The sequence below is a fragment of the Streptomyces sp. NRRL S-350 genome, from assembly GCF_000719705.1.
Taxonomy (GTDB): domain Bacteria; phylum Actinomycetota; class Actinomycetes; order Streptomycetales; family Streptomycetaceae; genus Kitasatospora.
The window spans coordinates 1-56,909 of sequence record NZ_JOHO01000036.1 but is presented as its reverse complement, the minus strand read 5'-3'; the positions used below and the strand labels follow the sequence as shown (position 1 = coordinate 56,909).

The following is a 56,909-nucleotide window of genomic DNA, read 5'->3' as shown; positions in this document are numbered from 1 at the left end:
GCAGCACGTTCGCGGTCAGCGCGACCGCGCACAGCAGCCCGTACTTGCGCCTCAGCAGCTTGCGGTAGGCGGGTGCCCGGTCGGGGTCGAGCACGGCGGTGGCCGCGACCTGCGCACCGAGCAGGTTGCCGCGGATGTCGCTCGGGCCGACCAGGACGTCCGTGCGGTTGCGCAGACGCTTCACCTTGCCGGTCTTCGTCACGGTGGTGAAGACCAGCGCGTCGCCGTCCCGGGCGACCCAGACCGGGGTGGCCACCGGAGTGCCGTTCCTCCGGAAGGTGGTGAACAGCAGGTACTTGGCGGCATCGAGCCGCTCCAGTTCGGCGGCGGCATCCAGAGTGTCCATGCCCGCGACCCTAGGCGGCGGCAACTGGGCATCGCTCAAGCCCCGGTGGGGCCCCGGTGCACCGGGCCGCGCCCGGGCCCGTCCGTGCCGCACCGGTGCCCCGCCCCCCGCCCCGTCCCGTGTCCCGCCGGTTGTCCCGCTCCTGGCCCGCCCGGCCGCCACGCCCGGCCGCCACGGGTGCGGCCGGGCACCGTCGTCCGCACCTGCCAGAATGCAGGGCGTACGGCGAAAGCTCTGAAGGAGAAGGTGACCGGCTTCGTGACCACGCCAGCCGAACAGGTGGCCCGCCAGGCCCAGCAGGCGATCGAACGCAAGATCGCCGAGGAACTGGGCGTCCGCGAGGGGCAGGTGAAGGCGGCAGTCGACCTGCTCGACGGCGGCGCGACCGTCCCCTTCGTGGCCCGCTACCGCAAGGAGGCCACCGGCTCCCTCGACGACGCCCAACTGCGCGGCCTGGAGGAACGGCTGCACTACCTGCGCGAACTGGAGGAACGCCGGGCGACCGTCCTGGAGTCGATCGAGGCGCAGGGCAAGCTCGACGACGCGCTGCGCGCCCAGGTGCTGGCCGCGGACTCCAAGGCGCGCCTGGAGGACATCTACCTGCCGTTCAAGCCGAAGCGGCGCACCAAGGCGCAGATCGCCCGCGAGGCCGGGCTGGAGCCGCTGGCCGACACCCTGCTCGCCGACCCCTCCCAGGACCCGGCGGCGCTCGCCGCCGCCCTCATCGGGAACGGCAGCTTCGACGCGTCGGTGACGGACGTCGCGGCGGCCCTGGAGGGCGCCCGGGCCATCCTGGTCGAGCGCTTCGGCGAGGACGCCGACCTGGTCGGCTCGCTGCGCGAGCGGATGTGGACCCGCGGCCGCCTGGTCGCCACCGTCCGTGCCGGCAAGGAGCAGGACGGCGCCAAGTTCGCCGACTACTTCGACTTCGCCGAGCCGTACACCAAGCTCCCCTCGCACCGCATCCTGGCGATGCTGCGCGGCGAGAAGGAGGAGGTGCTCGACCTCGAACTCTCGCCCTACGACGGGGATGCCGCGGGCGACCTGCCCGGCGGGAACGACTACGAGCAGCGGATCGCCGCCCGCTTCGGCATCGCCGACCGCGGCCGCCCGGCCGACAAGTGGCTCGGCGACACCGTCCGCTGGGCCTGGCGCACCCGGATCCTGGTGCGCCTGGGCATCGACCTGCGCGCCCGGCTGCGCGCCGACGCCGAGGACGAGGCGGTGCGGGTCTTCGCCGCCAACCTGCGCGACCTGCTGCTCGCCGCCCCGGCGGGCACCCGCGCCACCATGGGCCTGGACCCGGGCTTCCGCACCGGCGTGAAGGTCGCCGTGGTGGACGCCACCGGCAAGGTCGTCGCGTACGAGACGATCTACCCGCACCAGCCCGCCAACAAGTGGGACGCGGCGCTGAGCACCCTGGCCGCGCTCGCGAAGAAGCACGACGTCGACCTGGTCGCGATCGGCAACGGCACCGCCTCCCGGGAGACCGACAAGCTCGCCGAGGACCTGATCAAGCGCCACCCTGAGCTGAAACTCACCAAGGCGATGGTCAGCGAGGCCGGCGCGTCGGTCTACTCGGCGTCGGCGTTCGCCTCGCAGGAGCTGCCGGAGCTGGACGTGTCGATCCGGGGCGCGGTCTCGATCGCCCGCCGCCTGCAGGACCCGCTGGCCGAACTGGTCAAGATCGACCCCAAGTCGATCGGGGTCGGCCAGTACCAGCACGACCTGAGCGAGGTGAAGCTCTCCCGCTCGCTGGACGCCGTGGTCGAGGACTGCGTCAACGCCGTCGGCGTGGACGTGAACACCGCCTCGGCACCGCTGCTCACCCGGGTCTCCGGCATCACCGGCACGCTCGCCGACAACATCGTCGCCCACCGCGACGCCAACGGTCCGTTCCGCACCCGCAAGCAGCTCAAGGACGTGTCGCGGCTCGGTCCCAAGGCCTTCGAGCAGTGCGCCGGCTTCCTGCGCATCCCCGGCGGCGAGGACCCGCTGGACGCCTCCAGCGTGCACCCCGAGGCCTACCCGGTGGTGCGCCGGATCCTCGCCTCCACCGGCGGGGAACTGCGCGAGCTGATCGGCAACGGTGCCGCGCTGCGGGCCCTGAAGCCCGGTGACTTCGCGGACGACACCTTCGGCGTCCCGACCGTCACCGACATCCTCGGCGAGCTGGAGAAGCCCGGCCGCGACCCGCGCCCCGCCTTCCGCACCGCCACCTTCAAGGAGGGCGTCGACAAGATCGGCGACCTGGAGGTCGGCATGGTGCTGGAGGGCGTGGTCACCAACGTCGCCGCCTTCGGCGCCTTCGTGGACGTGGGCGTCCACCAGGACGGGCTGGTGCACGTGTCGGCGCTGTCGAAGACCTTCGTGAAGGACCCGCGCGAGGTGGTCAAGCCCGGCGACATCGTGAAGGTCCGGGTGGTCTCGGTGGACGTGCCGCGCAAGCGGATCGGGCTCACCCTGCGGCTGGACGACGAGGTCGGGCGCGAGCGCGGGGACCGCGGCGGCGACCGCGGGGACCGGCAGGCCCGGCCGCCCCGCCAGGAGCGGCGCGGCGCCGGCCAGGGCGGTCCGGGCGGTCAGGACCGGCGCGGTGGCCAGGGCGGGCGGGACCGGGGCGACCGGACCGGTGGAGCCCCGGCTCCCGCCCCGGCCAACAGCGCCATGGCGGACGCGCTGCGCCGGGCCGGCCTGGCCGGTGGCGGCGGCGACGGCGGTGCGGGCAGCCGGCGCTCCGGGCGGCGCTGACCGGAGCGCCGGGCCGGGAGGCCGGTCCGCAGCGGAACGGCCGGGGCCGGTGGGCGTGTGGCATGCCCACCGGCCCCGGCCCTGGCCCAAAGCCGGCCGTCGTGCCGTCGGCGCCGCCCTTGCGGCGGGCCGTGCCGCCGTCGGGTCGTCGGGTCGTCGGGTCGTCGGGTCGTCGGGTCGTCGCGCCGTCGCGCCGTCGCGCTCGTGCTGCCCTCGACCGCCCGGCCGTTGCGCCGTCGCGCCGTGCCGTCCTGGGGTGGGTCAGGTCAGGAGCTTGGCCTTGGCCTGCTGGTACTCCTCCTCGGAGATGGCTCCCCTCTCCTTGAGGTCGGCCAGTCTCGCCAGGTCGTCCACATGGCTGCTGCCGGTGGCTCCGCCCGCTGCGGCGGCGGTGGCGCCGGTGGTGGCTTCGCCCGTGGCCTCGGTCGTGGCGGCGTCCCGGATGTAGGCCCTGAACGCGGCCTCGGACCGCTCGGCCTGCGCGATGTCGCGTTGGCCCATCGACTGCCCTCGGGCGATCAGGTACGCGAGGACGCCGATCAGGGGCAGGACGATCACGAGGACCAGCCAGCCGGCCTTGCCCCAGCCGCTGAGGTCGTGGCTGCGGAAGATGTCCGTGATGATCTTGAACAGCAGGAAGAACCAGAGCACCCAGAGGAACAGCTCCAGCATCGTCCAGAAGATGTTGAGCAGCGGGTAGTCGGTCGCGGCCCACAGGTAGGTGTCCATGGCTGAGTCGTACCACCGCAAAACGGACCCGGCTGTCCGATGTTCGGCCGTTCCGGTGATCTTCCGCGGTCGGGGAATTCCTCGGCCGGGCGGTGACCTCAGCCCTGGTCGGCCCTGCGTCGGAGCTCCACGGCCAGCCCGACCAGCTCGCTCCACCAGGCGTCGTGGCCGGTCAGCAGCAGCCGCTGCGCCTCGGCGGCCGGGACGGCGCGGACCTCGACCACCTGCTCGCCGTCCGCCGGGTTGGTCGGCGAGGAGTCCAGCACGACCTCGGCCCAGCCCCACAGCCAGGCCTTCTCGGGGTGCGGCTGCCACGGCCGGTACGGCACCGGGTCGTCGGTGCGGCAGCGGTGCGCGCCCAGCCAGTCCGGCTCGCCGAGCAGCCGGGCGCCCGCCTCCTCCCGCAGCTCCCGCTCCAGGCAGGCGGCGACGCTCTCGCCCTGCTCCCGGGTGCCGCCGGGCAGGAACCAGTGGTCCCGGTCGTCCCGGCAGAGCACCACGTCGCCGTCCGCGAAGCCGACCAGGTGGATGTTGGTGACCAGTTCGTCCGGTGGCAGCTCGGTGGAGAACTGCGCGTCGTACCGTCCCCAGTTCCAGTACTGCGGCGCGTGCAGCGCCGGGAACAGGGCGGCGAGTTCGGCGGCTCTGGCGGAGGCGGCGGTGCGGTCCGTGGTGTCGGTCATTCGGTGATCGTAGTGCCGGCCGGGAAACGGTGGGGGGCGCTCGGATGGACGAGTGCGATGTCGGAGGTGGAGATGGTGCGGGGGCGGCGGGGGCGCGGCGGCTCCGCCGGTACGCCCACCCAACTGCCCAGCGACACCTCGGCGGTGATGCCCGGTCCGAAGCCGGCGATCAGTCCGCTGGTGCCCTCGGGGACGCCGCCGTCGGCGAACAGCCGGGCGAGTGCGTCGAAGACGACGGCGCTGGCGATGTTGCCGCGTTCGGTGAGCGTCGCCCGGCTGTAGCGGAAGGTGGCCGGCTCCAGGTCGAGGAGGCGGCACAGGTCGTCCAGGATGCGCGGGCCGCCGGCGTGCACGATGTAGAAGCCGAGCGCGGAGACGTCCCAGCCGTGCTCGCCGGCCAGGCCGCGCAGCGCGGGCGCGAGCATCTCCATCGTGCCGGGCACCCGTTTGTCCAACTGGAAGTGGAAGCCGGTGTCCCGCACCCCGTAGGAGATCCAGTTCTCGGTGTCGGGGACGAGGTGCGAGCCGTTGCGTTCGATCTGCACGCCGTGCCCGCCGTGCCCGCGCATCACCACGGCGGCCACCGCGTCCCCGAACAGGCCGTTGGAGAGCAGGGAGCCGACCCCGAGGTCGGTCGGCTGGTAGCAGAGCGAGCAGAACTCGCAGGCGACGATCAGCACGTTGGCGCCCGGGTAGGCGCGGCAGAAGTCGTGTGCGCGGTTCACGGCGGCTCCGCCGGCCGCGCAGCCGAGCTGGGCGATCGGCACCTGGCGGGTGTCGGAGCGGAAGCCCAGGGTGTTGATCAGCCAGGCGGTCATCGACGGCATCATGAAGCCGGTGCACGAGACGTAGACGATGAGGTCGATGTCCCGGGCGGCCAACTCGGCGTGGCCGAGAGCGCGTTCGACGACCTCGGGGACGCGGAGCTTGGCCTCCCGCTCGTACACCTCGTTGCGGGCGGTGAAGCCCGGGTGGGTGAGGGTCCGCTCGATCGGCTGGACCAGGTGCCGGGTCCGCACCCCGGTGTTCTCGATCAACCGCAGGGCCAGGCCGAGTTGGGGATGGTCGGCGTGCAGGGTGCGGGCCAGGTCGAGCGTTTCGTCGAGGGTGATGACGTGCTCGGGCACGGCGATGGCGGGGCGGCAGAGTGTTGCCATGTGGTCTTCCCTGGGGGCCGGTGGCGGGCCGGTGAGGCGCGGAACGGTGGGGGCGGGCCGGGGCGGCGGCGCGTCGGGCGGGGCGGGCGGCTACCAGGCCACCGGCAGGGTGCGCGGGAAGCGCCAGATCGAACCGGAGTCCCAGTCGAGTTCGGCGGGTTCGACGGCCAGGCGCAGCCCGGGGAAGCGCCGCAGCAGGGTGCCGATGGCGACCTGTAGTTCCATCCGGGCCAGGTGCGAACCGAGGCAGTGGTGCTGGCCGTACCCGAAGGCCATGTGGGTGGGCGCACCGCGGTCGAGGTCCAGCTCGTCGGGGCGCTCGTACACCGCGGGGTCGCGGTTGGCGGTCAGGTAGGAGACGTGCACGGCCTCGCCGGCCCGGATCAGCGTGCCGCCCAGCTCGACGTCCTCGGTGGCGACCCGGGCGATGCCGACGCCCTGGCGGAACGGGATGAAGCGCAGCAGCTCCTCCAGGGCGCGCGGCAGCATCTCCGGTCGGGCGCGCACCTGGGCGAGCTGCTCGGGGTGGGTGAGCAGGGTGTAGGTGATGTTGCCGAGCTGGTAGGTGCTGGTGTCGTGCCCGGTGACCAGCAGGACCATCGCCATGACGGTCAACTCGTCCGCGTCGAGCAGTTCGTCGCCGTCGCGGGCGGTGGCGAGGGCGCTGATCAGGTCCTCGCCGGGGTCGGCCCGGCGGGCGGCGGTCAGCTCGCCGAAGTACGCGCGCAGGGCGGCCTTGGCCGCCTCCTGGCCCGCCCGGCTGCCCGGGCCCATGCGCATCATCGCGACGGCGTGGCCGCGCAGTTCGACGCGGTCGGCCTCGGGGATGGCCAGGAGTTCGCAGATGGTGGTGAGCGGGAGCCGGCCGGCCAGGAAGTGCATCAGGTCGGCGGGGGCGCCGTGCTCGACCATCTCGTCGAAGTAGCCGTCGACGGTCCGCTGGGTGGTCGGCCGCAGCCGTTCGACCTGGCGGTTGGTGAAGCCCTGGGCGACCAGCCGGCGCAGCCGGTTGTGGGCGGGCGGGTCCATCAGGTTGATCGCCTCGGCCTGGGCGATCGGGGCGGGCGTCATCCGCGGCAGGTCCCGGCCGATGCCCGCGGCGCGGCTGAACCGGCGGTCGGTGGTGACCACTTTGACGTCCTCGTAGCGGGTGGCCAGCCACGCCTCGCCCTCGCCGTGCGGCAGCCGGATCCTGGCGATCGGGGCCTCGGCGAGCAGCCGTCCGAGGAGGGGGTCGAACTCCAGGCCTTCGGTGTGGTGGAAGGGGCAGTCCCACACGGGGGCGGTGGTGGTCACGGGCCTGTCCAATTGTCTTCGTCATGCCGGGGGGTGGCGCGCCCGCGGTGGTCCCGGGGCGGTTCTCCCGGTCGGGCGCGGACATGCAGATGTTCCCCCATGGACTGGCAAAATGGGGGATTCGCCCGGGAGTTAGCTCTAATGAGTGAGCCGGATGATTGTCGTGCCGATACGGTCAGCCGCCGCCCGGGGCGACCAGCCCGGTCTCGTACGCGAGGACCACCGCCTGCGCCCGGTCGCGCAGGTTCAACTTGGCGAAGATCCGGGCCACGTGCGTCTTCACCGTCGACTCGCTGAGGGTGAGCTCGCGCGCCAACTCGGTGTTGGACAGCCCGCGTCCGAGCAGGGCGAGCACCTCCGCCTCGCGCGGGGTGAGCGGGGCGAGGTCGCGGTGCAGCGCCGGGCCGTCGGCGCCGGGGGCCGGGCGCGGGGCGCCGGCCGCGAACCGCTCGACCAGGCGCCGGGTGATCGAGGGGGCGAGCAGGGCGTCCCCGGTGGCCACCAGGCGGACGGCGGCGGCGAGGTGCGCGGAGGTGACGTCCTTGAGCAGGAAGCCGCTGGCCCCCGCGGACAGGGCGGCGTAGACGTAGTGGTCGAGGTCGAAGGTGGTCAGCATGATCACCCGGCAGTCCGGCACCCGGGCGAGGATGAGGCGGGCGGCCTCCAGGCCGTCCGTGCCGGGCATCCGGATGTCGAGCAGGGCGACGTCCGGCCGGTGCCGGACCGCGGCGGCCACCGCTTCGGCGCCGTCGGCCGCCTCGGCGACCACGTCGATGCCGCGCGCGGTGAGGATCATCCGGAAGCCGGTGCGGACCAGTTCCTGGTCGTCGGCGATCACCACCCGCGGGCGGCGCTCCCGGCCGTCGTCCCCGGTGGCCCGCTCAGCGCCCTGCACCGCGTCTTCCATCGCGCACTCCCTCACGTCCTGCACCGCCTCCTGCACCGCGTCCTGCACCGCGTCCTGCACCGCGTCCTCCCTCGTGTCCCCCGTCACGGACGGTCCAGCGGGATGCGGGCGCGGACCCGGTAACCACCGCCGAGTCGGCGCCGGGCGTCCAGGTCCCCGCCGTACACCGCGACGCGCTCCCGCAGGCCGATCAGCCCGCGCCCGGCACCGTCGGCCGGCCGCTGCGCCGGGGCGGACGGCCCGGATGCGGAGCCGGACCCGCCGGCCGTGGCGGAGCCGGACCCGTCGGCCGTGGCGGAGCCGGAGCCGGCCGGGCCGCCGCCGGACAGCACGCTCGGCCCGCTGTTGAGCACCTCGACCCGCAGGTAGTGGTCCGCATAGCGCACCGTCACCTCCGCCGTCCCCCCGTCCCCGTGCTTGAGCGCGTTGGTCAGTGCCTCCTGGACGATCCGGTACGCCGTCACGTCGATGCCGCCGGGCAGCGGCCGCGGCTCGCCGGAGACCCGCACCTCGACGGGCAGCCCCGCGAAGGCGAACCGGTCGATCAGCGGGCTCAGCCGGCCCAGGCTCGGCTGCGGGGCGAAGCCGTCCCCGTCCGGCTCCTCGCTGCCGTCCGCGGCGGGGGCCAACAGGCCGAGCAGGTGCCGCAGTTCGGTCATGGCGTCCCGTCCGGCGGACTCGACGGCGGTCATCGCCGCCGCCGCCTCCTCCGGCATGGTGGCGAGCACCTCGCGCGCCGCCCCGGCCTGGACCACCATCAGGCTCACGTTGTGGCTGACGATGTCGTGCAACTCGGCGGCGATCCGAGCCCGTTCGGCGTCCACGGCGGTCCGGGCGGCACTCTCGCGCTCCCGTTCCAGCAGCCAGCCGCGCTCGCCGATGGCCGCCCGGTACAGCCGCCGCGCCCGGCCGAGCGCCACGGCCAGCCCGCCGGCGACCGCACACGCCGCCCCGGCCACCGCGACGGCGGCCCACTCCCACTCCGTTCCCCACACGCGACCAGCTTCCCAGGTCACGGCGCGGTCGACGTCATCCGGGGGTGCCGGGCCGGTACATCCCCGGTACTACGGCGGCCCGCGGTTACACCCGGGGTGGGACGTCCCGGCCGGGCGCTCGCCCCTACCGTCGTCCCCATGAGAAACGATCACGACGGGGCCTCCCGGCCGGACGACGCGCAGGTCGTCGTCGAGCTGTCCGGGGTCCACAAGGAGTTCGGCGACGCCAAGGCGCTCGACGGCGTCGACCTGCGGATCCGGGCGGGCGAGGCGGTCGCCGTGATGGGCCCCTCGGGCTGCGGCAAGTCCACCCTGCTGAACATGGTGGCCGGGCTGGACCGGCCCACCTCCGGCACCGTCCGCGTGCAGGGACAGGACCTCGGGCAGCTGAACGAGACCGGCCTGGCACTGTTCCGCCGCCGGCACATCGGGATGGTCTTCCAGTTCTTCAACCTGATCGACGACCTCCCGGCCCTCGACAACGTCGCCCTGGCCGCCCAGCTCACCGGGACCAGCGCCCGCCAGGCACGCCGCCGCGCCCTGGAACTGCTGGACGAACTCGGCGTCGCCCACCGCAAGGACGTCTACCCCGCCACGCTCAGCGGCGGCGAGCGCCAGCGCGTCGCGGTGGCCCGGGCCCTGATGAACCGCCCGGCCCTGCTGCTCGCGGACGAGCCGACCGGCGCGCTCGACAGCCGCTCCGGCGAGCAGGTGATGGACCTGCTGATCGACCTCAACCAGATCGGGCAGACCCTGCTGATCGTCACCCACGACCCCGAGCTGGCCACCCGCTGCGCCAGCCGACTGGTCGAGGTCGCCGACGGCAAGGTGGCGCGCGAGCGGATGCTGGAGTCGTCCTCGTGAACGGCGCCGTGTGGCGGGCCTCCCGGGCAGCCGTGAAACGCCGTCGGGTGCAGACAGTCGTGATCGGCCTGGTCGTCTTCTGCTCCACCGCGACCGTGCTGCTCGCCCTGGCGGTGATCAGCGCCGCCAGGGCCCCGTTCGACGACGCTTTCGACGGGCAGCGCGGCGCCCACGTCGTCGCCGCCTTCGACCCGGCCGCGGCCTCGGCGGAGCAACTGGCCGCCACCGCCCACCGGCCGGGCGTCGAGGCCGCCGCCGGGCCCTTCGACCAGGCCGTCGTGGAGGTCCCCGCCGACTGGCTCGGCCGCCCGCCCGGCCCCTTGACCCTGGTGGGCCGGTCCGACCCGGCCGGGCCGGTGGACCGGGTGGCACTGCTCTCGGGCCGGTGGGCCGACAAGCCCGGCGAGGTGGTCGTCAACGACCCCTTCGGGGGCGCGGCGACCAGGTTCCTGAACTCCTCGCTCGACACCCGCAGCGGGCAGTTCACCATCGTCGGCTTCGCCACCAGCATGAGCCAGTCCGCCGGAGGATGGGTCACCCCCGAGCAGGCGGCCGCCCTGCACCCCACCGCCCGGCAGATGCTCTACCGGTTCTCCGACGCCTCCGGCGAGCAGCAGCTCACCGCCGCCATGGGCACGGTCACCGAGGGCCTGCCCGAGCACGCACTCGCCAACGCCCAGTCCTACCTGGTCCTCAAGCAGGCCTTCTCGGCGGGCGCCGACGCCTACCTGCCGCTGATGACCGTCTTCGGCGTCCTCGGCCTGGTCGTCGCCGCGCTGATCGTCGGCAACGTGGTGAGCGGCGCGGTGGTCTCCGGCTACCGGCACATCGGCGTGCTGAAATCGATCGGCTTCACCCCGCGCCAGGTGGTCACGGTCTACCTGACCATGGTCTCGGTGCCCGCGGCCGTCGGGACAGTCCTGGGCACGGTGGCCGGCTGGGCGGCGTCGCAGCCGATCCTCCAGGGCGCCTTCGCCGGGATCACCACCGGCACCGCCGTGATCGAGCCGGCCGGCTGGCTGCCCCCCGCCACCCTGATCGGCGTCCCGCTGCTGGTCGTCCTCGCCGCCCTGGTCCCGGCCTCGCGCGCCCACCGGCTCTCCGCGGCCCAGGCCATCTCGGCCGGCAGCGCGCCGCGCAACGGGCGCGGGCTGAAGGTCCAGCGCCGGCTGAGCGGCACCCGGCTGCCGCGCGCCGTCAGCCTCGGCCTCGGCCAGCCCTTCGCCCGCCCCGCCCGCACCGCGCTCACCATGTCGGCGATCGTGCTCGGTGTGCTCACCGTGACCGTGACGACCGGGCTGAGCACCACCCTGACCAGGCTGGTGGACCACGGCGACGGCCACACCCACGTCACCGTGCAGACCAACCACTTCTCGGCCGACAAGATCGAGCCCAGGCTGACCCCGGACCAGACCACGGCGATGCTCCGCGCCACCCCCGGCGCCGAGCGGGTCGTCGCGCGCGGGCTGGTCCAGGTCGGGCTGGTCGGCACCACCCAGCCGGTCTTCGCCAACTTCTACGGCGGGGACACCGCCGGCTCCAAGCGGCTCCAGGTGGTCAAGGGCCGCGCGGCGACCGGCCCGAACGAGATCGAGGCCGGGCCGTCCTTCCTCAAGCAGCACGGACTCAAGCTCGGCGACCGGCTCACCCTGGACCTCGACGGCCGGCAACTGGCCGTCACCGTCGTCGGCGAGGAGAGCGAGGGCAACCCCCGGGCGTTCACCTCCAACGACGCCACCAGGGCGGCCCTCACCGACGACCCGCACGCCGTCGAGTACGACGTGACACTCGCCGAGGGCGCCGACGCCCAGGCGTACCAGCGGGCGGTGACGGCCGCCGACCCGAGCCTCTCGCCCTCGGTGTTCGCCCCCGACCCGCCCGGTCCGATCGTCGCGGTCGTCGGCTTCGCCACGGTCTTCACGGTGCTGCTGTCGGTGGCCGCCGCCCTGGGCGTCTTCAACACCCTGCTGCTCACCATCCGTGAGCGCCGCCGGGACCTCGGCATGCTCAAGTCGATCGGGATGACGCCCCGGCAGGTGGTGGCGATGACGGTCACCTCGGTCGCCTGGCAGGGCGTGGTCAGCGCGGCCCTCGGAGTCCCGGCCGGAATCCTGGCGCACCGGCTGCTCGTCGAGAACGTCGGGAGCATCGTCTTCACGGAGTGGATGATCGACGTCTGGAGCACCCCGATGCTGGCCGCCGTCGCCCTGGCGGGTGTCGCGATCGCCGTCCTCGGCGCCCTCCTCCCGGCCCGCTCGGCGGCCCGGCTGCCGATCGCGGAGGTGCTGCACAACGAGTGACCGCGGCGGAACGGGGCGGGGGCGGGGTCGGGTCAGGGCGGGGTCGGGTGGGGGTCAGGGCGGGGGCGGGGTCGGATGCGGCGGAACTGTGCGCCACAAGGCTGACATCCCGTCACCGGAAGCCGTTCGACGGCCTATCATCGCGCCATGTCCACCGCTGAGCTGATCCGCATCGTCTCCCGCTCCTCGCCCATGGCGCTCGCCCAGGTCGACCGGGTCCGCGCCGAACTCGCCGCCCTGCACCCGGACCTGCGCACCGAGGTGGTGCCCGTCACCACCTCCGGCGACCGCTGGACGGGAGACCTCGCGCACCTCGGCGGCAAGGGCGCGTTCACCAAGGAGGTCGACGCCGCACTGCTCGCCGGGGAAGCCGACGTCGCCGTGCACTGCCTCAAGGACGTACCCGCCGACCGCCCGCTGCCCGCCGGCACCGTCTTCGCCGCCTACCTGCGCCGCGACGACATCCGCGACGCGCTCGTCCACCCCGGCGGCCTGACCCTCGCCCAGCTCCCGCCCGGCACCCGGATCGGCACCTCCTCCGTCCGCCGCATCGCCCAACTCGCCTCCTCCCACCCGCACCTGGAGTGCGTCCCGATCCGCGGCAACGCCAACAGCCGGCTCGCCAAGCTGGCGGCCGGGGACGTGGACGCGCTCCTGCTGGCCGTCTCCGGCCTGGAACGGATCGGCGAACAGGCGCGGATCACCGAGGTCCTCGGCACCGAGGCGATGTGCCCGCCCATCGGCGCCGGGATCCTCGTCCTGCAGTGCCGCGAGGACGACACCGCGACCATCGGAGCCGTCACCGGGCTCGGCCACCACGACACCTGGCGCGAGGCGGCCGCCGAGCGCATGTTCCTGCACGCGCTGCAGGGCCACTGCAACAGCCCGATCGCCGGCTACGCCAAGGCCGAGCCGGACGGCCGCCTCTCCCTGCGCGGCCGGGTCTTCACCCCCGACGGCAAGCGGGTGCTGGACGCCCACGAGTGGGCGGGCGCGCTCGACCCGGAGGACCTGGGGACCTCGGTGGCCCTCGCGCTCAAGCGGCAGGGGGCGCAGGAGCTGATCTCCTCGATCCCGCACTGATCCGGTGACGGACCCGCACCCGTCAGGCGCCGAAGCCGCGCCGATCCCGAGCCGAAGCCGCTGATCCCGCCCTGATCCCGCCCTGATCCCGCGCTGATCCCGCCCTGATCCGGCCGGGGACGTGCCGCCGGGGATTCCCGGCCCGTGGGAGAACCGGGCGGGTGCCCCGGGCGTCCGTTGAGGCGTGATCACTGCGGTGCTCGGCGGGATGCCGATGTTCTGGCCCGGGCTCCTGCTCTCGCTGGTGCCCGCGGCCCTGCTGAACCGGCCGGTGGGACGGCTGCTGCGGGCCCACTGGGCGGTGGGCTTCGTCCTGCTGCTCGGGCTCGGCGGGGTCGTCGTGGCGACCCTGCTGCCGGAGGCGCTCCGGCTCTCGGAGGACGCCGTCCGGCACTGCACCGTCGACGGCGGGCGGCCCCGGTCGCCGTACGAACTGCTGCACGTGCGGCACATCGAGCTCAAGCTGGCGACCTACGCCCCGGTGGGCTTCGCGGCCGCGCTCGCCGGCACCCGGCGGCGGGCCGCGGTGGCGCTGCTCGCGGCGGCGGCCCTGCCGTTCACGGTGTCGGCCGTGCACTACGCGCTGCCGGTGATCGGCCGGCCCTGCGACGTGCAGGACGTCTGGGACGGCGTGCAGGGCGTCGTCCTGGGCGCGGCGGTGGGCCTGGTGGCCGGGCCGGCGGCGCGGGCGCTACGGGCCCGGGCACGGGTGGCCTGACAGGCGGGTGACCCGACGGGCGGGTGCCCGAACGGTCCGCACCGGCCGTGGGCGCCGCGGTCCGTGGTCCTCGGCCGTCACGGACCGGCGGTGGCGGTCACCGGTCGAGCAGGGGGAAGAGCCGGGTGACTGCCGCGACCGGGCGGGCACCGGCGGGCCGGGCGGCCGGATCGGCCTCGCGGCCGCGGTACCGGCCGAGCACCTGCCGGACGGCCTCGCCGACGGCGGCCAGTTCCTCGGGCGTCAGGTAGACGACCTCGCTGAACGCCTCGTCGCGCTGCCAGTCCGCCGGGGCCTCGCCGCGCCGGGCCAGCCAGCGCTGGTAGCTCTCGTACTCGAGCCCTCGGGCCAGTTCGCCGAACCCGTCCGCGGCAGTGGGGCGTTGCGGTTGCGGAAGTCGCCACGGCCGGGCCCGCCCGTCGGCGGCCGGCGCCTCCTCGATCAGTCCGTGTCGGCCCAGCTGCCGCAGGTGGAAGGAGCACAGGCCCGAGCTGAGTCCGAGCCGGGCGGCGGCCTCGGTGGACGTGACGGTGCCGAGTTCGGCGAGGAGGGCCAGCAGCGCGCTGCGGACGGCGTGCTCGGGCAGCGAGCCGGATCTGACGAGGTCTTCGGTCACTTTGCAAATTCTGCTACTTTGCAAAGCCGACAGCAAGCCCAGCCCCTCCGAGGAGCGCCCGTGTCCGAGCTGCGCGAACCCCCGACCGTCCTGCGGATCACCGAGGTGGGGGAGGAGATCCTGCGCCGCACCTGCCGCACGGCGACCGAGGAGGACTTCGGCAGCGAGCGCCTGGCCCGGCTCATCGACGACATGTTCGTCACCATGGCCGTCGCCGACGGCTGCGGCCTCGCCGCCAACCAGGTGGACGTGGACCTGCGCCTGTTCGTCTACGACTGCCCCGACGACGACGGCGTCCGGCACACCGGCCACGTGCTCAACCCGGTGGTCGAGGAACAGGATCCCGGCCGCCCGCTGATCGAGGACACCGAAGGCTGCCTCTCCGTCCCCGGCGCGCACACCCGGCTCGCCCGCCCGGCCCGTGCCGTGGTGCACGGCGTCGACCAGTACGGCGACCCCGTCACCATCGAAGGCACCGGCTACTTCGCCCGCTGCCTGCAGCACGAGACCGACCATCTGAACGGCGGGCTGTACCTCGACCGGCTCTCCGCCCGCGACCGCAAGCGGATGACGAAGCAGTCCGCCGACCGGCGGGAGAAGGTGTTCGCCGAGCGCGCCGCGAGGGCCGCCAAGACCGAGGCCGTCAAGGCTGGCCGGGCCGTCAAGGCCGCCGAGGCGACGCGGTGACCGAACCCGCGCACCTCGCCGCCGTCCGCGCGTCGTACGACGCCATCGCCGCCGACTACCTGCGCCTCGTCGTCCCGCCCGAGGGCATGGACCCGCTGTCCCGGGCGATGCTCGCCGCCTTCGCCGAGCTGGTACGGGAATCGGGCGGTGGCGACGTCGCCGACCTCGGGTGCGGGCCGGGGCGGGTGACGGCCTACCTGGACGGCCTGGGGCTGTCGGCCTTCGGCGTCGACGTGTCGGGCGAGATGATCGCGCTCGCCCGTCGCGCCTACCCCCGACTGCGCTTCCTGCAGGGCTCGATGGACGCCCTCGACCTCCCCGACGGCGCCCTCGGCGGTGTCCTCGCCTGGTACTCCGTCCACCACACGCCGCCCGCTCGACTGCCCGACCTGTTCACCGAGTTCCACCGGGTCCTCGCCCCCGGCGGCCACCTCCTCCTCGGCGGGCACACGGGTGACGCCTGGCTGAACCCCGCCCAGGCGTACGGCCACCCGGTGTCGTACACCGCCCACATGCTCCCGGCGGCCCGCCTGGCCGCACTGCTGGACGCAGCCGGCTTCACCGTCACGACGCGGCTGGAGCAGCCGAACCCGCGGCGCGAGGACCGCTCGTACGTCTGCCTGCTGGCCGAGGCCCGCAAGGGCTGAGCCCGTCAGGCTGCGGCGGGCGGGGCCGGGCAGATCCACAGGCGGGCCGGGGCCACGGGCGCGGAGGCGGGCGCGCGGGAGACGACCCGAGGGGCCGGCCTCAGTCGGTCGTGTTTCCCGTGACCAGGGTGTCGGCGAGCCGTTCGGCCGTCGCTGGGTCCAACGGGCCGTGGCCGAGCAGGAAGCGGTACCAGAAGACCCCGTAGACCTGGTCCACGATCAGGTCCAGGTCGGCGTCCTGGGCCAGTTCGCCGCGCTCGCGCCCCCGGGAGAGGAGTTCGCGCAGGGCGGTGCGGCGGCCGGCGGTGAAGGTCTGCACGAGTTCGGCGAGGTGGGGGTCGCGGGCGGCCTCGCGGACGACGGTGCGCAGGGCGGAGGCGGTGGTGCTGCGCTGGGCGGCGTCGAAGGTGGTGGCGACGAAGGCGCGCAGATCGGTGCGGAGGGCACCGGTGTCGGGGCCGTGGACGTCCTGGTCGGCGCGGTCGGTGAGGGCGTCGAGCAGCACGGCGCCCTTGGAGGGCCACCAGCGGTAGACGGTCTGCTTGCCGACGCCTGCCGTGCGGGCGATGGCGTCGATGGTGACGGGTGTGCCGTCCGCGTCGGCGAGCAGGTGCAGGGCGGCGTCGAGGATCGCCTGGTGGGCGGCCTCGTTGCGGCGGCGTCCGGTGTGCGGGCGGGGCGCGGGCGAGGGTTGCCGGGTCGTCGTCTCGGCGATGCGCCGCTGCTCCCTCTCCTCTGGTTGCTCCTCCTGCTCCTCCTGCTCCTCCTGCTCCTCCTGCCCCGACTGCTCCGACTGCCCCGGCTGTCCGGGCTGCTCGACGGGTTCCGGTGCTGCCGTGGGCCCGGTTCGGGGTCCGGTCTCGTTCATCGTGCTTCCTCTCCTCGTGCCCCCGGTTTTCCTGCCCCCACTTGACAAGACTAGCAGTCTCGACAAACATCGTTGCCAGAACCGATGGTCTCGACAATCCGAAGGGCCTCACCACCATGAGCACTGCGTCAAACCTCTTCACCGGCCAGCGCGTCGTCGTCATGGGCGGCAGCTCGGGCATCGGCGAGGCCGCCGCCACCGCCTTCGCCGCGGACGGCGCCGAGGTGGTGGTCACCGGTCGCGACCGCGAGCGGCTGGACGCCGCCGTCGCCCGGATCGGCGGCAAGACCACCGGCCGGCAGCTGGACGCGACCGACCCCGTCGCGCTCGCCGCCTTCTTCGCCGAGGAGGGCACCGTGGACCACCTGGTCGTCGCGGTCAGCGGCGCGGCCGGCAGCGGCCCGTTCGCACAGCTCGACCTGGCCGACCTCGCCACCGGATTCGACGCCAAGTTCTGGCCGCAGGTCCGCGTCCTGCAGGCGGCGCTGCCGCACCTGCGCGAGGACGGCTCGGTCACCCTGATCACCGCCGCCTCCGCCCGCGCGGCGATCCCCGGCACCGCCGGACTGGCCGCGATCAACGGCGCGTTGGAGGCGATGGTCCCGCCGCTGGCCGTCGAGCTCGCCCCGCTGCGGGTCAACGCCGTCTCGCCCGGCGTCATCGACACCCCGTGGTGGGACCGCGTCCCGGTCGAGCAGCGCACCGCGCTCTTCGAGGGCCTGGCCGCCACCACCCCGGTCGGCCGGGTCGGCCGCGCCGAGGACGTGGCCCGGGCGATCCACCTGCTCGCGGCCAACACCTTCGTCACGGGCGTGGTGTTCGACTGCACCGGCGGCGCCAACCTGCCCACCGGCCGCTGAACCCGCTGCGGGCCGCCCCGGCAGGATTCCCGGGGCGGGCCGCAGCTGTCGCGGGTCAGGGGCGGCTGCTACGACACCCGGGCCGGTCCGGGCCCCGTCACCACTCGGCCACCCGGTAGTCCTTGAGGAACACCCCCGACACCGGGTGCCCGGCCTCGCCCCGGACGATCGGGTCGTACACCCGGGCCGCGCCGTCGACGACGTCCAGCGGCGTGCGGAACCCGCGGGCGGCGATCCGCGCCTTCTTGGGCGCCGGGTTCTCGTCGGTGATCCAGCCGGTGTCGACGGCGCACATGTGCACGCCCTGGCCGGCGAGTTCGGCGGCGCCGGTGCGGGTGAGCATGTTGAGCGCGGCCTTCGCCATGTTGGTGTGAGGGTGCCGGGCGGCCTTGTTGCGGACGGCGAACCGGCCCTCCACCGCCGTGACGTTGACGATGTAGCGGGCGGGGTGCGGCGAGGCCAGCAGCAGGGGCAGCAGCCGGTCGCAGAGCAGTGCCGGGGCCAGGGCGTTGACCAGCTGGGTCTCCAGGACCTCCACCGGGTCGAGCGAACCGAGCGTGGCGGACCAGGAGTTGGCGGGGGCGAGGTCGGGCAGCAGCCCGGCCTCGTCCGTCAGGTCGAGCAGCGTCCCCAGGCCCGAGGCGAGTTGGGGCGGCCCGGAGCTCGGTCGGAAGCCGGGCGCATGGCTGATCGCCCGGCGGTCGCCAGCGGGCAGGGCGTCCTGCTCGCCGGCGGCCAGCAGGGCGTACGACTCGGGCGGGCGGCGGAGGGTCTGGGCGGCGTTGTTGACGAGGATGTCGAGCGGGCGCCCGTCCGCGCGCAACCGGTCGGCCAGCCCGAGGACTTGGCGTGGGTCACGGAGGTCGATGCCGACCACGGTGAGCCGGTCCCGCCAGTGCTCGCTGCCCTCGGCGGCGCGGAAGCGCCGGACGGTGTCCTGCGGGAAGCGGCTGGTGACGATCAGCTCTGCGCCGTCGCGCAGCATCATCAGGGCGAGCTGGAAGCCGATCTTCACCCGCCCGCCGGTGAGCAGCGCGCGGCGCCCGCGCAGGTCGGTGCCCAGCGCGCGGCGCGCGGTGTTGTCGGCCGAGCAGCCCGGGCAGAGCATGTGGTAGAAGCCGTCGACCTGGCGGTAGGCCTTGCAGACATAGCACTTGCGCGGCATCCGCAGCTCGCCGACGGGACCGCCCCGTTCCGCGAGCGGGGCGTCCTCGCGGCGGTCCCGGCCGCCGGTCGCGGTGGCGGCGAGGAGTTCGGCGTCGGCGTCCCGGACGGCCTGCCGCGCCTCCTGGCGGCGGCGCTTGCGGCTCTCCATCACGAAGGAGCTGAGCTGCCGCTCGGCGTGCAGCCTGGTGCGGTCGTGCGAGGGGAGCGCCCGCAGGCGGCCGAGGGTGCGGCTGAACGCGGCGAGTTCCTCGGGGGTGGGGCCTGCCGGGCGGGCGGCGTCGCCGGTCGGAAGGATGGTCGTGTCGAGTTGGTCGTGGTCGTCCCGGACCGTCATGTCCGCCCCCTCGGTGCCGTACAGGTGGGAGGGAGAGTAGTCGACGGTCCGGGACGATGAGATGCCAATTTCCCCGGAGCTTCAACCGTTGCCGTTGCCGTTGCCGTTGCCACTGCCACTGCCACTGCCACTGCCGTTGCCGTGGCCGTGATCCGGTGACCGGCTGGTCAGTCCGTGCACGGTGACGACGGAGGATCGACGGCCGGATCCGCGGGCACGGCGGGAAACCCGGGAGCGTGCGCCCGGCCCGCACCCCTACGGTGGGCCGATGATCATGCGAAGCGATGTGAACGGCCCCCGGATCTGCTTCCTCGGCGACTCCTTCGTCCAGGGCCTCGGCGACCCGGAGTTCCGCGGCTGGGTCGGCCGGGTGCTGCAGGCCGCCGCTCCGGGCGCCACCGCCTTCAACCTCGGTGTCCGCCGCGACACTTCGGCGCAGGTGCGGCGGCGCGGCCGGCCCGAGGTGGAGGCGCGGACCGTGCCCGGCGCGGACAACCGGCTGGTGGTCTCCTTCGGTGCCAACGACGCGATGACGGAGGACGGCGCACCGCGCGTCGCGCACGAGGACACCGTGGCCAACCTCGCCGCTCTGCTCGACGACGCCCGCGCGCGGGGCATCGGCGTGCTGGTGGTGGGCCCACCGGTGGTGGTGTGCGGGGGAGTCGAGCACCTGGAGAGGCTGCGGAAGCTCGCCTCGGCCATGGCCGCGCTCTGCGCGTCGCACCGGATCCCGTTCGTCGACGTCACCGAGGCGCTGGCGGCCGACCCGGTCTGGACGGCCGAGGCCGCGGCCGGGGACGGCGCGCACCCGGGCGCGGGAGGGTACGGACGGCTGGCGGAGCTGGTCCTGGAGGGCGGCTTCCGCGAGTGGATCCGAGCGGACTTGACCTCGAGTGCACTCCAAGGTGAAAGCTGAGGGCGTCGGATCACGCACCACCACCCGAACCGCGCGGGAACCGCAGCGGAAACCACGATGGGAGCACCCTCATGCGCAACGCCCCGTTCGGTACCAACGGCCCGGAACTCGGCGTCATCGGTCTCGGCTGCATGGGGATGACCTGGGCCTACGACGTGGGCAACCGGGACGACGAGAACTCCGTCCGGGTGATCCGGCAGGCGCTGGACCTCGGCGTCGGCCTGATCGACACCGCCGACATGTACGGCCCGTACACCAACGAGGAGGTCGTCGGCGCCGCGCTGGCCGGACCGTACCGCGAACGCGCCTTCCTGGCCACCAAGGTGGGCATCGTCCCCGGCGGCGGGGGCCAGCAGGAGCGCGACGGCCGCCCCGAGCACGTGCGGCGCTCGATCGACGAGAGCCTGCGCCGCCTGGGCACCGACCACGTCGACCTCTACCAGCTGCACCGGGTCGACCCGGACGTCCCGATCGAGGAGACCTGGGGCGCGTTCGCCGAACTCGTCGCGGCCGGCAAGGTGCGGCACATCGGTCTCTCCGAGGTGACCGTCGAGGAGATCAAGCGGGCGCAGTCGGTGCACCCGGTGGCCTCCGTGCAGAACGAGCTGTCCCTGTGGACCCGGGACGCGCTGGCCGAAGTCCTGCCCTACACCGAGGAGCAGGGCATCGCCCTCCTCCCGTTCTCGCCGCTCGGCCGGGGCTTCCTGACCGGCAGCATCTCCTCCTTCGACGAGCTGCCCGCCGACGACTTCCGCCGCCGCCTGCCGCGCTTCCAGCAGGACGCCCTGAAGGCGAACCTGGCGCTGGTCGCCAAGGTCCGGGAGGTCGCCGAGCGGATCGGCGCCACGCCCGCGCAGGTGGCCCTGGCCTGGGTGCTGGCGCAGGGCCGGTACGTCTTCCCGATCCCGGGCACCAGGACGCCGCGCTACCTGGCGGACAACGTGGGGGCGGCCGAGGTCGTGCTCTCGGCGGCCGACCTCGCCGAACTGGACGCCCTGCCGGTGCCGACCGGCGACCGCTACTAGAGCAGGCGGTTTCAGGCGACCGAGGCCGGTGCCCAGCCCGGCGGCGCCCAGGCGGCACCCCGGCAGGGCGGCACCCGGGCAGGCGGCACCCGGGCGGTCCTAGGCGGTCTCCCGGCCGGCCACGGGCCGTTCCTTGACCCACACCAGCTGCCGTCCGGTCTCGGCCGGCGCCCGGACGGCGGCCTCGGCGATCCGGTCCAGCCGGTAGCCGAGCTTGCGCGGGACGGCCGCGCTGGCGGTGTTCGCCCGGTCGCAGTGGATCTCCACCCGGGTGATCCCGGGCAGTGCCAGCGCGGCCTCGGTCAGTGCCCGGGTGGCGGTGGTGGCGATGCCGCGGCCGACGTGGCCGGCGGCGACCCAGTAGCCGATCTCCAGCGCGCCCGGGCCGAGCCGCCCGTGCAGGCCGAAGGCGCCGATCACGCTGCCGGGTTCGGCGTCCAGGCCGGCCAGGTACATGAAGTCGGTGCCGGCCTCCCAGGCGGCGTGGCCGGCCCGGGCCAGCTGGGCGGTCTGCGCCCGGGTGGGGGCCTCGGCGGCCCACTCCAGCCAGGGCCGCAGGTGGTCGAGGTTGGCGCGGACGGCCCGGTTCAGCGCGACGGCGTGGGTGCTGCGGCGGCGGCGCAGCCAGAGGCCGCCGGGCAGCCGCAGCAGTTCGGGCGGCCGCCCGGGGGTCGCCTCCACCGCCGTCCGCGCCCCGCCGGCCGGGACGGGGCCGCAGGACCGCGGCTGTGCTTGGCTCATGGCGGCGATTATGTCCTTGGCCCGGACCTGTCACCATCCGGGCCCCTCGGACGGCGGGCGCGCCCGGTCGCGCGGCGGAGCGTCAGAGCCGGACCATCACCTCGTCGAGCTCCTTGCGCCGCAGATCCGGCACGCGCGCCCCCTCGGCCGGGTAGCCGACCGGGATCACGTACGCCGCGCGCTCCTCGGCCGGCCGGTCGCACACCTCGTTGAGGAACCTCATCGGGCTCGGCGTGTGGGTCAGCGTGGCCAGTCCGGCCTGGTGCAGCGAAGCCAGCAGCAGCCCGACCGCGATCCCCACCGACTCCTTGGTGTAGTACGGGCGCGGCGATCCGGGCCCCTTGTGCACCTCGAACACGACGATCACGGCCGGCGCGTCCTCCAGGAAGGGCTTGCGCCAGTCGGTGCCGATCGGCGCCAGTGCGGCCAGCCACTCCTGCGACGCCCGGTGGCCGTAGAACTCGCGCTCCTCGGCCTCCGCCGCCTCACGCAGCCGCCGCTTGCGCTCCGGGTCGGTGACCACCACGAACCGCCAGGGCTGGACGTGCGCGCCGCTGGGCGCGGTGCTCGCGGTCCGCACCGCCCAGTCGACCACCCCGTCCGGGACGGGGCGGGTGGAGTAGTCGCGGACGGTCCGGCGCCGGGCCATCACGTCGTGGAAGGACCTGCTGCGGGCCTCGGCCTCGTGGGCGGGCACCGTCATGGGGGTGAGCGGGACGGTCGGGTGGGACGACCCCGCCACGGCACTGTCTGCACTGTCAACCATGGCGCACAGCACAGCACATGACGGCACCTCGGGGAAGAGGTCGAGACCAATTCCGGAGGGGCCGTCAGGTGTCGGGGCCGGGGCCGGGCCGGGTGCGGGCCGGGTCGTGGCGGGGACCGGGGGCGGGCGGCGGTCGGCTACAGCTCGTCGACCCGCCCGTCCCGGACCTCGATCCGCCGGTTCACCGCGACGGTGTCCAGCATCCGCCGGTCGTGGGTGACCAGCAGCAGCGTGCCGGTGTACGAGCCGAGCGCGGACTCCAACTGCTCGATCGCGGGCAGGTCCAGGTGGTTGGTGGGCTCGTCCAGGACCAGCAGGTTGACCCCGCGGGCCTGTAGCAGCGCCAGCGCGGCCCTGGTGCGCTCGCCGGGGGAGAGGGTGGCGGCCGGGCGCTTCACGTGCACCGCCTTGAGGCCGAACTTGGCCAGCAGGGTGCGCACCTCCTCCGGCGTGAGCTCCGGTACGGCGGCGGCGAAGGCCTCCGCCAGCGGCTCGCCGCCGAGGCTGCGCTTGTTCTGGAAGATGTGCCCGCGCGCCTGGTCCACCTCGCCGACCACCACGCCGGAGCCCAACGCGGCGCTGCCGCCGTCGAGTTCGAGTCGCCCGAGCAGCGCGGCCAGCAGCGTGGACTTGCCCGCGCCGTTGGCGCCGGTGATGGCGACCCGGTCGGCCCAGTCGATCTGCAGGTCCACCGGCCCGAGGGTGAAGTCGCCCCGGCGGACGACGGCTCCGCGCAGAGTGGCGACCACCGAGCCGGAGCGCGGCGCGGCGGCGATCTCCATCCGCAGCTCCCACTCCTTGCGCGGCTCCTCGACCACGTCCAGCCGCTCGATCATCCGCTGGGTCTGGCGCGCCTTGGAGGCCTGCTTCTCGGTGGACTCGGAGCGCATGGCGCGGCCGATCTTGTCGTTGTCGGAGGACTTGCGGCGGGCGTTGCGCACGCCGTGCTCCATCCAGCCGCGCTGCATCCGGGCACGGGCCTCCAGCGAGGCCTTGGTGTCGGCGTAGTCCTCGTACTCCTCGCGGGCGTGCCGACGGGCCACCGCCCGCTCCTCCAGGTACGCCTCGTAGCCGCCGCCGTACAGGTTGACCTGCTGCTGGTGCAGGTCCAGCTCCAGCACCTTGGTCACGGTGCGGGCCAGGAACTCGCGGTCGTGGCTGATCAGCACGGTGCCGACGCGCAGGCCCTTGACGAAGGACTCCAGCCGCTCCAGGCCGTCCAGGTCGAGGTCGTTGGTGGGCTCGTCGAGCAGGAAGACGTCGTAGCGGGAGAGCAGCAGCGAGGCGAGGCCGGCCCGGGCGGCCTGGCCGCCGGAGAGCGCGGTCATCGGCAGGTCGAGGGAGACCTTCAGCCCGAGCGAGTCGGCGACCTCCTCGGCGCGCTCCTCCAGATCGGCGCCGCCGAGGTCGAGCCAGCGGTCCAGGCTCGCGGCGTACGCGTCGTCGGCGCCGGCCCGGCCCTCCACCAGGCCCTCGGTGGCCTCGTCCAGGGCGGCCTGCGCGGCCGCGACGCCGGTGCGGCGGGCCAGGAAGTCGCGCACGGACTCGCCTTCGCGCCGCTCCGGTTCCTGCGGCAGGTGCCCGACGTTGGCACCGGCCGGGCTCAGCCGCAGCGAGCCGCCCTCGGGGGTGTCGAGGCCCGCCAGCAGGCGCAGCAGGGTCGACTTGCCGGCGCCGTTGACACCGACCAGGCCGATCACGTCGCCGGGGGCGACCACCAGGTCCAGCCCGGAGAAGAGGGTGCGTTCGCCGTGGCCGGCGCTGAGGTCCTTGACTACGAGTGTCGCGCTCATGATGGGCCCGATTGTAGGAGGAGCAGGCCCGGGGGCGGAAAAACGGGACGGCGGGCGACGGCGGGGGAGACGCGAACGGCCCGGGGCGGCGGCTGTGGCAGCCGCCGCCCCGGGCCGGGGATCACCGCTCAGCGGGTCACTTGGCCTTCTTCGCGAAGTAGTCGAACATGTGCTGGGCCACGTCCTCCAGGTACGGACCGGCCTCGTAGGTGTTCGCACCGTTGCCGATGGAGGTGTCGCTGACCAGGGCGGGCTTGCCGTCCTTGGTCGCGTACCAGCCGCCGCCGCTGCTGCCGCCGGTCATGTTGCAGCCGATCAGCAGCATCGCCGGGCGGCTCGGGTCGCCGGTCTTCTTGGACGGCTTGCCGCCGTCGCAGTGCTCCAGCTCGGCGCCGTCGAAGGGCTTGCCCTCCGGGAAGCCGTAGTTGCTGACCGCGGCGAGCTGGTCACGCGGGGCGTTGAACCACAGCGGCACGGAGCCGCCGACGGTCTCCTCCAGCGACTTGGCGCTGCCGTCGGGGTTGGCCACCTTGATGATGCCGAAGTCGTACTGGCTCCAGGGGCCGCCCTTCTCCGGGTCGGCCTCGGCGGTCCACTGCGGCGAGACCATGCCGGCGGTCGCACCCCACTCGCCGTACGGCTCGGCGTCCTCCACCTTGGCCTGCTGGCGGCCGGCGCCGCTCAGCACGCCGTTGCTGTTGAAGGCCGGGGCGAAGGTGATGTCGGTGTAGTACTTGTTGCCCTTGCCGCCGTGCAGGCAGTGGCTCGCCGTCCACACCAGGTTGCTCTTGCCCGGGTGCTCGGGGTCGGAGATGACGGTGCCGGAGCACACGTAGTCCTCGTTGCCGTCCTTGAAGAAGATCTTGCCGTTGACGTGCATGTTCTTCGGGAACGGGTGTGCCACGGGCTTCGCCGGCACCATGGCGGGCAGCTGGTCCGGGCCGGCCGGGGGCTGGGCGCCGGTGGGCTGCGCGGTGGGCTGCGCCGGGGCCGCACTGGTCGGCTGCGCGGGCGCCTGCGTCGGGTCCTGGGCGGGCGCCTGCGGCAGCGGCTTCGGCTTGGCGTTCAGCAGCTTCTGCAGGGTCCAGTAGCCCTTGACCGCCGGGGTGACGACGTTCGCCTGGGCCCACTTGTCCCAGTCGTCGAGCTTCCACGTCTTCAGCTCTTCGACGGTCGGCAGCTTGATCGGCGCCGCGCCCGGCTTGCCGGAGGCGCTCGCGCTGGCCGCGACGGTGGGAGCGCCGGTCGCGGCTCCGGACGGGTCGCTGTTGTCCGGGCCGCAGGCGGTGGCGACCACCATCGTCAACGCGGCGACGGAGGCGCCGAGGACGGCACGGCTCGGCCGGGATATCGGTGACATGCGTTCAAATCCCCCTGTGTGACTACCGCCATACGGTCCGTTCCTCGGGTACGGCCCAGGGGGCCGCAGGTATGGCAGATGAGGAGTCTGCCATGCGGATAAAGGGCTCCTTACATCCACCCCCGCCCCGGGCGGTGCTGTCACCGGATCGGCACCGGATCCGCACGGGGCCTTTGCCGGCCTCGACTTGGTCCGCCCGGCCGGCTCGACCGCGGGGCCGCGGTGATCCGCCCGGGCCGGCTCGCTCGCCGGACCCGAGGTGATCCGCCGGGCCGAATAATCGGTTGCACGCGTCCGTCGACATCCCTAGCGTTGTCCGGGTCGTCAGCCAGACAAGGAGAAGGCCGTTGCTCTACTGAGGTCCCGGGACACCGCCCCGCCGCGCAGGCCGATTCGCCGCGCGGTGAGCGAGTGCGCGACCTCAGTCACGGCCCCGTGGCGCGTCATTCCGCCACCCTGTCCGTCGACCGTCCCCGTCCCGCACCCGCGGTGTCTCCCCGTGTTGCTCACCACCCCTTCGGCAACCACCCCGGGAGTCCCTTCATGGCACAACCCACCACCGCCGTCCTCTGCACCGACCTCGCCTTCGAGTGGCCGGACGGCAAGCCCGTCCTGGACGGCTTCCACCTCGCCGTCGGACCCGGCCGCACCGGCCTGATCGGGCTCAACGGCGCGGGCAAGTCCACCCTGCTGCGGCTGATCGCCGGTGAACTCACCCCCACCGGCGGCACCGTCCGGGTCGACGGCGAACTCGGCTACCTGCCGCAGGGCCTGTCGCTCGACACGGCGCTGCGGGTGGACGAAGCGCTCGGCATCCGCGCCACCCGCGAGGCCCTGCACGCCATCGAGTCCGGCGACACCGACCAGCGCCACTTCGACGCCGTCGGCGACGACTGGGACGTCGAGGAGCGCGCCCGTGCCACCCTCGACCGGCTCGGGCTGCACCGCCTCGGCCTCGACCGCACCACCGGCGAGCTCTCCGGGGGCGAGGCGGTGCTGCTGCGGCTGGCCGCCCTGCTGCTGGCCCGGCCCGACGTCCTGCTGCTCGACGAGCCCACCAACAACCTCGACCGGGCCGCCCGCGAGCGGCTCTACGAGACGGTGGCCGGCTGGCACGGCGTGATGCTGATCGTCAGCCACGACCGCGAACTGCTCCGGCACGTCGACCAGATCGCCGACCTGCGGGACGGCGAAGTCACCTGGTACGGCGGGAACTTCGACGCGTACGAGCGCACCCTCGCCGCCCAGCAGGAGACCGCCGAGCGGCTGCTGCGCAACGCCGAGGCCGACGTCCAGCGCCAGAAGCGGGACTTGGTCGAGGCCCGCTCCCGGCTGGAGCGCAGCGCCGCGTACGGCAAGAAGCGGTCGGTCACCCGCAACGACCCGCACATCTTCGCCGGCATGCTCAAACGCAAGGGCCAGGAGACCGCAGGGCGGCTCCAGGGCATGCACACCGAGCGGCTGGAGGAGGCCAAGGCGCGGCTCGACGCGGCCGAGGAGGCCGTCCGGGACGACGCCGAGATCCGGATCGACCTGCCGCGCACCGCCGTCCCGGCCGGTCGCACGGTGCTCACCCTGCAGAAGGTCCGGCTGCCCTACGGCACCACCGCCGACCTCGACCTGCGCGGTGCCGAGCGGATCGCCCTGGTCGGCCGCAACGGAGCCGGCAAGTCCACCCTGCTGCGCACCATCGCGGGCGAACTCGCCCCGCTGGAAGGAGAGATCACCACCCCGGTGCCGTTGCGGTACCTCCCGCAGCGGCTCGACCTGCTGGACGACAAGCTCAGCGTGGTGGAGAACGTCAAGCTGTTCGCCCCCGCCGCGGGCAACAACGCGATCCGTGCCCGGCTCGCCCGCTTCCTGTTCCGCGGCGCCCGGGCCGAGCAGCCGGCCGGCACCCTGTCCGGCGGCGAGCGGTTCCGGGCCACCCTGGCCGCCCTCCTGCTGGCCGACCCGCCACCCCAGCTGCTGCTGCTCGACGAACCGACCAACAACCTGGACCTCGCCAGCGTCCGCCAGTTGACCCAGGCACTGGCCGCCTACCAGGGCGCGCTGATCGTGGTCAGCCACGACCTGCCGTTCCTGCGCGGCCTGGGGCTGACCAGGTGGCTGGAGCTGGACGGCGAACTACGGGCGGTGGATCCGATGTAGCGGCTCAAGGCACCCGGGCGCCCGGGCGCCCTGACACCCTGGCACCCGCGTACCCGGGTGCCAGGGTGCGCCCGGCTGCTCAGGCCTGCGGCGCCGGGCGCAGCTTGCCCGCGATTAGCGTCCCGAGCCGGTCCAGCCCGACGACGACCGCGGCGAGCACCACGAACTCGACGGTCAGCTGGGCGATCTGGCCCCAGACGTACCCGTAGCCCTTGGTGGTCGGGTCGAAGAAGAAGTAGGGGTAGGGCGTCGGGTAGTCGTCGAACAGCGCGTTGCGGGCGAGCACGATCGCCGCGTAGCCCAGCGGGAAGGCCAGCCAGAGCGGTATGTCCTTCCAGGCCGCCGCGTTGCGGGGCTTGAACACCAGCCAGTCGGCGATCACCATCACCGGTGTCACGTAGTGCAGGAAGAACGACGACCAGTGCGCCAGCCGGTCCGGCCCGCTGACCAGTCCGGGCAGCGGGCTGGCGCCGTGCTGAAGGAGGATGTGCGAGACCAGCCCGGTGATCAGGATGTACAGCGTGGCGGCGCCGCGCAGCCGGGGCGCGGGCGCGTCCACGGTGCCGCGCTTGGTCATCCAGTACACCGCGCCGATGAAGTAGCCGAGCACGATCACGTTGCTCTGCACGGTGAAGTACACCAGCGGCGCGGTCCCGAGGGACAGGCCCAGGCCCGCCGAGAGCACGATTCCCATGCGCCACCACAGCGCGGGGCGGGTCCGGACTGTCATGCGGCCACCAGTTCGTTTCAGGCGATACGGGAGGTATCGGACGGCTGAGGGGGGAGTCGCACTCTACTCGCTGGTAGCGGCGGGGTGGAACCCGTGTGCGATTCCGTCGGCCTCTCAGCCCGGCAGGACGAACCCCGACTCGTACGCCGCGATGACGGCCTGAGTGCGGTCCCGTGCGCCCAGCTTGGCGAGCACACTGCCGACGTGCGTCTTCACCGTCTCCGGGCTCACCACCAGTCGCCGGGCGATCTCGCCGTTGCTGAGCCCGGAGGCCATCAGCCGCAGCACCTGCCCCTCCCGCTCGGTCAGCCGCCCGATCGGCCCCCGGTCGGCCGCGTCCTCCCGCCGCCGGTCCCCGCCGTGGCGCAGCGCGAGCTCGCGGACGGCCGCCGGGAAGAGCAGCGAGTCCCCGCGTGCGACCAGCCGCACCGCCTGCACCATCTCCTCGGCCCGGGCCCGTTTCAGCAGGAACCCGGCCGCGCCCGCGCGCAGCGCGTCGTAGACGTGGTCGTCGTGCTCGAAGGTGGTGACCACCAGGATCCTCGGCGGCTCGGCCATTCCGGCGACCAGCTGCTCGGTCGCCCGGATCCCGTCGATGCCGGGCATCCGGACGTCCATCAGCACCACGTCCGGCCGCAGGCCGCGCACCAGCGGGACGACCTCGGCCCCGTCGGCGGCCTCGCCGACCACGGTGAGGTCCGGCTCGGCATCGATCACCACCCGCAGGCCCATCCGGACCAGCCGCTCGTCGTCCGCGATCACCACGCGGATGACGGCCGTGGCGTCGCCCCCGCCGCCCGTGGGCTCTCCGCCGCTCACCGTGGCGGTGTCGCTCGCCGTGTCCGTGCCGCTCACCGCGTCGGTGTCGCTCATCGTGTCCGTACCGCTTGCCCTGTCCGTACCGCTCGCCGTGTCCGTACCGCTCGCCCTGTCCGTGTCGCTCATCGTGCAGTTCCCCCCACCGGCAGCCAGACGGCCAGCCGCCACGTCGTTCCGTCCGCGCTCGGCCCGGCGGTGCTGCCGCCGTGCAGGGCCGCCGCACGCTCCCCGATCCCGCGCAGCCCGCGCCCGCCGCCGGGCCGGCTCGGGCGGCCGGGGCCCAGCGGGTTGGTCAGTTCGATCTCCAGCCGGTCCCCGGCCAGCCCGACCCGCAGCCCGGCCGGGGCGGGTCCGGCGTGCCGCAGCACATTGGTCAGGCCCTCCTGCACGATCCGGTACGCCTCGCGGGAGACCGCGACGGGCAGTCCCGCCAAACCCGGCGGCAGCTCGGCGTCCACCGCCACGCCGGTGCGGGCGAGCTGGCGCAGCAGGTCGTCCAGCCCGGCGAGGGTGGGCCCGGCCGGTCCGGCCGCCCCCGACTCCTCCTCGCGCAGCAGGCCGAGCACGGAGTCCAGCTCCGAGACGGCCGCCCGCGCGGTCTCCTCGATCGCCTGCAGCGCCTCGGCGGCGAAGTCCGGGTCGGTGCGCAGGACCCGTGCGGCGGCGGAGGCCTGGATGCCCACCGCGCTGAGAGCGTGCCCGACCGAGTCGTGCAGTTCGCGGGCCAGCCGGTTGCGCTGGTCGAGCACGGTGGCCCGGCGTTCGGCGGCGGCCAGCCGCTCCTCGGGGGTGGGGCCGAGCAGGGCGGGCGCCCAGCGGGCGAGCAGGGCGCCGAAGCCGGCGTTGGCGAGGACGATCAGCAGCAGGACGGCGAGGCCGAGGGCGGGGCCGGTGAACACCCAGTCGGGGAAGCGGTCCTCCCAGAAGCGGATGAGGTCCTGGGCGCCGCCGAAGCCGAGGATCAGCACGATCGAGAACGGCGCTCCGGCCAGCGTCATCCCGGCGACCACCCCGCCGAGGAAGAGGTGCAGCACGAACCAGAGCGCGGTGCGGCGTCGGGCCGGCCACGAGCGGGCCGGCCCGGTGGCCAGTTCCTCCGGCCGGGCGGCCGCGCACAGGGCCCGTGCCGCCGCGCCCTCCAGCCCCCGGACCGTCGGCACCAGTGCCGTGACGGCGGCCATCGGCAGCGAGGTGAACAGCGCGAGGACCTGCAGCAGCGCCTGGCGGGCAGGCGCCTGGTCTTGGTCGAGGGCCCCGAGCATCACGATCGACAGCAGCCAGTAGGGCATCAGTAGCGCGCCGCCCAGCACCAGGTGCACCCAGCGCAGCCGGGCCCGCCGCCCGACCAGCGCCTCCACCGCACGCCGCAGCCGCGTGCCCGCCCCCGTGTTCATCCGGGTGACTGTACGTCAGCCCGGACGTCAGCCGGTGCGACGGCCGGTGCGACGGCTGGTACGGCGGCTGGTACGGCGGTTCGTGGTGCTCTCGCGGTCCTTGTGGCGCCGGTGGGTCCGGCAGTCCCCGTAGCCCCCCTAGCCCCCGCAGCCCCCGCAGTGCCGGCAGCGCCCGCAGTGCCCGCAGCGCCGGCAGCGCCCGCAGTGCCCGCAGCCCCCGCAGTTTCCGGGGGCGCTACGGCGGGGGCCGTGGCCGTGACCCCGGCCGCGTGTGCCGCCCGCTCGGTCAGGGCGATCGCGCCGACGGCCAGGACCAGCACCCCGGCCACCACCTGCGCCGCCTGCACCAGGGACATCAGCCCGGGCACCGCCATCCGCAGGTCCGTCACCCGGGACGGCGCCGCGCCGAAGGCCACCAGCTGCCAGCTGCCCCACCCGAACAGCGAGCCGGCCGCCGTCCACGCCACCAGCAGGGGTCCGAGCAGTCGCCGTCGCGGCCCGAGCCGGAACACCAGGACCAGCAGTGCCGTCACGGCGGCCACCGCCATCAGCGCGGTCACCCCGTTCATCACGGCCACGCCCCGGTCCCGCTCCTGCGCCATCGCGATCGGCACCCCGGCCGCACCGCCCGCCGCCCAGTACAGCCGTGCCGCCGCGACGCCGACGGCGAGCAGCGCCGCCGCGCAGCCGAGACCGCGCTGCACGGCCAGGGTGGGGGAGCGCGGCAGGTCGCCGATCCGCTCGCGCAGCAGCGCGGCCCACCGCCGCCGGGCGTACAGGACGAAGGCGGTGATCAGCGCGAGGCCCTGCACGGCGAACCCGCCGTACACGACGGCGAACACCCAGCCCGCGAGGCCCCGGTCGTCGCTCTGGCCGCTGTCGGGCTCCGGCCCGAGCACCAGGACGCTCAGCAGGTCCAGTGGCAGCGCCACCAGGATCGTGCCGAGCAGCCCGGTCGCGACCCACATCGGGAACGCCACCAGTCCGGCCCGCACGCGCCGGCCCCACGGCCGTACGAAGGCCAGCGCCAGGGCCACCGCGATGGCGTCCATTCCGAAGGTGAGCAGGTTGACCAGCCACAGCCGGTCCATCGCGTCGGTGTCGCCCGACCCCACCGGATGGCCGGTCAGCCACAGCAGCTTGAGCGTCAGGTACGGCGCCGTGGCCGCCATCGCCGTCCACGCCGCCCCGGCCCGTACGGTGCCTTCGTTGATCCTCATGCCCCCACGGTCGCGCGGCGCCCCGGCCGCGGTCCTCCGCCCGGGGCGTGATCCCCCTCCCCCCGGCGGGGGATCTTCGGCTCACGCCATGCGGTGGATCAGCCGGTCCTCGTGGTCGACCCGGCCGTCCGGGTCCGCCACCAGTCCGAGCCGCTCGGCGAGCCGCCGCGAGGGCAGGTTGTCCGCCCGGATCAGCGCGACCACCGGGATCCCGGGGAAGCGCGGCAGTGCCTGCGCCATCGCGGCCCGTGCCGCCTCCGCCGCGTACCCCAGGCCCCAGGCGGACGGCCGGAAGCGGTAGTAGAGGTTGAACACCCGTTCCCCGTCCAGCGTGTGCAGGTACAGTCCGGCGAACCCGATGATCACCGCCGGTTCCTCCCGCGTCGACACGGCGCAGTACCCCACCCCGTCCCGCACCCAGTCGGCCACGAACCCGTCCAGCATCTCCTGGGCCTGGGCGATGTCCCGCTGCGGCCCGTGCGGGTTGTACCGGTTGGTCTCCGGATCCCCGTGGACGGCGAACACGGCCTCGGTGTCCCCGGGCCGGGGCTGCGTGAGCACCAGTCGCTCGGAGACGGTGACGATCGTGCGCCCGGTGCGTTCGATCAGGTCGGTGGTGATCACGGTTCTTCCCTCGCCGTCGGAGTAATGGCTGGGCTGCACGATAGGCCATTACCGTCGACGGATGCCCGGCATTTTTCCTGCTCGGGCTTCCCGTTGCGGGCTTCCCTGCCCCGGCCTTCCCGCCCCGGCCTTCCCGCCCCGGCCTTCCGGCTCCGACCTTCTCGATCCGCTTTCCCGCTCTGCTTCCTCGCTCCGCTTCCCTGCTCCGGCGTCGACGCGGCCTGCCGGTGGGAACGGTTGTCGGGGCGGCGCCGTGCGGGCCGGAGGTCTTGTTACCGGCGGGTCGCTTCTCTATCATCCCGAGTGTTACAGCTTTACTGTCAAACCCTGAAGGGTTCGCGGCCAGTGCGTGACACGAGCAGTCCGGTGGGCGAGGGCACCCCTGGCCCGTTGGCGGGTGTGCGGGTGGTGGAACTCGCCGGGATCGGGCCGGGGCCGTTCGCTGCGATGCTCCTGGGGGACCTCGGGGCGGACGTCGTGCGGGTGGACCGCCCCGAACCGCCACCGCTCGGCACCGACCCGGCGTACGACCTCACCAACCGCAACAAGCGCTCGGTGCTGATCGACCTCAAGTCACCCGAAGGCCCCGGCCGGGTGCTGGACCTGGTGGAGCGGGCGGACCTGCTGATCGAGGGCTACCGGCCCGGCGTCGCGGAGCGCCTCGGCGTCGGCCCGGGGCCGTGCCTGGCGCGCAATCCGGCGCTGGTCTACGGGCGGATGACCGGGTGGGGACAGCAAGGGCCCCGGGCGGCGACCGCCGGCCACGACCTCGGGTACACGGCGGTCGCCGGGGTGCTGGGGCTGGTGGCGGCGCCGGGCGGTGCCGACGGGGCTCCCGGAATACCGGCCAACCTGCTGGGCGACTACGCGGGCGGATCCCTCTACCTGGTCGTCGGCCTGCTCGCCGCGCTGCACCACGCCCGGGCCACCGGCGAGGGCCAAGTCGTGGACGCGGCGATCGTGGACGGCGCGGCGCACCTCGGCAGCATGCTGTGGGGCCTGCTCGCGGCCGGCCAGTGGCAGGACCGCCGGGGCGTCAACCTGCTGGACGGCGGCGCACCGTTCTACGCCGTCTACCGGGCCGCCGACGGCGGGCACCTGGCCGTCGGCGCGCTGGAGCCGCGCTTCTACGCCGAGTTCGCCCGCCTGCTCGGGCTCGGCCCGGACGCGCCCGGCCAGTACGACCTCGCCCGATGGCCCGAACTGCGGGCCCTGGTCGCCGCCCGCTTCGCCACCCGCACCAGGGCCGAATGGGAGGCCGTCTTCGCCGGCTCCGACGCTTGCGTGGAACCCGTCCTGACGATGCGCCAGGCCGCTGCGGACGGGCACCTGGCGGCGCGCGGGACGTACGTCGAGGCGGACGGCGTCACCCAGCCCGCCCCCGCCCCCCGCTTCTCCGCCACCCCCGGCGCGCTGCGCCGCCCACCCGCGCGGCCGGGCGCGGACACCGCGGAGGTGGCCCGGGACTGGGGCGTCCCGACCCTCGACTCCAAGGAAGAGCAAGGAGAGTAGCGTTGCAGCGCGAGATCTTCACCGAGCAGCACGACGACTTCCGGGCGACCGTGCGGGCCTTCCTCGCCAAGGAGGTACTGCCGCACCACGACCGCTGGGAGAAGGCGGGCATCGTCGACCGGTCCGCCTGGCTCGCCGCCGGCCGCCAGGGCCTGCTCGGCATCGCCGTCCCGGAGGAGTACGGCGGTGGCGGCACCCCGGACTTCCGCTACGCCGCCGTGGTGGCCGAGGAGTTCGCCCGGGCCGGAGCGTCCGGGCTGGCGATCGGCCTGCACAACGACATCATCGGCCCCTACCTCACCGCCCTCGCCACCGAGGAACAGAAGCGCCGCTGGCTGCCCGGGTTCTGCTCCGGCGAACTGATCACGGCGATCGCGATGACCGAGCCCGGCACCGGCTCCGACCTGCAGGGCATCCGGACCCAGGCGGTCGACCGCGGCGACCACTTCCTGCTCAACGGCGCCAAGACCTTCATCTCCAACGGCATCCTCGCCGACCTGGTGATCGTGGTCGCCCGCACCACCCCCGAAGGCGGCGCACGCGGGCTGAGCCTCCTGGCCGTCGAACGCGGCACGGCCGGCTTCGAGCGCGGCCGCAACCTCGACAAGATCGGCCAGAAGGCCCAGGACACCGCGGAGTTGTTCTTCGAGGACGTCCGGGTGCCCAAGGAGAACCTGATCGGCGAGCTCCACGGCGGCTTCGTCCACCTGATGCAGAACCTCGCCCAGGAGCGGTTGGCCATCGCGGCCGCGGCGATCGCCGGCGCCGAGTACCTGGTCGAGATCACCACCGACTACGTCAAACAGCGCGAGGCCTTCGGCCGCCCGCTCGCCAAACTGCAGCACGTCCGCTTCGAGATCGCCGAACTGGCCACCGAGTGCGCCGTCACCCGGACCTTCGTCGACCGCTGCATCACCGAGCACAACCGCTACGCGCTCACCCCGGCCGACGCCTCGATGGCCAAGTGGTGGGCCACCGAGCTGCAGAAGCGCACCGCCGACCGGTGCCTCCAACTGCACGGCGGCTACGGCTACATGAGCGAGTTCCCGGTCGCCCGGGCGTTCACCGACGGCCGCATCCAGACCATCTACGGCGGCACCACCGAGATCATGAAGGAGATCGTGGGCCGCTCCATCCTCGGCTGACGCCCTCGGCCGGGCCGGGCCCGTCCCGCGCCAAGCCCGCCTCCCGCCAAGTCCCCGCTCCGAAAGGCTCCTCCATCGTGACCACCGAAGCGTACGTCTACGACGCGATCCGCACCCCGCGCGGCCGGGGCAAGGCCAACGGCTCGCTGCACGGCACCAAGCCGATCGACCTGGTCGTCGGCCTGATCAACGAACTCCGCCGCCGCTACCCCGAGTTGGACCCGGCGGCGATCGACGACATCGTGCTCGGCGTGGTCAGCCCGGTCGGCGACCAGGGCTCCGACATCGCCCGGATCGCCGCCATCGCGGCCGGCCTGCCGGACACCGTCGCCGGCGTCCAGGAGAACCGCTTCTGCGCCTCCGGCCTGGAAGCCGTCAACATGGCCGCCGCCAAGATCCGTTCGGGCTGGGAGGACCTGATCCTGGCCGGCGGCGTGGAGTCGATGTCCCGGGTCAGGATGGCCTCCGACGGCGGCGCCTGGTTCGCCGACCCGATGACCGCGTACGAGACCAACTTCGTGCCGCAGGGCATCGGCGCCGACCTCATCGCCACCATCGAGGGCCTGTCCCGCACCGACGTGGACGCCTTCGCCGCCGAGTCCCAGGCCCGCGCCGCCAAGGCCCAGGCCGACGGCCTGTTCGACCGCTCGGTGGTCCCCGTGCGCGACCGCAACGGCCTGGTCGTGCTGGAGCGCGACGAGTTCATCCGCCCCGGCACCACCGTCGAGACCCTGGCCGGCCTCAAGCCCTCCTTCGCCGCCATCGGCGAAGCCGGCGGCTTCGACGCCGTCGCCCTGCAGAAGTACCACTGGGTCGAGGCGATCGACCACGTCCACCACGCGGGCAACTCCTCCGGCATCGTGGACGGCGCCGCGCTGGTCGCCATCGGCAACCGCGAGATCGGCGAACGCCACGGGCTGCGCCCGCGCGCCCGGATCGTCTCCGCCGCCGTCTCCGGCTCCGAGCCGACCATCATGCTCACCGGCCCGGCCCCCGCCACCCGCAAGGCCCTCGCCAAGGCCGGACTCACCGCCGCCGACATCGACCTCGTCGAGATCAACGAGGCCTTCGCGGCCGTCGCGCTCCGCTTCACCCGCGAACTCGGCTTCCGCCCCGACCAGGTGAACGTCAACGGCGGCGCCATCGCCCTCGGCCACCCCCTCGGCGCCACCGGCGCGATGCTGCTCGGCACCGTGATCGACGAACTGGAGCGGCGCGACCTGCGCTACGGCCTGATCACCCTCTGCGTGGGCGGCGGCATGGGCATCGCCACCATCGTCGAACGCGTCTGACTCCCTCCCCCCCGCAGACGTCCGAGCCCGCCCGGCGCCCACCGCCGCCCTCCGTGGGCCACGCTGCGCGTGACACCTCCCTCGGCAGACCTGGAGACCGTGAACCCATGAGCGACACCACCACCATCCGCTGGGAGCAGGACCAGGACGGCGTGGTCACCCTCGTCCTCGACGACCCCACCCAGTCCGTGAACACCATGAACGAGGCCTTCACCGCCGACTTCGAGACCGCCGTCGGACGGCTCGCCCGCCTCGCCGCCGAGGACGGGCTGCGCGGCGTCGTGATCACCTCCGGCAAGAAGACCTTCTTCGCCGGGGGAGACCTCCGGATGCTCTCCGCCGCCCGCCCCGAGGACGCCGAGGCCGTCTTCGAGAAGTCCATGCGGATCAAGCGCTCGCTGCGCACGCTGGAGACCCTCGGCAAGCCGGTCGTCGCCGCCGTCAACGGCAGCGCGCTCGGCGGCGGCCTGGAGATCGCCCTCGCCTGCCACCACCGGGTCGCGCTGAACACCCCCGCCGCCCGGATCGGCCTGCCCGAGGTCACCCTCGGCCTGCTGCCGGGCGGCGGCGGAGTGGTCCGCACGGTGCGGCTGTTCGGCATCACCGACGCCCTGCTCAAGTTCCTGCTCCAGGGCCGCCAGTACCGCCCCGCGCAGGCGCTGGAGCACGGACTGGTGCACGAACTCGTCGACACCCCCGAAGAGTTGGCCGCCCGGGCGCGCGCCTGGATCGAGGCCAACCCGACCGCCGTCCAGCCCTGGGACGTCAAGGGCTACAAGATCCCCGGCGGCACCCCCTCGACCCCGGCCTTCGCCGCGAACCTGCCCGCCTTCCCCGCCAACCTGCGCAAGCAGCTCAACGGCGCCCCCTACCCGGCCCCGCGCAACGTGCTGGCCGCCGCCGTCGAGAGCAGCCAGGTGGACGTCGACACCGCGATGGTGATCGAGGCCCGCTACTTCACCGAGCTCGCCTGCGGCCAGACCAGCAAGAACATGATCCAGGCCCTGTTCTTCGACATGCAGGCGGTCAACTCCGGTGCCGGGCGCCCCAAGGGCATCGACAAGCGCACGGTCCGCAAGGTCGCCGTGCTCGGCGCCGGGATGATGGGCGCGGGCATCGCCTACGCCTGCGCCAAGGCCGGCATCGAGGTCGTGCTCAAGGACGTCAGCGCCGAGGCCGCCCAGCGCGGAAAGGCCTACTCCCAGGGGCTGCTGGACAAGGCCGTCGCCCGCGGCCGCTCCACCGAGGCCAAGCGCGACGAACTGCTCGCCCGGATCACCCCCACCGCCGACGCCGCCGACCTGGCCGGCTGCGACGCCGTGATCGAGGCGGTCTTCGAGAACACCGAACTCAAGCACAAGGTGTTCCAGGAGGTCGAGGACGTCCTCGCCCCCGACGCCCTGCTCTGCTCCAACACCTCCACCCTGCCGATCGGCCTGCTCGCCGAAGGCGTCCGCCGCACCGCCGACTTCATCGGCCTGCACTTCTTCTCGCCGGTCGACAAGATGCGGCTGGTGGAGATCATCCGCGGCCCGCAGACCGGCGACGAGGCCCTGGCCCGCGCCTTCGACCTGGTCCGGCAGATCGACAGGACCCCGATCGTGGTCAACGACTCCCGGGGCTTCTTCACCTCGCGGGTGATCGGCCAGTTCCTCAACGAGGGCGTCGCCATGGTCGGCGAGGGCATCCACCCCGCCACCGTCGAACAGGCCGCCGCCCAGGCCGGCTACCCCGCCAAGGTGCTCTCCCTGATGGACGAACTCACCCTCACCCTGCCCCGCAAGATCCGCGACGAGTACCGGCGCTCCGTCGAGGCCGTCGGCGGCACCTGGACGCCGCACCCGGCGGACGCGGTCGTCGACCGGATGGTCGACGAGTTCGGCCGCCCCGGGCGCAGCGGCGGCGCGGGCTTCTACGAGTACGGCGAGGACGGCAGGCGCGGGCGGCTGTGGCCGGGTCTGCTGGAGCACTTCACCGGCTCCGGCCCGGACGTCCCGGCCGACGCCGTGCCCTTCGAGGACCTCAAGGAGCGGATGCTGTTCAGCGAGGCCCTGGACTCGGTGCGCTGCCTGGAGGAAGGCGTGCTGACCTCGGTCGCCGACGCCAACGTCGGCTCGATCCTCGGCATCGGCTTCCCGGCCTGGACCGGCGGCGTGTTCCAGTACATCAACGGGTACGAGGGCGGCCCGGCCGGATTCGCGGCCCGCGCCCGCGAACTCGCCGCCGCGTACGGCGAGCGGTTCGCGCCGCCGGCGCTGCTGGAGCGGATCGCGGCGGAGGGACGGACGTTCGGCGACTGACGGGTCCGCGCGGTTCCCGGTTCCGGGCACCCGGGTTCCCGGCTCCTGGTCCTGCGGTGCCGGGTCCCCGGTTCGCGGTCCTGCGGTGCCGGGTTGGCGGTTCGCGGTCCTGCGGTGCCGGGTTGGCGGTTCGCGGCCTCGGGTGCTCCGGTTCCTGGTGCCCGCGACCGTTTTCCTGGTGCCCGCGACCGTTCTACTCGCCGTGATCGGGTGAGGCCGTGTCGAGGACGGCCTCACCCAGCTCCTCCCGGAGCGAACGCTGGAACGCCGTGACCAGGGCCTGCGCCACCATCGGCTGGATGTGGTCCGTCAGCACCTTCATCCGGGCCAGCTCGGCCGGCGCCGGCTCGCTCTCCCGGTACGGCTTCCAGACCGTCTCCCGGAACAGCCGCTGCAACTCCCGCGCCGTCGCCCGGCTGTGCTCCAGCACCACCGCCCGGGCGGCCAGCAGCGTCTCCAGCGGGATCGGCACGTCCAGCACCCGGACGCCCAGCGGCAACAGGCCCGGATCCACCCGGAACACCTCCGGATCGCCGGTCCGCTCCAGCGCGCCCATCGCCACCAGCCGCTCGACCTGCTCCTCCGACAGCCCCCGCCCGGCCCGCCGCTCCAACTGCGCCCGCCCCAACTCCTCGGCCGCCTCGGGCGTCCAAGACGCCACCAGCGCCCGGTGGATCGCCAGGTCCAGCGGCGTACTGTCCTGCGGCAGCCGCGCCAGGTACCGCTCGATCGCCGCGAGCGTCAGGCCCTGCCGCTGTAGTTCCTCGATCAGCTCCAGCCGGTCCAGGTGCGCCGCGCCGTACAGGCCCACCCGCCGGGGCCCCAGCTCCGGCGGCGGCAGCAGCCCCCTCGTCCCGTAGAACCGCACCGTCCGCACCGTCACCCCCGCCCGGGCCGCCAACTCGTCCACCGTCAGCCGCACCTCGCCCGCTACGGCGCCGTGCTCCCCCATCTGCTGCCTCCCGCGCTGGCACACTCCTGCTGTGACAGCAGCAGTGTGACAGTGCTGCCCGCCCCGGTCCACCGGCAGCGGGGCCGTGGCGGGGGCGGGTACGCCGGAGCCCCTGCCGTCCGCCGGTGGTCCGGCTCGGGCAGGGGCGTCCTGGTATGGGCGGGGATGTTTCGGTCCGGCCCTCCGGGTTCCGTCGGGGCCGGCCGATTGGGCTGCCCGCCGTGCCCGCCGTCCCCGACCCGGGGCGGGATGCCCCTTCCGCTGTCAGACGAGGCGGTCGCTGTCAGGCGAGGGCGGTCGCTGTCAGGCGAGGGCGGCGTGGTGGCGGCGGGTGACCTCGGGGTGGGCCCGGGTGTAGCCCTTCCACTCGTTGAGGCCGAAGTCGGCGAAGAGCGGGTTGTCCGGGTCCTCGGTGGCGCCGGGGGCGTGGTGGGCGAGCGGGAAGTCCAGCGGCGCGATGTGGGCGTCGAGGCGCGGGTTGTAGAAGAACGGGACGGAGAAGCGCTCGCGGGCCCCGGGCGGGCTGACCACGCGGTGGCTGGTGGCCTTCAGGTAGCCGTCCGTGGCCACCTCCAGCAGTTCGCCGAGGTTGACGACGAAGGCGCCTTCGAGCGGCGGGACGTCCAGGAAGGTGCCGTCCGCGCGCTCCACCTGGAGGCCGCCCACGGTGTCCTGGAGCAGCAGGGTGATGAAGCCGTAGTCCTTGTGGGCGCCGACGCCCTGACCGGCGCCGTCCGGGGCGGTGCCGGGGTAGCGGACCAGCTTGAGGCGCAGGTGGGGGTGGCCCGCGAAGGCGTCGTCGTAGAAGTCGGGGCGGGCGCCGATCGAGGCGAGGAGTTCGTGCAGCAGCCGCCGGGCCACCTCGCCGAGGTGGTCGATCCAGCCGAGTGCGGCGGTGCGCAGCTCGGGGAGCGCCTCGGGCCACTGGTTGGGGCCCTCCAGCCACCAGTACGGGGGTTCGCCGGTGCCGGGGACGTGCGGGGGCAGTTCGGCGCCGATGTCCAGTTGGTCGCGCCAGTCCTGGCTGCCGCCGGTGCGCTCGTCGCCGGTGCGGGTGTAGCCCCGGTAGTGGGGGGAGTTGAGGTTGCTCACGGAGAGCCGGTCGGCCTGGGGGAGCGCGAAGAAGGCGCGCATGGCCCCGGTGAGAGCGGCGGTCTCCTCGGGGGTGACGCCGTGGCCGACGAGCTGGAAGAAGCCGACGCCGGTGGCCGCGGCGCGGAGTTCGTCGTGCAGGTGGCGGCGGTCGTCCGGGCTGCCGTCGGCGAGCGAGAGGTCGATCACCGGGAGGGCGCCCGCCGGGGTGGTGCCGGTGCCGGTGCCGGAGCCGGTTTCGGATATGGGCGTGTGCTGCTGCGTCATGTGTGACATCCGCTGTGTCTCGTCCCGGCCGGCTCCGGTGGTCGACCGGGAGCGGTCGGAGCAGCGCCTGGTGCGGCTGGTGCTCCGGGGGCCGGGAGGTGGCGGCGGCCCGGTGGGGGCTGCCGGTGAGGGTGGGTGGCGCGAGGTTCAGCCGGAGCGTCGACAGGACATGGTGGTCACGCGGAGCAGGTCCACGTGGCGGCGGCGAACAAGGATGAGCACGGCACTAGCCTAAATGACCCGTTCGGCGGCGAGCGAGCCCCCTGCGGTGAAGGGCCACTCCAGACTTGTCGGCGAGCGGTCAAGTGATGGGGGGCGGGGCGGCTCCTCTCCGGTCAGGTGTTGTTGAGGTACGCCAGGACGGCCAGGACCCGGCGGTTGTCGTCGTCGGAGGGCTGGAGGTCGAGCCGGACGAAGATCGACGCGGTGTGCTTGGCGACCGCCCGTTCGGTGATCACCAGTTGTTGCGCGATGGCGGCGTTGGACCGGCCCTCCGCCATCAGGGCCAGCACCTGCCGCTCGCGCGGGGAGAGCGTGGAGACCGGCCCCGCCGAGGAGTTGTGGGTGAGGAGCCGGGTGATCACCTCGGGATCCATCGCGGTACCGCCCTGGGCGACGCGCCGGACGGCGTCGATGAACTGGGTGCCGTCCATCACCCGGTCCTTGAGCAGGTAGCCGATCCCGCCGGTGCTGCCGGCCAGCAGCTCACGGGCGTACAGCTGCTCCACGAACTGCGACAGCACCAGGACGGGCAGACCGGGGTGGGCCCGGCGGGCGGCCAGCGCGGCCCGCAGGCCCTCGTCCGTGAAGCCCGGCGGCAGTCGGACGTCGACCACGGCGATGTCCGGCTGGTCGGCGGCCACCGCGGCGAGCAACTGGTCACCGTTCTCGACCGCCGCGGTGACCTTCATGCCGTTGGCCTCCAGCAGCCGGGTCAGGCCGTCCCGGAGGAGGAAGAGGTCTTCGGCGATGACAACGCGCACGGGATCTCCAGGTTCACGATGGTCGGACCACCGGACGGACTGCTGATCGCGAGCACTCCGTCGAAGGCGGCCAATCGGCGTTCGGTTCCGCTGAGGCCGGTGCCCCGGGACGGGTCGGCGCCGCCGTGCCCGTCATCGGTGACCGATATCCGCAACAGCCCGTCACTGTGCCCTATCTCGATCCACACGTGCGAGGCGTCCGCGTGTTTCACCACGTTGGCCAGGAGTTCGGTGACCGCGAAGTAGACGGCCGACTCCACCGGGGCGGGTGCCCGGCCGGGCAGGGCGCCCGTGAAGGTCACCGGCAGCGGCAGGTCCAGCGCGGTCGCCTGCACCGCGTCGGCCAGCCCGCGGTCGGCGAGCACCGGGGGATGGATGCCGCGGACCAGGTCCCGCAGCTCGCTCAGCGCCTTGACCGAGGACATCCGGGCTTCGACCAGCAGCGGGCCCAGGGCGTCCGGGTCGTGCTTCAGCTGCTCGGCCACGGTCAGCAGCATGCCCAGGGCCACCAGCCTGGCCTGCGCCCCGTCGTGGAGGTCCCGCTCGATCCGGCGCAGCTCGGCCGCCCCGGCGTCGATGGTGTCCGTCCTCGTTCGCGCCAGGTGGCTGACCCGGCGGGCGAGTTCGGCCCGACGGGAGGGCCCGAGCAGGGCGCGGGCGGCCCGCTCGTGGATCCGCAGGACCGGCGGGGCGGCCCACAGGGCTGCCGCCGGGGCGGCGCAGAGGCCCATCGCGTAGACCATGGCCAGCGGGAAGAACGGACCGTTCCGGCCGAAGACCTCCAGGGTGAGCGGGGTCACCAGGACGAGCGTGGCGGTGAGCACCACCGCGAAGCCGGTGAGCAGCGCCCAGGCCAGGTCCCGCCAGGTCGCCGGGTCGGTCAGCCAGCCGCCGGCCCGCAGCCGCTGCCAGGGGCCGAGGGCGTCGGACGCGCGGTGGTACGGCACCGGGACCGGCCGCCCGCTCCACTTCCCGACGGTCCGCCTGTTCTCCGTCGCGATCCAGCGCACGCCGAACAGCGCGAGCACCAGCAGCGAGGGCGCCAACCAGAGCGAGACGGACCGGCCGCCGGGTGCGGCGCCGCCGTAGAGGCTCGTCGCCATCACCGCGAGCGTGCCCGGCGCGAACAGGACGGCCCCGACCGCCCGGCCGCCGCCCCCGGTGGCCCAGCACAGCGCCCAGAGGGCGACCGGCGTCATCGGCACCGCCAGGAGGAGGGGGCCGCCCGGCCCGAACGGCCGCGGGTCGTCGGGGCCGAACAGCGCCGCGACCAGCAGGACCGGGCCGGCCAGCAGTGCGATCAGTCCCGTCACGGCCATCGTGACGAGGTAGCAGGCGTGCACCCCGTCCACGCAGGCCCGGCCGACCCGCTGGGCCGCCCCGCCCGCCACTCCCGTACGCGTTCCAGCCGTCATGACGCGCCCCCTCTCCGTCCCTGAGCCTCCGTCAGGAGGCCTCGAACCACTCGGCACCGAAGCCCTCGCGGAGCCCGGTTCCGATCTTTCGGTGGCTCAGTCTGCCGGGCCGTGGCGGCCTGCGCTCTAGGCCTGAACACCCAGTTCGAGGTGTATCTGGATACACCTCCGAGAGGCCGTCCAGACGGCTGTCAGCACCCCCGCCGCGGTTCGTAGCGTCATGTCCCGTCAGCCGGCCCCGGGGTCCTCCCGGGCGCCGGACCCCGAACCGTGGAGGGCCCGTGAACGCGCCGATCATCCGGATCCGCGGCGTCAGCAGGACGTACGACCGATCCGACGCCGCCCGGCCCGCCCTGGCCGGGCTCGACCTGGACGTACGGGCCGGTGAGGCGCTGGCCGTGGTCGGCCGCTCGGGCAGCGGCAAGTCCACCCTGCTGAACCTGATCGCCGGCCTCGACCGGCCGAGCGAGGGCGAGGTGGAGGTGGACGGCGTGGCCGTCCACCGGCTGGGCGAGGCCGCGCTGGCCGCGTACCGGCGGCGGCGGATCGGCATGGTGTTCCAGTTCTTCAACCTGCTGGACGACCTGAACGTCGAGGACAACGTGCTGCTCCCGGCACAGCTGGCCGGTATGCGGCGGGAGCAGGCCCGCGCCCGGGCCGGGGAGCTCCTGGAGCGGCTGGGGGTGGCCCGGCACGCGAAGGCCTTCCCCGGTCGGCTCTCCGGCGGCGAGCGGCAACGCGTCGCGGTGGCCCGGGCGCTGATGAACCGCCCACCGCTGCTGCTGGCCGACGAACCCACGGGCGCGCTGGACACCGCTTCGGCCGCCGACGTCCGCGACCTGCTGCGCGAGCTCAACGCGCAGGGCCAGACGATCCTGCTGGTCACCCATGACACCGCGCTCGCCGAGGCCTGCGCCGACCGGACGGTCGAACTGCTCGACGGCCGGCTGGTGCGGGACACGGCGGCCGTGCCGACCTCCGGGGGAGCGCAGTGAGCGGGCGGGCCGGCGGACGGCGCGGACGGCGCGGACGGCCCCAGGCCCCGGCGGGGCGAACGGCGGTGGAGGCATGAGCGCGCTCGGCAAGGTGGTCCGGGCCGGAGTGGGCCGCAGGCGGGTGCAGACCCTGGTCATGGTGCTCACCACGATGATGTCCGTGACGGCGTGCATCCTCGCGGTCGGGCTGCTGGTCGCCGCCCAGGGCCCGTACCAGCGCTCCTTCGCCGACCAGCGCGGCGCGCACCTCAGCGTGCTGTACGACCCGGCCAAGGCGAGCCCCGCCCAGCTGGCCGCGGCAGGTCACGCACCCGGTGTGACGGCCTCGGCCGGCCCCTACCCGGCGGTCACCGTGCAGCCGCGCTCGGGCGCGGACACCACGCTCCCGCCGCCCGGCACGCTGCTCCCGCCGGCGACGCTGGTCGGCCGGGCGAAGGACGGCCCGATGGACGGCCTGCGGATCACCATGGGCCGCTGGGTGGAGGGCCCCGGCGAGGTGGTGTTCCTGGACGGCCACTCCCCGCTCGCCGTCGGCGACAGCATGCGGTTCCCGGATCTGCCCGGGCAGCCGACGCTCAGGGTCGTGGGCCTGGCCGCCTCGGTGTCCTGGAGCGCGGACGGCTGGGTCGCCCCCGAGCAGGTCGCCGGGCTCACCGCGCCCGGCACGACCCCCGCCGCCCAGTACCTCTACCGCTTCGCACGGGCCGGCACCGACGCCGAGGTGGCGGCCGACCGCGCCGCGATCGCCGCCGCGGTGCCGGCCGGCGCCCTCACCAGGGCGACCTCCTACCGGCCCGCCCAGGCGGAGGCCGACCGGACGGCCTCGACCTTCGTCCCGTTCGTCGCGGCCTTCGGGCTGCTCGGCCTCGCCATGTCGGTGCTGATCATCGGCGTCGTGGTCAGCGGCGCGGTCACCGCCGCCACCCGCCGGATCGGCATCCTCAAGGCCCTCGGCTTCACCCCGGCGCAGGTGGCGCGCGCCTACGTCGGGCAGGCGCTGATCCCGGCCGGGATCGGCACGGCGCTGGGAGCGCTCGGCGGCAACCTGCTCTCCGTACCGGTCCTCGGCCTGGCCCACAAAGCCCTGCGCGGCGGCCTGCTGGGCATCCCGCTCTGGGTGGACCTCGCCGTCCCGGCGGTTGCCCTGGCCGCCGTGACGGGCACCGCGCTGGCGCCCGCGCTGCGGGCCGGGCGGCTGCGCACGGTGGAGGCGCTCGCGATCGGCCGGACGGCACCGGACACGAAGCGGGCGGATCCCCGAGGCCCTGCCCGAGGCGCCACCCGAGGCACTGTCCGAGGCCCTGCCCGAGGCGCCACCCGGGGCACTGCCCGAGGCACCGCGGGCACCCCGGGCCGGATCGGGGCGACCGGTCTCCTGGCGAGGCTGCACAACGCGCTCGGCCGACTGCCGGTGCCGCGCGCGCTGAGCCTCGGACTGGCGAGCCCGCTCAACCGGCCCGGCCGTTCGGCGACCACGGCGGCCGCCGTGGTGCTCGGCACCGCCGGAGTCACCCTCTGCGTCGGCCTGACGCTCTCGCTCGGCCTGCTCCAGGACGGCCTGGAGGCGGGGCACGGCGGCCAGGTCGTGGTCCAGGCCCCGCTGGACGGCCCCGCCGAACCCGCCGACCACCTGGACGAGGCGGCGGTGGCCAAGGCGATCGAGGGCCGCCCGGGCACCCGGGCCTGGTACAGCAGCGTCCCGACGCCGGTGGCCGTGGCCGGCAACACCGGGCGCTCCGAGGTGGTCGCGTTCAGCGGCGACGCCTCCTGGGGCGGGTACCAGCTGGTCTCCGGCCGGTGGTTCCGCGGCCCCGGCGAGGTCGTGGCCGGCTCCACCTACCTCCGCGCCAACCAGGCGAAGGTCGGTGACACCGTGACCCTCACCGACCACGGGCGCAGCGTGCCGGCGAGGATCACCGGCGAGGTCCTGACCACCGGCGACTTCGTGTTCGTGGACCGGGCCACGCTGGCGCCGCTCGGTGGCACGGTCGCCGCCGAGGCGATCGCCTTCCGCATCGACCTCACCCCGGGCACCGACGCGAGGGCGTACGCCGACGCGCTCGACGGTGTGGTCCGATCGATGGGGCTGGGTGCCGGGCCGGGCGAGCAGCACATCAACATCGTGGTGTTGGCGATGAACACCCTGGCGGGGACGCTCACCCTGCTGCTTGCCGCGGTCGCCGGGCTCGGGGTGCTCAACACCGTGCTGCTCGACACCCGGGAGCGGGTGCACGACCTCGGGGTGCTCAAGGCGCTCGGGATGTCACCCCGGCAGACCGTCGGCATGGTGCTCACCTCGGTCTGCGGCAGCGGGCTGGCGGCCGGGCTGATCGGGGTGCCGATCGGGATCCTCGTGCACCACCAGGTGATGCCCGCGATGGCCCGGGCTGCCGGGATGGGGGTGCCCGCCGCGGACCTCGGGGTGTTCGACCCGGCGGTGGTGGGGCCGCTGATACTCGGCGGCCTGGTGCTGGCACTGCTGGGCGCCCTGCTCCCCGCCATCTGGGCGGCCCGGACCAGGACGGTCACGGCACTGCGGACGGAGTGAGGACAGGGAGGGGCGGCGAGCGGCGGCGGTGTGGCGGCGGGGTGTGACAGCGGGTGCGGCGGCGGGGTGCGGCGGCGGGGTGTGGCGGAGGGGAGAAGGCCCCTCCGCCGGGCAGCCGTCAGAAGAGCTGCCCGGCGGAGGGAAACGGCCCTCCGCCGGAGGGCCCGTCAGGTCAGCCGCGCCGCGGCGTACGCCTCCATGGCGGCACGCTGGTACGCGGCCAGGCCCGGGGCGATGGCCTCGTACGCGGCGTTCCACTGCTCGTTCTCCGTGCAGGAGCGTGCGATTGCCAGGTACTCCTCCGTCGGGACGGACCGGATGGTGCCGAGCAGGCGGTAATCCTCGTCGATCATGCTCTGCACGGGCTCGGCGTCCACCGGGTGTCCGGCCGCCAGCAGCTCGGCCAGGCGGATCATGCGCTCGGTCCGTGCGCGCTGGCCGGCCTCGATCTCGGCCGGGCTCATCGCGGCGGTCGCGCGCCGGGCCGCCTCGGCGTGCTCGGGGAAGTCGCGCAGGCTCTCGTCGATGTCGGCGGCCTGGATGCCGTCGAACAGGTTCTCGGGTCGGTTGATGGTCATGGGAGTGCCGTCCTTCCGGGATCGTTCCAGGTCCGCGATCGTGCGGGACACGGTGTCCGCCAAGGCGTCCAGCCGGTCCCGTTCCGAGACCAGCCGCCGGTGGTGGCTCCGGAGGGCGTCCAACTCGTCCACCTGGTCGCCCAGGATCCGGGCGACCTCGGCCAGCCCCACGCCCAGCGCCCGCAGCACGAGGATCTGCTGCAGCTGCAGCAACTGCCGCTCCTCGTAGTAGCGGTGGCCGTTGGAGCCGATCCAGGCCGGGGGCAGCAGCCCGATCTCGTCGTAGTGCCGCAGGGTCCGGGCAGTCACCCCGGACATCCGGGCGACGTCCGCAATCGGCCAGACCATGGCCACCTCCTCGTTTCCGAGTCGCCGCGTCCCCGGATTCCGAGTCCGAAGTCGCCGGGTCTCCGGGCCTTCCGAGTCCCGGAGCCCTCCTGGGTCCGAGGTCGCCGAGCCCGTACGTTCGTCGGTCCAGGGCCGGTTCCTCCGGCCCTGGACACGACGGTAGGGGCTGCCGCTGCGGCAGCTTCAAGCCCCGGTTTCCCGTGGTCAGCCCAGGGCGGTGCCGAACCAGTCCAGGGACTGCCCGTGCGGCCCGGTGAAGGCCACCGGCCGTTCGTCCAGGGCGAGGGCGAACAGCCCCGACCCGGCCGGGGCCGGCCGGGGGAGGCGCCGGGTGACGGTCGGCAGTACGGGCAGCGCCTCGTTGGAGATCCAGTGCCCGGGCAACTCGCGCACGGTCGCCGCGAACTCCTCCCGCGCCTGTGGCGGCAGATAGGCGAGGACGGCGCTGTGGAACACCACCGGAGTCGCCCCCGCCGGCGCCTGCGCCACCAACTCCCGCACCGTCTCGTTGAGATCTCCGCGCACCAGCAGCGGCGGGGCGGCCCGGGCGACCCGGACGGCGCCGCGCAGCCGCTCCAGCCGGTGGGTCTGCTCCGGCCACACCAGCGACTCCAGCCAGCGCATGTCCTCCTCGGCCCGGACGTCCAGCGGATTGAGGTCGATCCCGGCCCGCCACACCACCTCGGGCAGCCGTTCCTGCAGCGACGCCGGGAGCGGCACCGGCCCGCTCACCGTGCAGTCCAGCGTCACCGGGCTCGCCGCCGCCCCGAACTCGGCGACCACGGCGGACGCCCCGTCCGCCGACAGGTACCGGTAGCGGTACCGGTCCGGGTACAGGCAGAGCCCGGCCGAGGCGCCCACTTCGATCAGCGCGAGCGGCTGCGGCAACGTCGCCAACAGCGGCAGCAGGGTGGCACAGCGACCCGCCTCGTTGGTCTGCGTCCGCCGCACCAGCATCGTCGCCGACGTCTCGTCCCAGTGGCCCGCCACCCAGTCACGGAACGCCGGCCAGCCTGCCGTCACCGGCCCGCCCAGGTGTCGGACGGCGCCGAACAGCAGGTTCGGCTGCCGCTTGGCGGTCGGCAGTCCGTCCAACATCGCGAGCAACTGCTCGTCCCCGGCGACCCGTTCGGCCAGGTCCTGGTAGCTCGCGGAGTTGCCGCGAGCCTCCCGCTCCGCGAACGCGCGGTAGAGGTCCCCCGTATCGCTGTGCATATCTTGACGTCCTCCCGGATGATCGAAACCGGCACAGCTTACGCTCGGCCCCCGCGTTCCCGATGCCCGCGGTGTCGCCGGCATCGCCGGGCGTCGGCGGTGGTTGGATCTGCCGACCACGCAGCATCCGCCTCCGTCCGCCTCCATGCGCCTCCATGCGCCTCCGTCAGTCGTCGGCGGTGACCAGGAGGACGAGGACACCTGCACGACGATCGACGAGTTCGGACGGCCGGGTAGGTGCCCGGCGCGATGTGGTGCGACCACCACGGTCCACGGCGCGGCTCGTGCCACACGCCGGCTCGGTCGTACGCGTCGGAAGCCGATGAAGGTGCAGAGGCTGTCCGAGTAGGTCGGCGTGTGCATCGACGGCACGTCCACCAGCATCGGCCGGGCCACCGGACAAACGAGAAGACCTGCCGGCCGGGTCAGCCGAGCAGACCGCCCATGTGCCCGTCTTCGGCGAGGAGCCGCCAGGAGCAGCCGGGGGAGGCGAACGCCTCCGGGTCGACGGCCTCGACGAGTTGGTCCACGACCGCGCTCAGCAGTGACTGCGGGTCGAACACCGCCCAGGTGTCCCGGCCCCGGCCGTAGTCCCAGCGCTCCCATTCGGCGCGCAGCCGCTCGTACGTCCAGAGGGCGTAGAGCAGCGCGGAGAGGTCCCGGTTCAGGTAGGCCTCGGGCTGGCCGTCGTCGTACCAGTCCGGTAGCTCCAGCCGGCCGGTGGCGCCGTCGAGGGCGATCGTGAGGTCGGTCGGCCAGTCCCCGAGGGCGATGAAGTCCCGCTGGTACGGGCGTTCCTCCTCGCCGTCGAAGTACTCCGGGTACGCCTCGCCCATGGTGACCAGCGGCTCGTCGCACACTCCGAACATGGCCCCGCCCACCGGCAGCCCGACCTCGGTCAGCAGCCGTCGGGTCGGCTCGTGGAGCAGGGCGGCGGGCAGGTGCTCGGGCCGGAAGCGGTGGACCTGGCCGGGGCCCTCGTCCTCGTCCGTCAGTGCCGCGAGCTCTGCCACCAGCTCCGGGCCGATGTCGTAGGCGGGCCCGCCGGGACCGCCCGGCAGCGCACCCCATCCCAGTGCGTGCACCAGCAGGGCGGTGCCCCAGTGCGCCGGCGGCGCGGTGCCGTCCCCGAACAGCCCGGGGTCGATCGCCCGCATCCGCCGTTCGGCTTCCGCCATCACCTCGGCCACCACCGCCGGCCCGCGCCGACCGTCCAGGGACGCCGGCAGCCGGGCCGCCCCGGCCACCGCCTCGACCTCCCGCACCAGCCCGGCCAGCGCGGTCAGGTCGGAGGCCAGCAGGTCCCGTCGGGGGCCGCCGTTGTCCAGGAAGACTTCGCCGGTGGTGCCGTCGAGCAGCACCAGGTTGCCGACGGCGGCGAAGGGCGTGCAGTAGTCCGTCTCCCCGAGGACGACGAGCCGCTCGGCGTCCGCCGGGAACGGCCGCAGAGCGCCGAACTCCAGGAACGCCCCGGAGGCGGGCAGCCCCTCCTGCGCCAGGAACTCGCGGCTCCCGGCGTGCACCACCGCACTCGGCAATTCCGCCACCTGCTCACACCCCACGTACCCCACCCTTCCCCGGCCCTGACCCCCAGACCCTAGCGGCATCGCCGGACATCGCCACGCCGGGTTTCCGCCTGGGCGGGGGAGGGCGTACCCGCCTGCGGTATCCGCCGCGTGACCGGCGGGGCCATCGGCCGCCCACGGCTCTCGCCGCCAGCCACCGCGTCGCCAGCCACCGCGTCGCCACCCACCGCGTCGCCACCCACCGCGTCGCCGCCCACCGCGTCGCCGCCCACCGCGCCTCCGCCCACCGCGGCGGCAGTGACCCGGCCGGTCAGACGAGTCCGCCGGCTTCCCGGGCCGCCTGCTCCACGCGGTCGCGGTGGGCCTGCCACCAGTGCGCGTCGCCTTCGGCGGTGTTGGCGCCGTCGGGTCGCTGGCCGCTGGCGCCGTCGACGAGTTCGCGGACCAGGTCGGCGTGGCCGACGTGGCGGTGGGTCTCGGCGATCAGGTGGACGAGGACCCGGTGCAGGGTCTGTCGCGGCCGGTCGCCGAACGGCAGTTCGCCGGTCGCGTCCAGCGGCAGCGCTTCGACGGTGGCGTCGGCGTGGGCCCAGACCCGCCGGTAGCGCCCGACGATCTCCTCGGTGGTCTCGTCGGCCCGCGCCCACAGGTCGGCGTTCGGTTCGGCCTGGCCGAGGATCCACAGCGGGGTCGGTTCCGGGAAGGGGCGTCCGAAGGTCTCGCCGAGGTACAGCGCCTCGGCTCCGGTGACGTGTTTGACCAGGCCCAGCAGGTTGGTTCCGGTCGGGGTGAGGGGGCGGCGCAGGTCGTACTCGGGGAGGCCGTCGAGTTTCCAGAGGAGGGCGTCGCGGGCGTCCTGGAGGTAGATCCGCAGGTCGGTCTTGTCATCGGTCTCAGCCACGGGTCCAGTCTGGTGATCACGCGAGGTCTGTACACCGGTTTTCCGGCACAGTGACGCAGCACCGTGACGCGGCACCGTGACGCGGCCCTCGGATCTCCGGTGAACCCCCTGGAGGTGATTGACGTGGCGTCAGTCGTGTCGACATGGACGCGTGTCAGCGGACCACGCCGACGACCTGCTTCCGCCGGCTGTTGGAGTAGGTCTCGTGTCTCGACCGGCTTCGGCTGCTGCGCGTCCTCGTCCGTGGTGCTGAACGGGCGCTTGTCGGCGCCGAGCAGCAGCGGGTGGGCGAGCAGGTGGTAGCGGTCGATCGGGCCGGCGTCCGAGAGGGTGTGGTTCAGGGCGGCGCCGCCGCGGGCTGCGCGACCGGACGGCCGCGAGCCCGAGAACTCCTGACGAGACGGTCTTCGAGGTGGTCGGGTCGCTCAGGGGCTGGTGATCCGGGGTGCGGGGCGGTGCGGCCGAGGCGTGTCGGGGGTGCGGACCTGTTGGGTGAGGAAGAGGGCCGCGCGGTCCAGTGCCTGGTCGGCCTCGTCGAGGACGCCGGCGAAGGACTGGAACACGTGGGGCACGTCGGCGGTGATGTCGAGGATCACGTCCACTCCGGCCGCGCGGGCGCGGGCGGCCATGCGGGTGGAGTCGTCGAGGAGCACTTCGTTGGTGCCCGCCTGGAGGAGCATCGGCGGGAAGCCGATCGGGTCGGCGAGGAGGGCCGGGCTGAGCATGGGCTGATGGGGGTCGGCTCCGGCGAGGTACATGGCGCTGGTGTGTTCCAGGCTCTCGCGGGTGAAGAGCGGGTCGATGCCGGCCTTGGTGTCCATGCTCCGGCCCGACCGGGTGGCGTCCAGGCCGGGGGAGAACGCCACGATCGCGGCCGGCATCGGGAGTCCGGCGTCGCGGGCGGCGAGGCAGGTGGTGACGGTGAGGCCGCCGCCGGCGGAGTCCCCGGCGAACGCGATGGTGGAAGGGTCCTCGCCGCTGTCGAGGAGGGCTCGGTAGGCGCTCAGGGCGTCTTCGATCGCGGCCGGGAAGGGGTGCTCGGGGGCGAGCCGGTAGTCCAGCGAGTACGACCTGAAGCCGGTCCTGGCCACGAGGTTCCCGGTCAGTGACAGCGCGGTCTCGGGAGAGCCGAACACCCAGCCGCCGCCGTGGAAGTACAGGATCGTTCCGCCGCGCGGGCCGTTGTCCGGCTCGACGTGCAGTGCGGGTCGGTCGCCCAGCGTCGTCTGCGTGGTGCGTATGGCGTCGGGGACGATCATCTGCGCCATCAGCGCCTTGAATCCGGCCCGGATCGCTTCGACCGGCTGAGGCCCTTCGGGCCAGGGCTGCCGCAGCATCGCGTCGATCCGGGTGCGCTGTTCCTTGCTCACGCGGGTTCTCCTGTCCGTAAGTGCATTCCACTACACTATATGCCATGGCATATAAAATGGATGGTGATCCCGTCGACCTCTCGGGCTTCTTCGCCGACCTCGTCCGCTGTGAGACGCGTCTGTACAACGCCCTCAACGACCGGCTTCGCGAGCGCCACGGGATCGTCACCTCGCAGTTCGAGCTCCTGCGGTACCTCCGCGACCATCCCGGGGCCCGGGTGGCGGACCTGGCCGGGGAGTTCGCCATCGGCATCGGAGCCGCCAGCAAGGGCGTCGACCGCCTGGAACGGCAGGGCTGGGCGGCCCGCCGACCGAATCCGTCGGACCGGCGGTCGTCGCTGCTGGCCCTGACCGACGACGGCCTGCGGTTGCTCGCGGCGGCGGAAGGCACCTTCACCACGGAGTTGACCGAGCTGATCGCAGGTGCCCTCCAGGCATCCTCCGTGACGGCCGCCGCGCAGGCCCTCTCGCAGCTGCGCTCTTCCCTCGAACGCGACCGGATCGGCACGCCCACGGGCTGACGCGTTGACACGAGCCGGTCGGGACGGGCGAGGTAGGGGCCGGCCGCGAAGCGGCGAAGGGTCGGAGGGTCGAAGAGGAGAAGGGTCGGAGGGTCGGAGGGCCGGAGGGCAGTGTCAGTGGCGGACCGTATCGTTGCGGCGATCGGCACCGGAACGCACGCACGGGGGCACACATGACCGTTCACCGGCCAGGACTGCCGGAGGACCTTCCGCCGGCCGAGGAACTGTGGGCGCGCTGGGCGCTGCTCGCCGCCCTCGAGGCGACCACCGAGTACGAGGAACGCCCGCCGCGCTTCCGGACCGGCCGGTGGATCGACGGCCAGGCCCTCCACTGGGACGACTGCGGCTGCACCTGGTGGGTCATGTCCAAGGAAGGCGACGGCCGGTTCGTGCTCTACGGCGAGGACGAGGCGGGCGACGTCCAGTGGCACGAGCCGGCGATCGACATGCTGGCGGGCGGCCCGGACTGGTTGCCCTACGAGGCACTGCGGGACGGACTCGAAGGGCGCGAAGTCGGCTGCGTCTACTGGTACGAGAACGGCGCCTGGGCCCGGGCGCCGTACCCGGACGACCTCGGCGACGACGGCCTGGACTGCGGCATGAGCTACTTCATCGACCGCAGTGAGGTGGTGGCAGAACTGGCGACCCACCTGGACGGCGCCGTCGACGGGCCGAGCGCCGACAGCCTCCTGGCCGACGCGGAAGCGTACCGACTGGAGCCGCACAAGCTGCTGGAACGGTTGGCCCGGACCAACCGCTACGACGATCCGTTGGACCGGCCGGCCCTCGTCCGGGCGCTGGCCCGGGCGGGTCTGACGGGGGAGTTCGCGGCGACCGACCCGCTCTGACGAACCGGACGGCGGCGGCTCGGCGGATCCGTCCGGGGGAGCCGCCCCCGCCTGGTGCCGCTCCGCGGACGTTCGTGGAGGAGCGTTCCGGCCGGGAGGGTCTCACCACGGCCATCGACAACACAGGAGGAGCACGTGGCTCAGTTACTGAGAGTCCAGAACTTCAACGTCTCGAGTGACGGCATCGGTGCCGGTGAGGACCAGAGCTTGGAGAGGCCGTTCGGCCACGTCGAGCCCGAGCGGCTGTTCGCGTGGGCCGGCGCCACGGCGAGCTGGCCGATGCGCACCGATCCCGGGGGGAGCCGGGGTCTCGACGACTACTTCACGCGGGACTACGCACGCAACATCGGTGCCGAGATCATGGGCCGCAACAAGTTCGGCCCCCAGCGCGGGCCCTGGCACGACCACGAGTGGCGCGGCTGGTGGGGTGACGAACCCCCGTTCCGTACCCCGGTGTTCGTCATGACCCACCACAGGCGTCCTTCGCTCGCGCTCTCCGACACCACGTTCCACTTCGTCGACGGGGATCCGGCCACGGTCCTCGAACAGGCGCGGGAGGCGGCACAGGGCAAGGACGTCCGACTCGGCGGCGGAGTCACCACCATCCGGCAGTTCCTCGACGCCGACCTCGTCGACAGCATGCACGTGGCGGTCTCACCGGTGAAGCTCGGGCACGGGCTACGGCTCTGGGAGTCGCCCGATGAGCTGCTCGACCGGTTCCACCTGGAGGTCGTGCCCAGCCCGAGCGGCGTGACGCACCACCTGTTCTGGCGGAAGTGACCCGAGGGCCCACTCGGGAATGTCTGCCTCGGACGCGGCCCGTCCACCGTCCGGTGGGCGGGCCGCGCCACGCGCCACGGCAACGCAACGGCCCATCCCGTCGTCACGACCACCCGTCGTCACGAACGTGCCGTCACAAACACCCGTCGTCACGAACGCGTCGTCATGAACAGCTCGTTGTCGGCCGGGCCCGTCGCGTCGAGGTCCGCGGCCCAGGCGAAGAACGCGACGACCTCCGCATCACCGGCCAGGCGGGGCGGCAACGCGTCGGGGCGAGCCGGGGTGCCGGTGCCGCCGGCCGGCGCAGTCGGTCTGTTCACCGCCACCGTCGCCAGGGCCCCGGCACCGGCCGCCCCCCGGGACGGCGACCGTGAGTACGTGGTCCCACGTGGGGGCCGGTCGCTGAACTGCGCAGCCTTCGCCGAGGCGGGACGGGACGGGCGAAGAGCACGGAGAGTGACGGGTGGGGCTATCCAGTCGGACTTGAATCTTTGCGAACGAATGTTCGATCCTGGGGGTGTGCCCGCTTTCGAATCTGTTTTCGAATCCACCGTCGAGTCGCCCGCGCGCCCAGCGCTCCGACCGGTGGCGCTCCCGGCTGCCCTGCCGGGGGAACGGCGGGAGCAGTGGGAGCCGGCCGACGGGCCGGCGGAGGCCCGGGGCCTGCTGCCGGTGCCGCCCGCCCTGCGGGAGGTGCTGCCGGACGCCGGGCTGCGGCGGGGGACCGCGGTGTCGGTGGCCGGTGGGGACGCCGGGCTGCTGCTGGCGCTCGCCGCCGGGGTCCGGGAGACCGAGGGCGGCTGGGCCGCGGCGGTCGGACTGCCGGACCTGGGGCTGGCCGCCGCCGAGGGGTACGGGTTGGACCTGCGGCGGCTGCTGGTCGCGGACGACCCGGGGCCGCACTGGGCCGAGGTGGTGTCGGTGCTTGCCGGCGCGGTCGAACTGATCATGCTGCGCCCGGACGGCCCGGTGCCGCCGAAGCTGGCCGCCCGGCTCGCGGCGGTCCTGCGGCGCAGCGGCTGCGTGCTGCTGGTGGCCGGGCCGTGGCCGGGCGCGGCGCTGCGGCTGGGAGTGCGGTCCGGGCGCTGGTTCGGGCTGGGCGACGGCCACGGGCAGCTCACCGGCCGGCAGGTGGAGGTGGTGGCCGAGGGCCGCGGTTCGGCGGCGCGCGGCCGGACGGCCCGGCTCTGGCTGCCGGACGAGCACGGCACGGTGCGCCCGCTGCGGGAGCAGCCGCGGGCCGTGGCGGAGCCGGCGGCACCACGCGTCGCGGCGGTGGTCTGAGATGGCGGAGGAACGAACCCCCCGGGTGCTGGTGGTCTGGTGCCCGGACTGGCCGGTGGTGGCCGTCACCGGTGACGACCCGGTGGCGGTGACCGAGGGCGGGCGGATCCTCGCCTGCTCGGCGGGTGCCCGGGCGGCCGGGGTGCGGCAGGGGCAGCGGCTCAAGCTGGCCCAGCGGCTCTGCCCGGAGCTGGAGCTGCGCGACCGTGACCCGGAGGCGGAGGCCCGCCGCTTCGAACCGGTGGTCGCGGCAGTGGAGGCGTTCACGCCGCGGGTGGAAGTGGTCCGCCCGGGCCTGTGCGCGATCCCGGTGAAGGGTCCGGGCCGCTACTTCGGCGGCGAGGAGGCACTGGCCGCCAAGGTCCGGACGGCGGTGGCGGAGGCCCTCGGGCAGCCGCCCGTCCCGGATGCCGCCCCGGGCGCGGTGACCGTCCAGGCCCCCGCAGCCCTCGCCCTCACAGCCACCACCCCCGTAGCCCCGACCCCCGAC

Annotated in this window: 50 protein-coding genes and 2 pseudogenes (1 of these 52 running past the window's edge); 22 read left to right on the top strand and 30 right to left on the bottom strand. The window is 73.9% G+C overall.

Translation table 11 applies throughout. The features are described 5' to 3' along the window. Window positions 1-346 carry the 5' portion of a PPOX class F420-dependent oxidoreductase gene (locus tag IF30_RS0126950; RefSeq protein ID WP_030243239.1) on the bottom strand. It extends 47 nt beyond the left edge of the window, so 346 of the gene's 393 nt are visible here — the first part of the coding sequence; it begins with the start codon at window positions 344-346; its stop codon lies off the left edge, out of view. Between the two features lie 258 nt (window positions 347-604). Here IF30_RS0126950 and IF30_RS0126945 point away from each other — a divergent pair, with 258 nt between their 5' ends. Further along, window positions 605-3,097 carry a Tex family protein gene (locus IF30_RS0126945; RefSeq protein WP_199807932.1) on the top strand — a complete coding sequence of 831 codons (2,493 nt, stop codon included), beginning with the start codon at window positions 605-607 and terminating at the stop codon, window positions 3,095-3,097. 261 nt (window positions 3,098-3,358) lie between these two features. Here the strand turns inward: IF30_RS0126945 and IF30_RS0126940 are convergent, their stop codons facing one another. The 6 genes from IF30_RS0126940 to IF30_RS0126915 form a co-directional block, all read right to left on the bottom strand. Next, window positions 3,359-3,826, bottom strand: coding sequence for an SHOCT domain-containing protein (locus IF30_RS0126940; protein ID WP_030243236.1), 468 nt, complete (start codon window positions 3,824-3,826; stop codon window positions 3,359-3,361). A gap of 98 nt (window positions 3,827-3,924) precedes the next feature. Next, window positions 3,925-4,509 (bottom strand): NUDIX hydrolase, encoded by a 585-nt coding sequence (locus IF30_RS0126935; protein WP_078891721.1) that lies wholly within the window; start codon window positions 4,507-4,509, stop codon window positions 3,925-3,927. Further along, on the bottom strand, window positions 4,506-5,666 hold the full coding sequence (locus IF30_RS0126930; RefSeq protein WP_051711252.1) for a type III polyketide synthase: 1,161 nt from the start codon (window positions 5,664-5,666) through the stop codon (window positions 4,506-4,508). Before IF30_RS0126930 ends, IF30_RS0126935 begins: the two co-directional genes overlap by 4 nt. 90 nt (window positions 5,667-5,756) lie before the next feature. Continuing rightward, window positions 5,757-6,962 (bottom strand): cytochrome P450, encoded by a 1,206-nt coding sequence (locus IF30_RS0126925; RefSeq protein ID WP_030243230.1) that lies wholly within the window; start codon window positions 6,960-6,962, stop codon window positions 5,757-5,759. Window positions 6,963-7,137: 175 nt separating this feature from the next. Continuing rightward, complete coding sequence (locus IF30_RS0126920) at window positions 7,138-7,869, bottom strand: response regulator (protein WP_051711266.1); 732 nt, start codon at window positions 7,867-7,869, stop codon at window positions 7,138-7,140. A gap of 83 nt (window positions 7,870-7,952) precedes the next feature. After that, window positions 7,953-8,864 (bottom strand): sensor histidine kinase, encoded by a 912-nt coding sequence (locus IF30_RS0126915; protein WP_037901307.1) that lies wholly within the window; start codon window positions 8,862-8,864, stop codon window positions 7,953-7,955. Window positions 8,865-9,002: 138 nt separating this feature from the next. Here IF30_RS0126915 and IF30_RS0126910 point away from each other — a divergent pair, with 138 nt between their 5' ends. The 4 genes from IF30_RS0126910 to IF30_RS0126895 all read left to right on the top strand — a co-directional run bounded on the left by IF30_RS0126910 (window position 9,003) and on the right by IF30_RS0126895 (window position 13,829). Continuing rightward, complete coding sequence (locus IF30_RS0126910) at window positions 9,003-9,728, top strand: ABC transporter ATP-binding protein (RefSeq protein ID WP_051711249.1); 726 nt, start codon at window positions 9,003-9,005, stop codon at window positions 9,726-9,728. A 47-nt stretch (window positions 9,729-9,775) separates the two neighbouring features. Continuing rightward, window positions 9,776-12,028 (top strand): ABC transporter permease, encoded by a 2,253-nt coding sequence (locus tag IF30_RS0126905; protein WP_234322853.1) that lies wholly within the window; start codon window positions 9,776-9,778, stop codon window positions 12,026-12,028. A gap of 147 nt (window positions 12,029-12,175) precedes the next feature. Continuing rightward, window positions 12,176-13,111 carry a hydroxymethylbilane synthase gene (hemC, locus tag IF30_RS0126900; RefSeq protein WP_030243222.1) on the top strand — a complete coding sequence of 312 codons (936 nt, stop codon included), beginning with the start codon at window positions 12,176-12,178 and terminating at the stop codon, window positions 13,109-13,111. Between the two features lie 184 nt (window positions 13,112-13,295). Continuing rightward, window positions 13,296-13,829 (top strand): hypothetical protein, encoded by a 534-nt coding sequence (locus IF30_RS0126895; protein ID WP_030243220.1) that lies wholly within the window; start codon window positions 13,296-13,298, stop codon window positions 13,827-13,829. A 97-nt stretch (window positions 13,830-13,926) separates the two neighbouring features. Here the strand turns inward: IF30_RS0126895 and IF30_RS0126890 are convergent, their stop codons facing one another. Then, window positions 13,927-14,445 carry a helix-turn-helix domain-containing protein gene (locus IF30_RS0126890; RefSeq protein ID WP_030243218.1) on the bottom strand — a complete coding sequence of 173 codons (519 nt, stop codon included), beginning with the start codon at window positions 14,443-14,445 and terminating at the stop codon, window positions 13,927-13,929. A 60-nt stretch (window positions 14,446-14,505) separates the two neighbouring features. Between IF30_RS0126890 and def the strand changes: the two genes are divergently transcribed. Both def and IF30_RS0126880 read left to right on the top strand, forming a co-directional pair. Next, on the top strand, window positions 14,506-15,132 hold the full coding sequence (gene def / locus IF30_RS0126885; protein ID WP_234322852.1) for a peptide deformylase: 627 nt from the start codon (window positions 14,506-14,508) through the stop codon (window positions 15,130-15,132). Continuing rightward, entirely contained in the window at window positions 15,129-15,779 is a 651-nt protein-coding gene (locus IF30_RS0126880) for a class I SAM-dependent methyltransferase (protein WP_030243215.1), read from the top strand. The genes def and IF30_RS0126880 overlap by 4 nt, the downstream gene beginning before the upstream one ends. Before the next feature lie 100 nt (window positions 15,780-15,879). Here IF30_RS0126880 and IF30_RS0126875 read toward each other — a convergent pair whose 3' ends face one another. Then, window positions 15,880-16,647 (bottom strand): TetR/AcrR family transcriptional regulator, encoded by a 768-nt coding sequence (locus IF30_RS0126875; RefSeq protein WP_078891720.1) that lies wholly within the window; start codon window positions 16,645-16,647, stop codon window positions 15,880-15,882. Window positions 16,648-16,763: 116 nt separating this feature from the next. On the opposite strand from IF30_RS0126875, the gene IF30_RS0126870 reads away from it, so the two are divergent. After that, a complete protein-coding gene (locus IF30_RS0126870) occupies window positions 16,764-17,507 on the top strand; it encodes an SDR family oxidoreductase (RefSeq protein ID WP_030243212.1) in 744 nt (247 codons plus the stop codon). Between the two features lie 97 nt (window positions 17,508-17,604). On the opposite strand, the gene IF30_RS0126865 is transcribed toward IF30_RS0126870, so the two are convergent. After that, a complete protein-coding gene (locus IF30_RS0126865; RefSeq protein WP_078891719.1) occupies window positions 17,605-19,008 on the bottom strand; it encodes an SDR family NAD(P)-dependent oxidoreductase in 1,404 nt (467 codons plus the stop codon). Between the two features lie 268 nt (window positions 19,009-19,276). On the opposite strand from IF30_RS0126865, the gene IF30_RS0126860 reads away from it, so the two are divergent. Both IF30_RS0126860 and IF30_RS0126855 read left to right on the top strand, forming a co-directional pair. Next, entirely contained in the window at window positions 19,277-19,924 is a 648-nt protein-coding gene (locus IF30_RS0126860) for a GDSL-type esterase/lipase family protein (protein WP_234322851.1), read from the top strand. A gap of 71 nt (window positions 19,925-19,995) precedes the next feature. After that, window positions 19,996-20,949 carry an aldo/keto reductase gene (locus tag IF30_RS0126855; protein ID WP_030243207.1) on the top strand — a complete coding sequence of 318 codons (954 nt, stop codon included), beginning with the start codon at window positions 19,996-19,998 and terminating at the stop codon, window positions 20,947-20,949. Window positions 20,950-21,048: 99 nt separating this feature from the next. Here IF30_RS0126855 and IF30_RS0126850 read toward each other — a convergent pair whose 3' ends face one another. The 4 genes from IF30_RS0126850 to IF30_RS0126835 all read right to left on the bottom strand — a co-directional run bounded on the left by IF30_RS0126850 (window position 21,049) and on the right by IF30_RS0126835 (window position 25,609). Then, window positions 21,049-21,690, bottom strand: coding sequence for a GNAT family N-acetyltransferase (locus tag IF30_RS0126850; protein ID WP_078891718.1), 642 nt, complete (start codon window positions 21,688-21,690; stop codon window positions 21,049-21,051). An 82-nt stretch (window positions 21,691-21,772) separates the two neighbouring features. Then, window positions 21,773-22,456: a nitroreductase family protein gene (locus IF30_RS0126845; RefSeq protein ID WP_078891725.1), complete on the bottom strand. Its 684-nt coding sequence runs from the start codon at window positions 22,454-22,456 to the stop codon at window positions 21,773-21,775. Between the two features lie 137 nt (window positions 22,457-22,593). Next, window positions 22,594-24,249, bottom strand: a complete 1,656-nt coding sequence (locus tag IF30_RS0126840; protein ID WP_030243201.1) for an ABC-F family ATP-binding cassette domain-containing protein — start codon at window positions 24,247-24,249, stop codon at window positions 22,594-22,596. 136 nt (window positions 24,250-24,385) lie between these two features. Continuing rightward, entirely contained in the window at window positions 24,386-25,609 is a 1,224-nt protein-coding gene (locus IF30_RS0126835) for a hypothetical protein (RefSeq protein WP_051711243.1), read from the bottom strand. Between the two features lie 543 nt (window positions 25,610-26,152). On the opposite strand from IF30_RS0126835, the gene IF30_RS0126830 reads away from it, so the two are divergent. Further along, window positions 26,153-27,760 carry an ABC-F family ATP-binding cassette domain-containing protein gene (locus tag IF30_RS0126830; RefSeq protein WP_030243197.1) on the top strand — a complete coding sequence of 536 codons (1,608 nt, stop codon included), beginning with the start codon at window positions 26,153-26,155 and terminating at the stop codon, window positions 27,758-27,760. A gap of 79 nt (window positions 27,761-27,839) precedes the next feature. Here IF30_RS0126830 and IF30_RS0126825 read toward each other — a convergent pair whose 3' ends face one another. From IF30_RS0126825 to IF30_RS0126805, 5 genes are all read right to left on the bottom strand, one after another. Continuing rightward, a complete protein-coding gene (locus IF30_RS0126825; protein ID WP_030243195.1) occupies window positions 27,840-28,490 on the bottom strand; it encodes a Pr6Pr family membrane protein in 651 nt (216 codons plus the stop codon). 114 nt (window positions 28,491-28,604) lie between these two features. Then, on the bottom strand, window positions 28,605-29,363 hold the full coding sequence (locus IF30_RS0126820; RefSeq protein ID WP_078891717.1) for a response regulator: 759 nt from the start codon (window positions 29,361-29,363) through the stop codon (window positions 28,605-28,607). Window positions 29,364-29,431: 68 nt separating this feature from the next. Continuing rightward, window positions 29,432-30,703 carry a sensor histidine kinase gene (locus IF30_RS0126815; RefSeq protein WP_051711241.1) on the bottom strand — a complete coding sequence of 424 codons (1,272 nt, stop codon included), beginning with the start codon at window positions 30,701-30,703 and terminating at the stop codon, window positions 29,432-29,434. Then, window positions 30,700-31,923 carry a hypothetical protein gene (locus IF30_RS0126810; protein WP_051711239.1) on the bottom strand — a complete coding sequence of 408 codons (1,224 nt, stop codon included), beginning with the start codon at window positions 31,921-31,923 and terminating at the stop codon, window positions 30,700-30,702. Before IF30_RS0126810 ends, IF30_RS0126815 begins: the two co-directional genes overlap by 4 nt. 81 nt (window positions 31,924-32,004) lie before the next feature. After that, window positions 32,005-32,547 carry a GNAT family N-acetyltransferase gene (locus IF30_RS0126805; protein ID WP_051711237.1) on the bottom strand — a complete coding sequence of 181 codons (543 nt, stop codon included), beginning with the start codon at window positions 32,545-32,547 and terminating at the stop codon, window positions 32,005-32,007. 345 nt (window positions 32,548-32,892) lie between these two features. On the opposite strand from IF30_RS0126805, the gene IF30_RS0126800 reads away from it, so the two are divergent. The 4 genes from IF30_RS0126800 (at window position 32,893) to IF30_RS0126785 (ending at window position 38,796) form a co-directional block, all read left to right on the top strand. Further along, window positions 32,893-34,059, top strand: coding sequence for a CaiB/BaiF CoA-transferase family protein (locus tag IF30_RS0126800; protein ID WP_324605655.1), 1,167 nt, complete (start codon window positions 32,893-32,895; stop codon window positions 34,057-34,059). Between the two features lie 2 nt (window positions 34,060-34,061). Then, the gene (locus IF30_RS0126795; protein WP_030243185.1) at window positions 34,062-35,204 is read left to right on the top strand and encodes an acyl-CoA dehydrogenase family protein; all 1,143 of its coding nucleotides are present in this window, start codon (window positions 34,062-34,064) and stop codon (window positions 35,202-35,204) included. A 77-nt stretch (window positions 35,205-35,281) separates the two neighbouring features. Further along, window positions 35,282-36,496, top strand: coding sequence for an acetyl-CoA C-acetyltransferase (locus IF30_RS0126790; protein WP_030243183.1), 1,215 nt, complete (start codon window positions 35,282-35,284; stop codon window positions 36,494-36,496). 107 nt (window positions 36,497-36,603) lie between these two features. Next, complete coding sequence (locus tag IF30_RS0126785; RefSeq protein WP_030243182.1) at window positions 36,604-38,796, top strand: 3-hydroxyacyl-CoA dehydrogenase NAD-binding domain-containing protein; 2,193 nt, start codon at window positions 36,604-36,606, stop codon at window positions 38,794-38,796. A gap of 193 nt (window positions 38,797-38,989) precedes the next feature. Here the strand turns inward: IF30_RS0126785 and IF30_RS0126780 are convergent, their stop codons facing one another. From IF30_RS0126780 to IF30_RS0126765, 4 genes are all read right to left on the bottom strand, one after another. After that, window positions 38,990-39,748, bottom strand: coding sequence for a MerR family transcriptional regulator (locus IF30_RS0126780; protein WP_051711235.1), 759 nt, complete (start codon window positions 39,746-39,748; stop codon window positions 38,990-38,992). A 303-nt stretch (window positions 39,749-40,051) separates the two neighbouring features. After that, on the bottom strand, window positions 40,052-41,107 hold the full coding sequence (locus tag IF30_RS0126775) for an isopenicillin N synthase family dioxygenase (protein WP_051711233.1): 1,056 nt from the start codon (window positions 41,105-41,107) through the stop codon (window positions 40,052-40,054). 335 nt (window positions 41,108-41,442) lie between these two features. Then, window positions 41,443-42,090: a response regulator transcription factor gene (locus tag IF30_RS0126770; protein WP_030243177.1), complete on the bottom strand. Its 648-nt coding sequence runs from the start codon at window positions 42,088-42,090 to the stop codon at window positions 41,443-41,445. Further along, complete coding sequence (locus IF30_RS0126765) at window positions 42,042-43,505, bottom strand: sensor histidine kinase (RefSeq protein WP_199807930.1); 1,464 nt, start codon at window positions 43,503-43,505, stop codon at window positions 42,042-42,044. The genes IF30_RS0126770 and IF30_RS0126765 overlap by 49 nt, the downstream gene beginning before the upstream one ends. Window positions 43,506-43,786: 281 nt before the next feature. Here IF30_RS0126765 and IF30_RS0126760 point away from each other — a divergent pair, with 281 nt between their 5' ends. Further along, window positions 43,787-44,500: an ABC transporter ATP-binding protein gene (locus IF30_RS0126760; protein ID WP_051711231.1), complete on the top strand. Its 714-nt coding sequence runs from the start codon at window positions 43,787-43,789 to the stop codon at window positions 44,498-44,500. 73 nt (window positions 44,501-44,573) lie between these two features. Then, window positions 44,574-47,048 carry an FtsX-like permease family protein gene (locus tag IF30_RS0126755; protein ID WP_030243171.1) on the top strand — a complete coding sequence of 825 codons (2,475 nt, stop codon included), beginning with the start codon at window positions 44,574-44,576 and terminating at the stop codon, window positions 47,046-47,048. Between the two features lie 167 nt (window positions 47,049-47,215). Here the strand turns inward: IF30_RS0126755 and IF30_RS0126750 are convergent, their stop codons facing one another. From IF30_RS0126750 to IF30_RS0126730, 6 genes and pseudogenes are all read right to left on the bottom strand, one after another. After that, the gene (locus tag IF30_RS0126750; RefSeq protein WP_030243169.1) at window positions 47,216-47,974 is read right to left on the bottom strand and encodes a MerR family transcriptional regulator; all 759 of its coding nucleotides are present in this window, start codon (window positions 47,972-47,974) and stop codon (window positions 47,216-47,218) included. A 204-nt stretch (window positions 47,975-48,178) separates the two neighbouring features. Continuing rightward, the gene (locus IF30_RS0126745; protein ID WP_030243168.1) at window positions 48,179-49,189 is read right to left on the bottom strand and encodes a DUF2332 domain-containing protein; all 1,011 of its coding nucleotides are present in this window, start codon (window positions 49,187-49,189) and stop codon (window positions 48,179-48,181) included. A gap of 425 nt (window positions 49,190-49,614) precedes the next feature. After that, window positions 49,615-50,736 (bottom strand): SUKH-4 family immunity protein, encoded by a 1,122-nt coding sequence (locus IF30_RS0126740; RefSeq protein ID WP_158835509.1) that lies wholly within the window; start codon window positions 50,734-50,736, stop codon window positions 49,615-49,617. 289 nt (window positions 50,737-51,025) lie between these two features. Then, on the bottom strand, window positions 51,026-51,616 hold the full coding sequence (locus IF30_RS0126735) for a DinB family protein (protein WP_030243166.1): 591 nt from the start codon (window positions 51,614-51,616) through the stop codon (window positions 51,026-51,028). Between the two features lie 154 nt (window positions 51,617-51,770). After that, window positions 51,771-51,969 (bottom strand): annotated as a pseudogene (locus tag IF30_RS45615) (dihydrofolate reductase family protein); the annotation flags it as partial. Window positions 51,970-52,041: 72 nt separating this feature from the next. Next, entirely contained in the window at window positions 52,042-52,986 is a 945-nt protein-coding gene (locus tag IF30_RS0126730) for an alpha/beta hydrolase (protein ID WP_051711229.1), read from the bottom strand. Between the two features lie 44 nt (window positions 52,987-53,030). Between IF30_RS0126730 and IF30_RS0126725 the strand changes: the two genes are divergently transcribed. From IF30_RS0126725 to IF30_RS0126715, 3 genes are all read left to right on the top strand, one after another. Further along, complete coding sequence (locus tag IF30_RS0126725) at window positions 53,031-53,507, top strand: MarR family winged helix-turn-helix transcriptional regulator (protein ID WP_030243164.1); 477 nt, start codon at window positions 53,031-53,033, stop codon at window positions 53,505-53,507. 173 nt (window positions 53,508-53,680) lie between these two features. Continuing rightward, the gene (locus IF30_RS0126720) at window positions 53,681-54,355 is read left to right on the top strand and encodes a hypothetical protein (protein ID WP_030243163.1); all 675 of its coding nucleotides are present in this window, start codon (window positions 53,681-53,683) and stop codon (window positions 54,353-54,355) included. A gap of 135 nt (window positions 54,356-54,490) precedes the next feature. Further along, window positions 54,491-55,135, top strand: coding sequence for a dihydrofolate reductase family protein (locus IF30_RS0126715; RefSeq protein ID WP_030243161.1), 645 nt, complete (start codon window positions 54,491-54,493; stop codon window positions 55,133-55,135). A 149-nt stretch (window positions 55,136-55,284) separates the two neighbouring features. Here the strand turns inward: IF30_RS0126715 and IF30_RS48100 are convergent, their stop codons facing one another. Continuing rightward, entirely contained in the window at window positions 55,285-55,455 is a 171-nt protein-coding gene (locus tag IF30_RS48100; RefSeq protein WP_158835506.1) for a hypothetical protein, read from the bottom strand. 199 nt (window positions 55,456-55,654) lie between these two features. Between IF30_RS48100 and IF30_RS0126705 the strand changes: the two genes are divergently transcribed. After that, window positions 55,655-56,419 carry a hypothetical protein gene (locus tag IF30_RS0126705; RefSeq protein WP_158835503.1) on the top strand — a complete coding sequence of 255 codons (765 nt, stop codon included), beginning with the start codon at window positions 55,655-55,657 and terminating at the stop codon, window positions 56,417-56,419. Between the two features lies 1 nt (window position 56,420). Further along, window positions 56,421-56,909, top strand: a pseudogene (locus IF30_RS0126700) (hypothetical protein); the annotation flags it as partial.

Coding starts and splice junctions, on each gene's coding strand:
- IF30_RS0126845 (WP_078891725.1), bottom strand. CDS start 22,456: ATGGTTGACAGTGCAGACAGTGCCGTGGCGGGGTCGTCCCACCCGACC.
- IF30_RS0126785 (WP_030243182.1), top strand. CDS start 36,604: ATGAGCGACACCACCACCATCCGCTGGGAGCAGGACCAGGACGGCGTG.
- IF30_RS0126830 (WP_030243197.1), top strand. CDS start 26,153: ATGGCACAACCCACCACCGCCGTCCTCTGCACCGACCTCGCCTTCGAG.
- IF30_RS0126840 (WP_030243201.1), bottom strand. CDS start 24,249: ATGAGCGCGACACTCGTAGTCAAGGACCTCAGCGCCGGCCACGGCGAA.
- IF30_RS0126825 (WP_030243195.1), bottom strand. CDS start 28,490: ATGACAGTCCGGACCCGCCCCGCGCTGTGGTGGCGCATGGGAATCGTG.
- IF30_RS0126920 (WP_051711266.1), bottom strand. CDS start 7,869: ATGGAAGACGCGGTGCAGGGCGCTGAGCGGGCCACCGGGGACGACGGC.
- IF30_RS0126910 (WP_051711249.1), top strand. CDS start 9,003: ATGAGAAACGATCACGACGGGGCCTCCCGGCCGGACGACGCGCAGGTC.
- IF30_RS0126775 (WP_051711233.1), bottom strand. CDS start 41,107: ATGACGCAGCAGCACACGCCCATATCCGAAACCGGCTCCGGCACCGGC.
- IF30_RS0126860 (WP_234322851.1), top strand. CDS start 19,277: ATGATCATGCGAAGCGATGTGAACGGCCCCCGGATCTGCTTCCTCGGC.
- IF30_RS0126865 (WP_078891719.1), bottom strand. CDS start 19,008: ATGACGGTCCGGGACGACCACGACCAACTCGACACGACCATCCTTCCG.
- IF30_RS0126820 (WP_078891717.1), bottom strand. CDS start 29,363: ATGAGCGACACCGACGCGGTGAGCGGCACGGACACGGCGAGCGACACC.
- IF30_RS0126855 (WP_030243207.1), top strand. CDS start 19,996: ATGCGCAACGCCCCGTTCGGTACCAACGGCCCGGAACTCGGCGTCATC.
- IF30_RS0126815 (WP_051711241.1), bottom strand. CDS start 30,703: ATGAACACGGGGGCGGGCACGCGGCTGCGGCGTGCGGTGGAGGCGCTG.
- IF30_RS0126850 (WP_078891718.1), bottom strand. CDS start 21,690: ATGAGCCAAGCACAGCCGCGGTCCTGCGGCCCCGTCCCGGCCGGCGGG.
- IF30_RS0126720 (WP_030243163.1), top strand. CDS start 53,681: ATGACCGTTCACCGGCCAGGACTGCCGGAGGACCTTCCGCCGGCCGAG.
- IF30_RS0126835 (WP_051711243.1), bottom strand. CDS start 25,609: ATGTCACCGATATCCCGGCCGAGCCGTGCCGTCCTCGGCGCCTCCGTC.
- IF30_RS0126870 (WP_030243212.1), top strand. CDS start 16,764: ATGAGCACTGCGTCAAACCTCTTCACCGGCCAGCGCGTCGTCGTCATG.
- IF30_RS0126810 (WP_051711239.1), bottom strand. CDS start 31,923: ATGAGGATCAACGAAGGCACCGTACGGGCCGGGGCGGCGTGGACGGCG.
- IF30_RS0126935 (WP_078891721.1), bottom strand. CDS start 4,509: ATGACCGACACCACGGACCGCACCGCCGCCTCCGCCAGAGCCGCCGAA.
- IF30_RS0126930 (WP_051711252.1), bottom strand. CDS start 5,666: ATGGCAACACTCTGCCGCCCCGCCATCGCCGTGCCCGAGCACGTCATC.
- IF30_RS0126725 (WP_030243164.1), top strand. CDS start 53,031: ATGGCATATAAAATGGATGGTGATCCCGTCGACCTCTCGGGCTTCTTC.
- hemC (WP_030243222.1), top strand. CDS start 12,176: ATGTCCACCGCTGAGCTGATCCGCATCGTCTCCCGCTCCTCGCCCATG.
- IF30_RS0126755 (WP_030243171.1), top strand. CDS start 44,574: ATGAGCGCGCTCGGCAAGGTGGTCCGGGCCGGAGTGGGCCGCAGGCGG.
- IF30_RS0126765 (WP_199807930.1), bottom strand. CDS start 43,505: ATGACGGCTGGAACGCGTACGGGAGTGGCGGGCGGGGCGGCCCAGCGG.
- IF30_RS0126750 (WP_030243169.1), bottom strand. CDS start 47,974: ATGGTCTGGCCGATTGCGGACGTCGCCCGGATGTCCGGGGTGACTGCC.
- IF30_RS0126875 (WP_078891720.1), bottom strand. CDS start 16,647: ATGAACGAGACCGGACCCCGAACCGGGCCCACGGCAGCACCGGAACCC.
- IF30_RS0126745 (WP_030243168.1), bottom strand. CDS start 49,189: ATGCACAGCGATACGGGGGACCTCTACCGCGCGTTCGCGGAGCGGGAG.
- IF30_RS0126780 (WP_051711235.1), bottom strand. CDS start 39,748: ATGGGGGAGCACGGCGCCGTAGCGGGCGAGGTGCGGCTGACGGTGGAC.
- IF30_RS0126940 (WP_030243236.1), bottom strand. CDS start 3,826: ATGGACACCTACCTGTGGGCCGCGACCGACTACCCGCTGCTCAACATC.